The sequence below is a fragment of the Vibrio anguillarum genome (genome assembly GCF_001989995.2).
Classification (GTDB): domain Bacteria; phylum Pseudomonadota; class Gammaproteobacteria; order Enterobacterales; family Vibrionaceae; genus Vibrio; species Vibrio anguillarum.
Genome location: NZ_JAHGUP010000009.1, coordinates 115,343 through 157,677, shown reverse-complemented (window position 1 = coordinate 157,677; position 42,335 = coordinate 115,343). Strand labels below are relative to the sequence as shown.

Annotated in this window: 38 protein-coding genes, 1 tRNA gene, 1 rRNA gene and 1 other RNA gene; 27 read left to right on the top strand and 14 right to left on the bottom strand. The window is 45.1% G+C overall.

All coding sequences use genetic code 11. The features are described 5' to 3' along the window. Positions 1-80: 80 nt before the first annotated feature. A tRNA-Thr gene (locus PL85_RS02255) sits at positions 81-156 on the top strand. Positions 157-187: 31 nt separating this feature from the next. Further along, a 5S ribosomal RNA gene (rrf, locus tag PL85_RS02250) occupies positions 188-303 on the top strand. A gap of 53 nt (positions 304-356) precedes the next feature. On the opposite strand, the gene PL85_RS02245 is transcribed toward rrf, so the two are convergent. The 5 genes from PL85_RS02245 to leuA all read right to left on the bottom strand — a co-directional run bounded on the left by PL85_RS02245 (position 357) and on the right by leuA (position 6,062). Further along, the gene (locus PL85_RS02245; RefSeq protein WP_115339295.1) at positions 357-1,139 is read right to left on the bottom strand and encodes a DUF547 domain-containing protein; all 783 of its coding nucleotides are present in this window, start codon (positions 1,137-1,139) and stop codon (positions 357-359) included. A gap of 112 nt (positions 1,140-1,251) precedes the next feature. Continuing rightward, positions 1,252-1,854: a 3-isopropylmalate dehydratase small subunit gene (leuD, locus tag PL85_RS02240; RefSeq protein ID WP_017042706.1), complete on the bottom strand. Its 603-nt coding sequence runs from the start codon at positions 1,852-1,854 to the stop codon at positions 1,252-1,254. A 14-nt stretch (positions 1,855-1,868) separates the two neighbouring features. Further along, on the bottom strand, positions 1,869-3,290 hold the full coding sequence (gene leuC, locus PL85_RS02235) for a 3-isopropylmalate dehydratase large subunit (protein WP_115339294.1): 1,422 nt from the start codon (positions 3,288-3,290) through the stop codon (positions 1,869-1,871). A 59-nt stretch (positions 3,291-3,349) separates the two neighbouring features. Further along, positions 3,350-4,441: a 3-isopropylmalate dehydrogenase gene (gene leuB, locus PL85_RS02230; protein ID WP_115339293.1), complete on the bottom strand. Its 1,092-nt coding sequence runs from the start codon at positions 4,439-4,441 to the stop codon at positions 3,350-3,352. Between the two features lie 73 nt (positions 4,442-4,514). Then, positions 4,515-6,062 carry a 2-isopropylmalate synthase gene (leuA, locus tag PL85_RS02225; RefSeq protein ID WP_115339292.1) on the bottom strand — a complete coding sequence of 516 codons (1,548 nt, stop codon included), beginning with the start codon at positions 6,060-6,062 and terminating at the stop codon, positions 4,515-4,517. A 459-nt stretch (positions 6,063-6,521) separates the two neighbouring features. Here leuA and PL85_RS02220 point away from each other — a divergent pair, with 459 nt between their 5' ends. The 6 genes from PL85_RS02220 to ilvN all read left to right on the top strand — a co-directional run bounded on the left by PL85_RS02220 (position 6,522) and on the right by ilvN (position 14,074). After that, complete coding sequence (locus tag PL85_RS02220; protein ID WP_064625900.1) at positions 6,522-7,055, top strand: phosphatase PAP2 family protein; 534 nt, start codon at positions 6,522-6,524, stop codon at positions 7,053-7,055. Further along, on the top strand, positions 7,052-8,098 hold the full coding sequence (locus PL85_RS02215; RefSeq protein WP_026029132.1) for an MJ1255/VC2487 family glycosyltransferase: 1,047 nt from the start codon (positions 7,052-7,054) through the stop codon (positions 8,096-8,098). Before PL85_RS02220 ends, PL85_RS02215 begins: the two co-directional genes overlap by 4 nt. Positions 8,099-8,441: 343 nt before the next feature. Further along, positions 8,442-9,401 (top strand): transcriptional regulator LeuO, encoded by a 960-nt coding sequence (gene leuO / locus PL85_RS02210; protein WP_081245352.1) that lies wholly within the window; start codon positions 8,442-8,444, stop codon positions 9,399-9,401. A gap of 197 nt (positions 9,402-9,598) precedes the next feature. Next, complete coding sequence (locus PL85_RS02205; RefSeq protein WP_026029134.1) at positions 9,599-11,407, top strand: AMP-dependent synthetase/ligase; 1,809 nt, start codon at positions 9,599-9,601, stop codon at positions 11,405-11,407. A gap of 431 nt (positions 11,408-11,838) precedes the next feature. Beyond that, the gene (locus tag PL85_RS02200) at positions 11,839-13,578 is read left to right on the top strand and encodes an acetolactate synthase 3 large subunit (protein WP_013856017.1); all 1,740 of its coding nucleotides are present in this window, start codon (positions 11,839-11,841) and stop codon (positions 13,576-13,578) included. A 1-nt stretch (position 13,579) separates the two neighbouring features. Continuing rightward, positions 13,580-14,074, top strand: coding sequence for an acetolactate synthase small subunit (gene ilvN, locus PL85_RS02195; RefSeq protein ID WP_010319822.1), 495 nt, complete (start codon positions 13,580-13,582; stop codon positions 14,072-14,074). Between the two features lie 82 nt (positions 14,075-14,156). On the opposite strand, the gene serA is transcribed toward ilvN, so the two are convergent. The 5 genes from serA to PL85_RS02170 all read right to left on the bottom strand — a co-directional run bounded on the left by serA (position 14,157) and on the right by PL85_RS02170 (position 17,477). Further along, positions 14,157-15,386 (bottom strand): phosphoglycerate dehydrogenase, encoded by a 1,230-nt coding sequence (gene serA / locus PL85_RS02190; protein ID WP_026028313.1) that lies wholly within the window; start codon positions 15,384-15,386, stop codon positions 14,157-14,159. Positions 15,387-15,649: 263 nt separating this feature from the next. Continuing rightward, on the bottom strand, positions 15,650-16,306 hold the full coding sequence (rpiA, locus tag PL85_RS02185) for a ribose-5-phosphate isomerase RpiA (RefSeq protein WP_115339291.1): 657 nt from the start codon (positions 16,304-16,306) through the stop codon (positions 15,650-15,652). Between the two features lie 64 nt (positions 16,307-16,370). Next, positions 16,371-16,961 carry a 5-formyltetrahydrofolate cyclo-ligase gene (locus PL85_RS02180; protein ID WP_026027284.1) on the bottom strand — a complete coding sequence of 197 codons (591 nt, stop codon included), beginning with the start codon at positions 16,959-16,961 and terminating at the stop codon, positions 16,371-16,373. Positions 16,962-16,963: 2 nt separating this feature from the next. Next, positions 16,964-17,148: non-coding RNA, 6S RNA (gene ssrS, locus PL85_RS02175), on the bottom strand. A gap of 20 nt (positions 17,149-17,168) precedes the next feature. Continuing rightward, positions 17,169-17,477, bottom strand: coding sequence for a cell division protein ZapA (locus tag PL85_RS02170; protein ID WP_010319818.1), 309 nt, complete (start codon positions 17,475-17,477; stop codon positions 17,169-17,171). 243 nt (positions 17,478-17,720) lie between these two features. On the opposite strand from PL85_RS02170, the gene PL85_RS02165 reads away from it, so the two are divergent. The 3 genes from PL85_RS02165 to PL85_RS02155 are packed head-to-tail and all read left to right on the top strand — an operon-like array spanning position 17,721 to position 20,732. Next, a complete protein-coding gene (locus PL85_RS02165; protein ID WP_115339290.1) occupies positions 17,721-18,296 on the top strand; it encodes a YecA/YgfB family protein in 576 nt (191 codons plus the stop codon). Positions 18,297-18,308: 12 nt separating this feature from the next. Further along, positions 18,309-19,490 carry a 2-octaprenyl-6-methoxyphenyl hydroxylase gene (gene ubiH, locus PL85_RS02160; RefSeq protein ID WP_174223806.1) on the top strand — a complete coding sequence of 394 codons (1,182 nt, stop codon included), beginning with the start codon at positions 18,309-18,311 and terminating at the stop codon, positions 19,488-19,490. Positions 19,491-19,502: 12 nt separating this feature from the next. After that, on the top strand, positions 19,503-20,732 hold the full coding sequence (locus tag PL85_RS02155) for an FAD-dependent 2-octaprenylphenol hydroxylase (RefSeq protein WP_013856022.1): 1,230 nt from the start codon (positions 19,503-19,505) through the stop codon (positions 20,730-20,732). Positions 20,733-20,806: 74 nt separating this feature from the next. Here PL85_RS02155 and PL85_RS02150 read toward each other — a convergent pair whose 3' ends face one another. Next, positions 20,807-21,013 (bottom strand): DUF1107 domain-containing protein, encoded by a 207-nt coding sequence (locus PL85_RS02150; protein ID WP_010319814.1) that lies wholly within the window; start codon positions 21,011-21,013, stop codon positions 20,807-20,809. A 639-nt stretch (positions 21,014-21,652) separates the two neighbouring features. Next, the gene (ygfZ, locus tag PL85_RS02145) at positions 21,653-22,624 is read right to left on the bottom strand and encodes a tRNA-modifying protein YgfZ (protein WP_115339288.1); all 972 of its coding nucleotides are present in this window, start codon (positions 22,622-22,624) and stop codon (positions 21,653-21,655) included. Positions 22,625-22,771: 147 nt separating this feature from the next. Between ygfZ and PL85_RS02140 the strand changes: the two genes are divergently transcribed. Together PL85_RS02140 and PL85_RS02135 are read left to right on the top strand one after the other, a co-directional pair. Continuing rightward, positions 22,772-23,032, top strand: a complete 261-nt coding sequence (locus PL85_RS02140; protein WP_010319812.1) for an FAD assembly factor SdhE — start codon at positions 22,772-22,774, stop codon at positions 23,030-23,032. Further along, positions 22,956-23,429 carry a protein YgfX gene (locus PL85_RS02135; protein ID WP_327786287.1) on the top strand — a complete coding sequence of 158 codons (474 nt, stop codon included), beginning with the start codon at positions 22,956-22,958 and terminating at the stop codon, positions 23,427-23,429. The genes PL85_RS02140 and PL85_RS02135 overlap by 77 nt, the downstream gene beginning before the upstream one ends. Positions 23,430-23,483: 54 nt before the next feature. Here PL85_RS02135 and nadB read toward each other — a convergent pair whose 3' ends face one another. After that, on the bottom strand, positions 23,484-25,091 hold the full coding sequence (nadB, locus tag PL85_RS02130; protein WP_017046483.1) for an L-aspartate oxidase: 1,608 nt from the start codon (positions 25,089-25,091) through the stop codon (positions 23,484-23,486). Positions 25,092-25,496: 405 nt separating this feature from the next. Between nadB and rpoE the strand changes: the two genes are divergently transcribed. The 11 genes from rpoE (at position 25,497) to acpS (ending at position 34,634) form a co-directional block, all read left to right on the top strand. Then, on the top strand, positions 25,497-26,069 hold the full coding sequence (gene rpoE, locus PL85_RS02125; protein WP_026027282.1) for an RNA polymerase sigma factor RpoE: 573 nt from the start codon (positions 25,497-25,499) through the stop codon (positions 26,067-26,069). A gap of 34 nt (positions 26,070-26,103) precedes the next feature. Continuing rightward, on the top strand, positions 26,104-26,718 hold the full coding sequence (locus PL85_RS02120) for an RseA family anti-sigma factor (protein ID WP_019283332.1): 615 nt from the start codon (positions 26,104-26,106) through the stop codon (positions 26,716-26,718). Next, positions 26,715-27,695, top strand: a complete 981-nt coding sequence (gene rseB, locus PL85_RS02115; protein ID WP_017042688.1) for a sigma-E factor regulatory protein RseB — start codon at positions 26,715-26,717, stop codon at positions 27,693-27,695. The genes PL85_RS02120 and rseB overlap by 4 nt, the downstream gene beginning before the upstream one ends. After that, positions 27,692-28,162 (top strand): SoxR reducing system RseC family protein, encoded by a 471-nt coding sequence (locus tag PL85_RS02110; protein WP_017042687.1) that lies wholly within the window; start codon positions 27,692-27,694, stop codon positions 28,160-28,162. Before rseB ends, PL85_RS02110 begins: the two co-directional genes overlap by 4 nt. Before the next feature lie 112 nt (positions 28,163-28,274). Beyond that, positions 28,275-30,068, top strand: coding sequence for a translation elongation factor 4 (gene lepA / locus PL85_RS02105; RefSeq protein ID WP_026027281.1), 1,794 nt, complete (start codon positions 28,275-28,277; stop codon positions 30,066-30,068). Positions 30,069-30,162: 94 nt separating this feature from the next. Then, positions 30,163-31,059, top strand: a complete 897-nt coding sequence (gene lepB / locus PL85_RS02100; RefSeq protein WP_019283336.1) for a signal peptidase I — start codon at positions 30,163-30,165, stop codon at positions 31,057-31,059. Positions 31,060-31,095: 36 nt separating this feature from the next. Beyond that, the gene (gene rnc / locus PL85_RS02095) at positions 31,096-31,773 is read left to right on the top strand and encodes a ribonuclease III (RefSeq protein ID WP_010319803.1); all 678 of its coding nucleotides are present in this window, start codon (positions 31,096-31,098) and stop codon (positions 31,771-31,773) included. Then, the gene (gene era, locus PL85_RS02090; protein ID WP_010319802.1) at positions 31,766-32,740 is read left to right on the top strand and encodes a GTPase Era; all 975 of its coding nucleotides are present in this window, start codon (positions 31,766-31,768) and stop codon (positions 32,738-32,740) included. Before rnc ends, era begins: the two co-directional genes overlap by 8 nt. 47 nt (positions 32,741-32,787) lie before the next feature. Next, positions 32,788-33,516, top strand: coding sequence for a DNA repair protein RecO (gene recO / locus PL85_RS02085; RefSeq protein WP_026027280.1), 729 nt, complete (start codon positions 32,788-32,790; stop codon positions 33,514-33,516). After that, on the top strand, positions 33,513-34,244 hold the full coding sequence (gene pdxJ, locus PL85_RS02080; protein WP_013856034.1) for a pyridoxine 5'-phosphate synthase: 732 nt from the start codon (positions 33,513-33,515) through the stop codon (positions 34,242-34,244). The genes recO and pdxJ overlap by 4 nt, the downstream gene beginning before the upstream one ends. A 9-nt stretch (positions 34,245-34,253) precedes the next feature. Then, on the top strand, positions 34,254-34,634 hold the full coding sequence (acpS, locus tag PL85_RS02075; protein ID WP_064625892.1) for a holo-ACP synthase: 381 nt from the start codon (positions 34,254-34,256) through the stop codon (positions 34,632-34,634). Positions 34,635-34,727: 93 nt separating this feature from the next. Here acpS and barA read toward each other — a convergent pair whose 3' ends face one another. Further along, positions 34,728-37,508: a two-component sensor histidine kinase BarA gene (gene barA / locus PL85_RS02070; protein ID WP_115339287.1), complete on the bottom strand. Its 2,781-nt coding sequence runs from the start codon at positions 37,506-37,508 to the stop codon at positions 34,728-34,730. Between the two features lie 183 nt (positions 37,509-37,691). On the opposite strand from barA, the gene rlmD reads away from it, so the two are divergent. The 3 genes from rlmD to mazG all read left to right on the top strand — a co-directional run bounded on the left by rlmD (position 37,692) and on the right by mazG (position 42,232). Further along, entirely contained in the window at positions 37,692-39,014 is a 1,323-nt protein-coding gene (gene rlmD, locus PL85_RS02065; protein WP_115339286.1) for a 23S rRNA (uracil(1939)-C(5))-methyltransferase RlmD, read from the top strand. A gap of 63 nt (positions 39,015-39,077) precedes the next feature. Then, positions 39,078-41,300, top strand: coding sequence for a GTP diphosphokinase (relA, locus tag PL85_RS02060; protein WP_115339285.1), 2,223 nt, complete (start codon positions 39,078-39,080; stop codon positions 41,298-41,300). Positions 41,301-41,434: 134 nt separating this feature from the next. Continuing rightward, on the top strand, positions 41,435-42,232 hold the full coding sequence (mazG, locus tag PL85_RS02055) for a nucleoside triphosphate pyrophosphohydrolase (protein WP_088732852.1): 798 nt from the start codon (positions 41,435-41,437) through the stop codon (positions 42,230-42,232). The last annotated feature ends 103 nt before the right edge of the window (positions 42,233-42,335 follow it).

Sequence of the window (42,335 nt, the reverse complement as noted above, 5' to 3'; positions counted from 1 at the left end):
GACATCGCCAGGCTTTGAATTTATAAGAGCCCGTTTGTAAGAGCGGGCTTTTTAGTCACTTGTGACACAAGATACAGTGTGCTGATATGGCTCAGTCGGTAGAGCGCATCCTTGGTAAGGATGAGGTCCCCAGTTCGATTCTGGGTATCAGCACCAGTTTTATAGCTCTGTAAGCTAAAAGAATTTGCTTGGCGACCATAGCGTTGTGGACCCACCTGAACCCATGCCGAACTCAGAAGTGAAACACAACAGCGCCGATGGTAGTGTGGGGTCTCCCCATGTGAGAGTAGGACATCGCCAGGTTTGAATTACGAAACCTCAGCAGAAATGCTGAGGTTTTTTTCTATCTATTCGTATCATTTAGTATCATTCAATGTCCAATCATAGTGATAGCTGATACTCTTTTTCTCGCTTTTTAGTGCCTTGTTGTACTGCACTAAGTGCTCAAATAATTGCTGTTTCGTTCCAAAATCTTCAGCAAACCAGTCATAAATAGAAGACAGAACCCATTTATCATTGGTGACCTTTACTCCTTTTTCGCTATTGATAAACTCAGTGGCTGATTTCTCCAGTAATAATTCAGTATTTTCTGCTGTGAAAGCCTGCTTTTGTAAGTTTGGGCAGCCAAGGCTTGCGCAGTTGACCGCATAATGGGTTCGAGGATCTTTCCAAATGGGTCTTAAAATTCGATGTTCAATATCATTGAGAGTCAGCTCTTTTTGATTGATGGTAATGATCTTTTGTTCCCAAGGGCCAAATGAAAAGAATCCTCCTAGTTTAGTGATGGATGATATTGGGTAATGACCGACGATTAAGTTAACTGTTAAGGCATTATATAAGTTGACCCAGTAAGCATATTGTTCCAGCTTTGCATACTCTCTTGGATCAAGGGCTGATAATTGTGAAATATAGAGCTCTAACTGCTCCTTATCTTTTGAGTTGACCCTTTGATAATCGAAGAGGCTGTTGTGATTTTCTTGGATTAGATAAGTATCAAGTGTTGTCTGCCAAATTTGATGTGAAATGGCTTGTGTATTTTCTTCATTACTAGAGTTCCAATAATCCCATAGCTGTGATTTAGGAGCAGAAAATACATTCGTTGACCCGAGTGTCAAACATAGCGTTAATAGATATTTCATCGTTTACCTCTCATCTCATAGGTTATATGACCTAGGTAGGGATTGATAAATTTCAGATAAAATAAAAGGTTGGTGCATCTACACCAACCTCGGGAAATTAAATCGATACTCGCTATTTCAAAAAGCTAGGAATTTTTGTTTCATAATCAGCGATTTTATCTTCGTGCTGTAGCGTCAAACCGATATTGTCTAATCCATTAAGTAAGCAATGGCGACGAAATTCATCAATTTCAAATGAGTATGTTTTTCCATTGGCTTTAACTTCCATTCGTTCAAGATCTACAGTTAGTTGAGCACCTTCATTTCCTTCAACAAATTGGAATATTTCATCAACTTCTTGCTCTGTAAGGCGGACTGGAACCATTTGGTTATTGATTGAGTTACCATAAAAAATATCCGCAAAACTGGGTGCAATCATGGCTTTGATGCCGTAATCCGCTAAAGCCCAAGGGGCATGTTCTCGTGAAGAACCACACCCAAAGTTTTCACGAGCAAGTAGAATGCTCGCTCCTTCATAGCGAGGTTTATTCATGACAAAATTTGGATTAGGTTGTTGACCTGCATCATCTAGAAAACGCCAATCATGAAAAAGGTGTTTGCCAAAACCAGTGCGATTTACTTTCTGTAAAAATTGCTTAGGGATAATGGCATCTGTATCGACGTTCGCTGCATCAAGAGGAACGACCAAACCTGTGTGCTGTTTAAAACCTGACATTGGTGATCCCCTGTTTAGTTGAATGTTGAAGAATGAATATTACGGATATCGACAAAGTGTCCAGCGATGGCGGCGGCGGCGGCCATTGCAGGACTGACTAAATGTGTGCGGCCATCTCGACCTTGGCGGCCTTCAAAATTGCGGTTGGATGTTGATGCACAACGCTCACCTGCACCGAGCCTGTCATTGTTCATAGCCAAGCACATTGAACAGCCCGGCAAGCGCCATTCAAAACCCGCTTCAATAAATATCTTATCCAAGCCTTCCGCTTCCGATTGCGCCTTAACTTGCTCTGAACCTGGAACAATCAATGCTTGAACGTGTGGTGCGACTTTTTTACCTTTCGCGACTTGAGCTGCTGCTCGCATATCTTCAATGCGTGAGTTTGTGCAAGAACCGACAAAAACTTTATCCACTTTGTAGTCTGATAAGGATTTACCCGCTTCAAGTCCCATATACGCTAATGCTTTTTCTGCTGATGCTTTTTCGACAGGATCACTAAAGCTATCGGGAGATGGAATGGTTTCGTCGACAGCAATTACTTGGCCTGGGTTTGTGCCCCACGTTACTTGTGGTTTGATGTCCGCGGCATTTAGGGTAACGACTGCATCGAATTTGGCATTATCATCGGTTTTTAGCGTTGCCCAGTACTCAATGGCAGCTTCTAAATCGTTTCCTTGAGGAGAAAACTTGCGACCTTTAATGTAGTCGAAAGTAGTCTGATCAGGGGCGATAAGACCGGCTTTTGCTCCAAGCTCAATCGCCATATTGCACACCGTCATACGACCTTCCATTGAAAGATCGGTAATCGCTTCACCACAAAATTCAACGACATAGCCTGTACCACCGGCCGCCGTTGTTTTACCTATAATGGCTAGCACGATATCTTTAGCGGTGATGCCTGGAGCGACTTTGCCTGTCACCTCAATTTTCATCGTTTTCGCGCGAGCTTGTTTCAATGTTTGGGTTGCAAGTACGTGCTCAACTTCTGATGTACCGATGCCAAACGCTAACGAGCCAAATGCGCCATGTGTTGCTGTGTGTGAGTCACCGCAGACAATGGTCATACCGGGAAGAGTAATACCTAATTCTGGCCCCATGACATGAACGATGCCTTGGTATTTATGATTTAAGTCGTAGAGTGTTACGCCAAACTCAGCACAGTTCTTTGACAGTGTTTCCATTTGGATTCGAGCCATCTCACCCGAGGCATTAATGTCTTTTGTGGTGGTTGAAACGTTATGGTCCATGGTAGCGAATGTTTTACTCGTCTGACGAACTTTACGTCCCTTTTCGCGTAAACCATCAAATGCTTGCGGTGATGTCACTTCATGAACGAGATGACGATCGATATAAAGGATGGGGGTTTCCCCTTCAGCTGACACCGCAATGTGGGCATCATAAATTTTTTCGTATAAGGTTTTTGCTTGCGACATTGCTTCTTCCTTGAGCTCTTTGAGCTTTATAAAGGACTAGGCGAGCCTAGTCCTACTAATTATGAGTTTAAAATGTAGCTGGCAATTTTATCGCCCATTTCAGAGGTTGAAAGTGCTGCTTTACCACTGGCAAGATCTGCGGTGAGTTCGCCTGCGGTAAGCGCTTTTGATACGGCATTTTCGATAGCTTGAGCGGCACTTTCTTCGCCTAAGCTATAACGTAGCATTAAAGCGGCGGAAAGAATTTGTGCAACTGGGTTAGCAATGTTCTTTCCTGCGATATCAGGTGCAGAGCCACCTGCTGGCTCATAGAGACCGAAATTGCTTTCATTAAGGCTAGCGGAAGGTAGCATGCCCATTGAGCCTGTGATCATGGCGCATTCATCGGAAATGATGTCACCAAAAATATTAGAGCACAGCATGACATCAAATTGAGAGGGATCTTTAATGAGCTGCATAGTGGCATTATCGATATAAATGTGTGAAAGCTCGACGTCCGGATAATCTTTTGCGATCTCTTCCACGACCTCACGCCATAAGATAGAGCTTTGTAATACGTTCGCTTTATCGACGGAGCATACTTTTTTACGACGTAATTGTGCGGACTCAAACGCTATTTTTGCAATGCGTTCGATTTCGTAGCGGTGGTAAACTTCGGTATCAAATGCTTTTTCATTTGCCCCTTCGCCTTCTCGTCCTTTGGGTTGGCCAAAATAAATACCACCAGTCAATTCCCGAACAACCACAATATCGAAGCCACGATCGGAGATATCGGATCGTAAAGGAGAAAAGCTTTCTAAGCCTGAGTGAATTTGAGCAGGACGCAAGTTACAAAACAGTTGAAAATGTTTGCGAAGCGGTAGGAGAGCGCCGCGTTCTGGTTGGTCGTTGGGTGGTAAATGCTCCCATTTAGGACCGCCTACGGAACCAAACAATACGGCGTCTGCCTCTTCACATCCTTTAATTGTGCTTTCAGGCAGCGGGCAACCGTGGTTATCAATCGCAATCCCGCCGACATCATGTTCTTCTCTGGCAAACCGGATAGCATGTTTTTTTTCAATCGCATCCAATACCTTGTGTGCTTGTTGCATTACTTCTGGGCCGATACCATCACCTGCAAGAACGGCAATTTTGTATGTTTTGTCTGTCATGTTAGTCCTTTACTATTTTTATATTTGCTTGCCCCAGTGAGCTCTAAAGACTGAAAGCTCTAATCTAGGTACGTTAAACGGTTGCCACTTTCTTTTGTTTAATTTCTGCAATTTGATCGGCACGATGAATGCTATTGATCACGTGCAATAAGGCTTGTCCTGATGCTTCGACAATATCCGTAGAGACGCCTGTACCGTGATATTTTCGCCCTTTGTAGTTGGCAATAATATCGGCTTGCCCGAGTCCATCTTCACCTTCGCCCTTGGCGGTAAGGTCAAATTTATCCAATACGATCTCATAGCCAGTTAGACGGTAAATACATTGGTAAAGCGCATCGACAGGGCCATTACCAACGGCAGCTTCACATTTTTCTTCAGCACCACAAAGCAATTTAATACTGGTGGTCGCCATAACACTGCCTGATTGAACACTCAAATAGTTCAATTTGTAGAAATCGTCTTCATCACGCAGATTTGAAAAGTGCATCAACGCTTCTAAGTCATAGTCAAACACTTGGCCTTTACGATCTGCCAATTTTAAGAAATCTTCATACAAGGCATTGAGGTTGTATTCGTTTTCATTGTAACCCATGCTATCCATATGGCTTTTTACTGCGGCGCGGCCACTGCGGCTCGTTAAGTTCAGCGCTTGGTTTTTTAGGCCAATTGACTCTGGAGTCATGATTTCGTAAGTGTTTTTGTTTTTCAACATGCCATCTTGATGAATGCCTGACGAGTGGCTAAATGCGTTGGCACCGACAATCGCTTTGTTACTTTGAATCGGCATATTGCACAGTTGGCTAACCAACTTACTGGTGCGGTGGATCTCATCATGCTTTAAACCAGTATGTACGCCGAGGAATTCTTGACGAGTTTTGATGATCATCGCGATCTCTTCCAGTGAACAGTTACCAGCGCGCTCACCAATACCGTTGATGGTGCCTTCTATTTGCCTTGCGCCAGCCTGTACAGCGGCAATCGAGTTTGCGACTGACATTCCCAAGTCATCGTGGCAATGAACGGAAATAATGGCTTTATCTATGTTAGGGACTCGCTCAAACAGCATCTGAATAATGCCACCAAATTCGCTAGGAACAGTATAACCGACCGTGTCTGGAATATTGATGGTCTTAGCTCCGGCATTAATTGCGGCTTCGACCATTCTACAGAGATTATCAATGGGCGTTCGGCCCGCATCTTCACAGGAAAATTCGACGTCATCGGTGTAGTTACGGGCGTGTTTCACCGCACTGACTGCCATCTCGAGCACATCATCATAACTGCGGCGCAATTTATCTTGCACATGAATGGTTGAGGTTGAAATAAACGTATGGATACGAAAAGCATCGGCGACTTTCAGAGCTTCGGCCGCTGCATCAATATCTTTTGCTACCGCGCGAGAAAGCGCGCAGACGCGGCTGTTTTTAATGTGTTTGGCAATCGTTTTGACCGATTCAAAATCACCTGGGGAGGAAACTGGAAAACCTGCTTCAATAACATCAACACCAAGGCGCTCTAATGCGTAAGCAATCTGCAGTTTTTCTTTAACGGTTAAGCTTGCTGACAAAGCTTGTTCGCCATCACGTAATGTGGTGTCGAATATAATGACTTGATTATTCATGTTTGCTCCCTTGCACCGATGGTTAATCGTTTACTTCCTAAATATAGTTATAAAAAAACCCGCATCTCAGTGCGGGCTCTTGTCATCTTGTGTGGTGTTTTTCTTCCACAACCTACCCGCGCGAATGGTTCACGATAAGGAGCAGGCCCAGCAGGATAGAAAAACGGATAGTCATTCGTAACATTCCACAAGATTAAGTTAACAAATTAGTACCGTACTCGACTTAACTCGTCAACCATTAAGTTGTTTTTTTATTCATATCGGATCAGTTTTAGTCAAAAGCGGTAAAAATGAGCAGAATTGGTAGAGAGGATCACTTTTTGTAGCACGGAATGTTTTCACGCAAGAACGTTTGTCATCGGTTAAATTCATTCATTCTCCAACAAACAGTCACGTATTTGTCATTTTAAACTTCTACGTTTAGAGCGTAAGAGGTTTATGGAATGACAGGAGTCGCTCATGCGTGCCATCGGACAAATTGTTAAGTTTGACGTAGCGTTTTCGCTATTTTGTTTACAGCATCGTTTTAATCAGCCTGTAGCGCAGATCAGCAAAGCTATTTCCCATACTGGGGATGGGCATTTGTACGCGTTGATTGGTGCTTTAGCTTGGTATTTAGACCCGCTTAATGGCCACCTATTCTTAATGGCTGGACTGGCCGCTTTCGCGATTGAACTCCCTATTTATTGGGGATTAAAAAATAGCTTTCAGCGTCGTCGCCCTGAAGAGTTTTCTCCTTCATTCATTGCCTTTATTACCCCTTCGGATCGCTACAGTTTGCCCTCTGGTCATACGGCTGCAGGGTTTGTTATGGCGACATTAATTGGCCACTTCTATCCTCATAGCGATGCTTTTGTCTTGGTTTGGGCTGGCTTAATTGGCGTATCTCGCATCCTACTTGGGGTTCACTTTTTGACGGATATCGTGATTGGCGCGCTGCTTGGTGTAAGCAGCGCAAGATTTGCTTTGTGGTTGCTGGAGAGAGGCTTTTGAAAATTCTGTATGGTGTCCAAGGCACCGGAAATGGCCATATTGCTCGTTCACGAGTGATGAGTGAAGCGTTGAAAGAAGCCAAAATTGATGTGCAATTTCTCTTTTCTGGACGTGAAAAAGAGAAATACTTTTCGATGGAAAGTTTCGGTGATTACAAAACTCGGCGCGGTTTTACTTTTGAAACTGAACAGGGACACGTAAATTACGTTAAAACGGCGCTGAATAATAATTTGCTGACTTTCGTGAGTGAGACAAAAAAACTCGATTTGTCTCCGTATGATCTGGTCATTAATGATTTTGAACCAGTATCGGCATGGGCGGCTAAACAGCAAGGTATTCCGTGTATTGGGATAAGTCATCAAAATGCATTTCGTTATAATGTGCCTTTGAAAGGGGCAAGTTGGCTGGATAAACAGATTATTCAACAGTTTGCACCTGCCAATTACCACGTCGGTTTACATTGGTATCATTTTGATCAACCGATCCTTCCTCCGATTATCTATCGTTCAGAGCAGCATACGTCTAGCGAGCATTTCATTTTGGTCTATCTTCCATTTGAGCATGTTGATGATATTCTTGAGTTGCTTTTTCGTTTTTCAAATCAAGCATTTATTTGTTATCACCCTTCCTTAATGGAAGCGCAATCCGTTGAAAATGTTGAGTTGCGTCCCTTATGTCATACCCATTTTCAATATCACTTGCATTGCTGCGATGGCGTAATTGCTAATGGTGGCTTTGAATTACCATCAGAAGCACTTTCATTGGGTAAAAAGCTGCTACTTAAGCCACTATCGGGTCAATTTGAGCAGCAAAGTAACGTTGCCACTCTTGAGAATCTCGGGCTTGCTGCATCTATGGAGTTTTTGGACCCGTCGGAGTTACGCCGTTGGTTGGATGAAAAACAGGTCGAGCGCGTTGTCTATCCTAATGTAGCGAAAGCCTTGGTTGAATGGGTACAAAATGGCAAATGGGATAATCATAAAGAGCTGAGCCAGTCTTTATGGCGACAGGTTGATTTCCCTAGTTATGTGTCATTTAGCTAATATTGACGAAATGCTTTGAATTTTGACGTAATTAATTTATTTGGTGAATGTATCAAGGTGAAGGCTTGTTATTCATCACTTGATTCAATGTTTTGAATAAAATGCATAAATTTTTCTGTTTTATGGTTTTTTATAAAAATACATCGTACTGATAAATAAGGACAATCTTTTTGTTTGGATAAAAAAAACTGATATTTTATCAATCTTGTTGCCAATCGATAAATGCTTAGCAGATAGTAGCCTCCACCCAGCTGTGTCTGGGTAAATATAATAAATGGCAGGTTATCTATTCTAAAAAATTACTTTTACGGTATTGACGATAACAACAAGAGGCGTCCCAAAAATGTTAGATAAAAAAGATGCAATGAGCGCTATTGCTAGTTACCGCATGGAAAGCACATTACGTGGTGTAGATTTAAACCTGCTGACGGTTTTTGATGCAGTAATGCAAGAGCAAAATATTACCCGTGCCGCTCATAATTTGGGTATGTCTCAGCCAGCAGTCAGCAATGCTGTAGCGCGTTTGAAGGTAATGTTTAATGATGAACTGTTTATGCGACAAGGGCGAGGTATTCAACCTACCCAACGCGCACGTCAACTGTTCGGTCCGATGCGTCAAGCACTGCAATTAATCCGTAATGAACTGCCAAGTTCGGTGTTTTCTCCTGAAACATCAACCCGCTTATTTAAATTAGCGATTTGCAGTCCTTGTGATATGCGTTTCGCGCCGAAAATTATGTCATCAGTTCATGAACAAGCGCCTTTGGTCCAACTTCATCTTGATGCGGAATTTAACCGTTTGTTAGCCGAGCGTATGCGTTACCAAGAGATCGATTTTGTGATTGATTACGCGCGTTTTGATGAACAAGGGTTCTCCAGTACGGAAATTTTCCAAGATGAATTAGTGGTGGTGGCATCTAAGTCTCATCCTCGCATCAATGGCTCTGTTAACGTTGAGAGCCTAACAGCTGAAAAGCATGCGAAGTTATCTCGCATCCATGGGCAACGTAGCTTTTCTGAGCAAGCATATCGCGAATTAGACTGTGTTCCTTATTATGAAGGGACCAGTTTGAGCAATGTGCTTTATGTGGTCGGACAATCTGAGTTGGTGACGATTGCACCTCGTTGGATGGTTGAGAATGCGGCTAACCGAGATCAGTTACAAATCCTCGATTTCCCATTTGCAAATGGTCAAATCAGTGGTTATCTCAGTTGGCATGAGTCTAGTGAAAAAGACAAAGGCCATATTTGGCTGCGTGATCAGTTAATGATGATTTGCGGCGAAGTTGTTGCATTAAACTAACGTTTACCCGTTAATTTGTACTGTGATCTAAACTTAGTGATACTCCTCTTTGAGCCTTGAATTGGTTATATCTATTCAGGGCTTTTTTGTCTGTAGAATTAATTGATAACTTTGACATCCGTCAGTTGCCTTTTTTGCTTCTAAATGTACACTTGTGCGCTCAAAAAGCTTACATGTGTAAGCTACAGGTAAAAAAGATGCCCAATTTAAATTTCCATATCGTAAAAAGAATTCGTGAACAGATTGTCAAAGGTGGCGAGTGCATTGCTCTAAAACACAAAATAGAGAAAGAGTGGCATGGGATCAGCTGGAAGCAATTTGGTCAACGTATCGATGCGATGTCACTTGCACTTTTAACGCAAGGTATAAAAATCCAAGATAAAGTCGGGATTTTTTCGAATAATATGCCGCAGTGGACAATAGCTGACTTGGCTGCTTTGCAGTTAAGAGCCGTTACGGTACCTATTTATCCAACTAATACGCCAGCGCAGGCCAGTTACATTATTCAAGATGCTGATGTCAAAGTGCTCTTGGTCGGTGAACAGGCACAATACGATGCGGCACTGGATTTTTTTGATGAGTGCGAACAGCTTGAATTAATTGTCGCCATGAGTGATGGCATTGATCTAAAAAGTTTTCAACATGGCATCCATTGGCAGACTTTTATTGAACAAAATACAGATGGCCAGCAAGCGGAATTAGAGTCTCGCCTTGAACAGGCGAATATGGATGATCTGCTGACGCTCATCTATACCTCTGGCACCACAGGTCAACCTAAAGGCGTGATGCTTGATTACCGTAATATTGGCGCTCAGCTTGAAGGGCATGATGAGCGGTTAAACATCTCTAAGGATGATGTGTCACTCTGTTTTTTACCATTGTCACACGTGTTTGAACGGGCGTGGACTTTTTACATTCTTTACAGCGGTGCAACTAACTGTTATTTGCAGGATACGATGCAAGTACGTGATGCATTGAGTGAGCTAAAGCCAACGGTAATGTGTGCCGTTCCTCGCTTCTACGAGAAAATTTTCTCCGCTATTCACGAAAAAGTCTCGAAAGCGCCGTTGCATCGAAAAGTGCTGTTTACTTGGGCGGTCAATATGGGGGCTAAGATGGCTCTTTGTCATCAAGAAAAGCGCCAACCATCCTTCATGCTGAAAAAGAGTTACGCGTTAGCGGATAAAATCGTGTTGTCTAAATTGCGTGCATTGCTTGGTGGGCGGATTAATTTCATGCCTTGCGGTGGCGCGAAATTAGATGAAACCATCGGCCGATTTTTCCATGCCATTGGCATTAACGTGAAGTTGGGCTATGGCATGACGGAAACCACAGCAACGGTTTCTTGTTGGGATGATCGGTGTTTTAATCCTGATTCAATAGGCATGTCGATGCCAGGAGCTCAGGTCAAAATCGGTGACAACAATGAAATTCTTGTTCGCGGACCAATGGTTATGCGCGGCTACTATAAAATGGCTGAAGAAACGGCGTTAGCATTCGATGAACAAGGTTTTCTCAAAACAGGAGATGCTGGACACATTGATGAACAAGGTAATGTCTTCATTACTGATCGTATCAAAGAGCTGATGAAAACCTCCGGTGGTAAATACATTGCGCCACAAGTTATTGAGGGAGCGATTGGTAAAGATCACTTTATTGAACAGATTGCGGTGATTGCTGACACACGTAAATTTGTATCGGCTTTAATTGTACCTTGTTATGACAGCTTGGAGGTTTACGCCAAAGAGCTCAACATCAAATATCATGACAGATTAGATCTTATCAAGAACAACCAAGTGGTTGAGATGCTGGAAAAACGAGTCAATGATTTGCAAAAAGAGCTAGCCAAATTTGAGCAAGTGAAAAAGTTTAAATTATTACCTAAGGCTTTTTCAATGGACAAAGGTGAGCTGACGCCGACTCAGAAACTGCGTAGAAAAGTCATTAGTGATCGTTACCAAGATGAAATCGAGGAAATGTACAAAGAAAAGACTAAAGGTGAGTAAGATTATCTTAAGATAGTTTTTTCATTGTTTAAAAATCCTCCACTTGCTTTTCAGATAAAGCGTGGGGGATTTTTTATATTACGACGGAAGTTAAACCTCGCTTCCTCATAACGCTATATTGCCGCATGGTAATATTTTTTGCTTTATTTTTGCTAATTACTCATGGATTGAGCTGTTTTTAATGCCGGTTTTACGATAGTTACCTAATAAAATCCCATTTAACCAAACATTTGCCAAAGTGTGCGCTATTTGGCGTTCGACCCGATGATAAGAAAGAGTTACAGTTGTTGCGTTACCTTGTTTTTTGTTATGACAAAAGCAAGACATAGCCGAAAGTGGAAAGTTTTCGAATTAGGCTACAAATAAGCCCTAAACTATGTAAAACCAGGCCCATTGACTGACCATGTGTTGGGTACTGGTAAGGAGAAAAAATGGCAACGCAATCCAATCAACAGATGTTATCTGGCGCAGAGATGGTGGTTCAATCTCTGATCGAAGAAGGTGTAGAGCAAATATTTGGATACCCAGGTGGTTCCGTTCTTGATATTTACGATGCGCTGCACGCAAAAACCGACCAAATTAAACATGTCCTTGTTCGCCACGAGCAAGCGGCCACGCACATGGCAGATGGCTATGCTCGAGCAACCGGAAAAACGGGTGTGGTACTTGTTTGTTCTGGCCCAGGGGCGACGAATACCGTCACAGGGATTGCTACCGCTTACATGGACTCGATTCCAATGATTGTTATTTCAGGCAACGTACCAAATAACCTCATTGGTAACGATGCGTTTCAAGAATGTGACATCGTTGGGGTTTCTCGTCCGATCGTCAAACACAGTTTTCTTGTAAAAAAAGCTGAAGATATTCCTGAAACCATTAAGAAAGCCTTTTATATTGCCTCAACAGGGCGCCCGGGGCCGGTCGTGATCGATCTGCCTAAAGATGTGATGAATCCTCAGATCAAACTCCCTTACACGTATCCTGAGTCGATCAAACTGCGCTCATACAACCCAACTACTTCTGGTCATAAAGGGCAAATTAAAAAGGCGTTAAAAGCGTTGTTAGAAGCCAAAAAACCCGTATTGTACATTGGTGGTGGCGCTGTTATTTCAGGCGCAGATCAGCACATTTTACAACTGGCTGAAACGCTCAATTTACCCGTAGTCAGCACGTTAATGGGGCTTGGTGCTTTCCCTGGGACTCATAAAAATGCGTTAGGCATGCTTGGAATGCATGGCATGTATGAAGCCAATATGGCGATGCACAATGCGGATTTGATTTTCGGTATTGGCGTGCGTTTTGATGACCGTACAACCAATAATCTAGAAAAGTATTGCCCGAACGCTAAGATCATGCACATTGACATTGATCCTTCGTCGATCTCTAAAAATGTGCCAGTCGATCTGCCGATAGTGGGATCAGCCGAACAAGTACTGGAAACTATGCTGCAATTGCTCTCTGAGCAAGGTGGCTGTAATGATTCGCAGGCGCTTGAACTATGGTGGCAAGATATCCAAAGCTGGCGCGACCGCCAATGCCTAGCTTATGAGAAATCCAGCGAACGCATTAAGCCGCAGCAAGTGATTGAAACTTTACATAAACTGACTAATGGAGACGCATATGTGGCCTCCGATGTTGGTCAGCACCAAATGTTCGCCGCACTTTATTATCCATTCAATAAGCCTCGTCGTTGGATCAACTCTGGCGGTTTGGGCACCATGGGGTTTGGTTTACCCGCTGGAATGGGGGTTAAATTTGCCATGCCAGAAGAAGAGGTAGTGATTGTCACTGGGGATGGCAGTATTCAAATGAATATCCAAGAGCTTTCCACTGCGTTGCAATATGATATTCCAGTGAAAATTATTAACTTAAACAACCGTTTTCTTGGCATGGTAAAACAGTGGCAAGATATTATTTACCAAGGACGTCACTCTAATTCTTATATGAGTTCTGTTCCCGATTTTGCAGCAATTGCAGAAGCTTATGGCCACGTTGGCATCCGTATCTCACAGCCTGATGAACTTGAAGCCGGGCTTAAAAAAGCACTCGATATGAAAGATCGATTGGTTTTTGTTGATATTAATGTGGATGAAACGGAGCACGTCTACCCAATGCAAATTAAAGGCGAAGGGATGGACAAAATGTGGTTAAGCAAAACGGAGAGAACATAATATGAGACACATTATTTCAATATTAATGGAAAACCAATCGGGTGCTTTGTCTCGCGTTGTTGGTCTATTTTCTCAACGTGGTTATAACATTGAATCACTAACGGTTTCGCCAACCGATGATGCAACATTGTCACGCTTAAACATCACCACTAAGACCGATGAAATGCAACTTGAACAAATTCAAAAGCAACTGCATAAGTTGATTGATGTGCTTAAAGTGCAAGAAGTGTCGGAGTGTGAACACATTGAACGTGAGCTGATGATGGTGAAAGTCAAAGCCAGCGGTTTTGCGCGCGCCGAAGTGAAACGTACGGCTGATATTTTCCGTGGGCAGATCGTGGATGTCACTGCGGCGCAATATACTGTGCAGCTTGCTGGAACCAGCGAAAAACTCGATGCCTTTATTCAAGCGTTGTCGGAAGTCACTGAAGTAATCGAAGTCGCGCGAAGTGGTGTGGTAGGTATTGCTCGCGGGGAGCGAGCGCTTAAAGCTTAATTTACTGAGCTCCCTATCGAAATAAGTAAGGCCACATTTTATGTGGCCTTTTTGTCGTTTGGTGCTTTTACTAGAGAAGTGCTTAGTGAAGAATACGCGCACGAATGGTGCCGCTGATGCTTTTCAGCTTAGTAAGAGCTTCCGCAGAGCGAGCGGTTTCTACGTCAATCACTACATAACCGATATCCGCTGACGTTTGTAAATATTGAGCGGCGATATTGATCCCTTCTTCGGCGAAGATGGTGTTGATTTGTGTCAGAATACCCGGACGGTTTTCGTGAATATGCAGTAAACGCGAACTATCACGGTGAATTGGCAGTGATACTTCAGGGAAGTTCACGCTTGATAAGGTTGAGCCGTTATCTGAATATTTTGCCAACTTACCGGCTACTTCAATACCGATATTTTCTTGTGCTTCTTGCGTTGAGCCACCAATGTGCGGTGTCAGAATGACATTATCAAAATGCATTAGTGGGGATTCAAAAGGTTCAGAGTTTGTGGCGGGTTCTTCTGGAAATACATCTATTGCCGCGCCAGCTAGATGGTTTGATGCCAATGCATCGCAGAGTGCGGGAATGTCGACTACCGTTCCGCGTGCTGCGTTGATAAAGATAGAGCCAGGCTTCATGCGTGCAAACTCTTCTTTACCCATCATATTTTTAGTATCTGGAGTTTCAGGCACATGCAGAGAAATGACATCACATTTATTCAGTAGCTCGCTCATCGTATGTATTTGCGTTGCATTACCGAGTGAGAGTTTGTTTTCTATGTCATAGAAATAGACTTGCATACCGAGGTTTTCGGCAATGATACCGAGCTGGGTGCCAATGTGGCCATAGCCAATAATACCTAAGCGTTTACCGCGAGCCTCATAAGAGTTATCAGCACTTTTTTTCCAAATACCACGATGCGCCAATGCATTTTTTTCAGGAATCCCACGCAGTAGTAGCAGTGTTTGGCCTAAAACGAGTTCAGCAACACTACGAGTATTTGAAAATGGTGCATTAAAGACAGGAATCCCACGTTTTGCGGCTGCATTCAGGTCAACTTGGTTGGTGCCAATGCAGAAGCAGCCGATAGCAACCAACTTCTCTGCCGCGTTGATTACCGCTTCAGTCAAATTAGTGCGCGAACGAATTCCGATGAAGTGAGCATCTTTCACCGCTTCGAGCAGTTGTTCATCACCCAGAGAACCTTTGTGATACTCAATATTGCTGTAACCGGCAGATTGCAGTACTTCAACCGTTGAAGGGTGTAGCCCTTCGAGGAGTAAGATTTTGATTTTGTCTTTTTCGAGTGAAACTTTGGCCATTATTCTCGTCCTTAAAAATGGGAAGGTGGGCAAACACGGCGCACATAAAGCAAAAGGGCTAATGTAAAGAGGAAGATTAACCATTTTGTTGGAAGACAAACGTTTTCCTTGTGCGTCTTCTGACCAATAAAGTAACAAACTTTTTTTGTTTTGGGTAAGAAAATTACGAAATAAGGCATGATTTTCTAGGGCATAGCGAAGAAAAACGGCACCCATGGGTGCCGTTTGTAATGAAATAACGGAAAGTAGCCTTATTTTGTGACTTACTCTTCGATTTTGGCACCATTTTCCGTGCCAGTGATGACGACATCAGCACCTCGGTGAGCGAATAAACCGACGGTTACTACGCCGACAATCCCATTAATTTTATCTTCTAATGCTTTAGCATCAGTAATTTTTAATCCGTGCACATCCAAGATAACGTTACCGTTATCCGTTATTACGCCATGGCGATAGGCTGGATCACCACCAAGTTTAACCAGTTGACGTGCCACATAAGAGCGCGCCATTGGGATCACTTCAACTGGAAGTGGGAATTGACCTAGAACATCGACCGCTTTTGTGCCATCAACGATACAAATGAATTTATCCGCAATAGCGGCAACGATTTTTTCTCGAGTGAGCGCAGCGCCGCCGCCTTTGATCATATCGCGCGCAGGGTTGATTTCATCTGCGCCATCAACATAAATATCGAGTTGATCGACATCATTGCAGTCGAACACTTCAATACCTAGGCTTTTTAGCTTCTCTGTTGAGGCGATAGAGCTTGAAACCGCACCTTTAATATCATCTTTAATCGAACCCAGTGCATCAATGAAGTGATTCACCGTTGAACCCGTACCCACACCAACGATGCTGCCTTTTTCTACATATTTGAGTGCGGCCCAGCCGGCGGCTTTTTTCATTTCATCTTGAGTCATGCCAATCTCCTGATATCGATTTATAGTGACGGTAATGTTGCGGGGCGATTATAGCCTCAATAATTTATGATTCCCATTGCCAGATTTGGCTTGGAGTCACTATTTGAGGTAAAGGTATATCCCATGCTTCGCTCGGCAGATGAGTTACTTGTTGGCAATCATGAGCTAAACCTATGGGTAGGGCACCTTTACCCGTTTTAAACCAAGCTTCTAACGTACGATCATAATAGCCGCCGCCCATCCCGAGCCTTTGCCCTGTTTGATCAAAGGCCACCAATGGTGTGCAGATGATATCTAGCTCATTTACTGGTTTGATCAATGTTTGGTTGAGCTTGGGTTCGGCAATGCCGTATTTATTTCGCGTCATTATGGTTTGAGCATCATAGCGCAAGAACAATAAATTCCCACTCGAGAAGGGGTGTAAAACGGGAAGATAGGTCTGTTTGCCTTGTTGCCATAACCACGCTATGAGCGGTTGTGTTTCAAGCTCACCATCGGTCGCTAAGTAGAGGGCAATGTGCTGACTCGTTAAAACTTCAGGCAGTGTTGAAAAACGAGAAACAAGTTCAATTGAAGCGTGTTTTTGCTGCGTAGGTGATAGCTGTTTACGCCGCTGGCGGATGACTTGACGAAGTGTGTGTCGAGTGTTTTGCATAAGGATACCCCAGAGTGCCGTTGCGGATTTTGGCCCTTGAACCAGCTGGTTCAAGGCGGATCAGCAATGGTAACCGCAGGCTTCTCGGTACGAGCCGAGCTTGCTCAATAGCTACCAAGTACTAACCCTTTGGTGTTGCTTATCGGCTCAGGGACTTAAATCCGGCTGACAAACACTCTAGGGTAAATTTGGTTACGCTGGTAAAGACTACTGCTGTCCTAGCTTCACTTTACTGATGGCATCTTCAAGAGATGCAGCGAGCTGTTCCATGCGCTCGGTTAATTGATTTTGTTGGCCTAGGCTCTCATTGTTTTTGGTTTGCAATTCATAACAAATGTTGAGCGCAGCAATCGTGAGTAGCTTTACCTCATTGGTAACTTTAGTACGCTCTGCCATCTCTTTCAATCGGTTATCAAGATCTTGCGCCGCTTGGATTAAAGACTGCTCTTGTCCCGCAGGGCAATTCACACGAGTCAATTTTCCTAAAATTTCTACGTCTACCGCTTGATTACTCATGATGGATGAACTCTTATCGCGCTGTCTAAGATGGTGCCACTCACATGCCCATCGAGGTGGAAACTATAGGTAAAGCGGCCCTAAGATTCAAGCTTTTCAAAGCGAGCAGTAAAAAATGAGGGACTAAAAACACAGTTATTAGGCAAATTGAGTAAAAGCTACCCACAATTAACGCTTTGAGCATTTTCGCATTGGAAGCTAAGTGGTAGGATCGCGCTTATTTGATTTTATTACGAGCTTCCCATGAGCGAAAAAAAACTACCGGATTATCTTTCTCTTGCCACTGCCCTTCAATCTGCAGCACTTGCGGTTAACCCTGCTGAGTTGCATGGGTTGCTAACGGGCATGCTGGCGGGTGGTCTGGGCTTAAATGATAAGAGCTGGCAGCCACTTATTTTTGATTACACTAACGAAGGTATGGGTTGGCCAGATCGTCCATTGACATTGGCTGAACAAGTACTCACCTTTACAATCGAAGAGCTAACTGGCAGCGAGATGGAGTTGTCACTGCTGTTGCCAGATGAAGAGGCGAGTGCCAGTGTATTTGATTTGGCTGATGGCGTAGCCGACTGGGTAAATCACTTCATTTCTGGGCTTGGCTTGATTGGGGTTGTTTTGAAAAAAGCGTCCGCAGAAACTAAGGAAGCCTTGGCTGACCTAGAAGAAATTGCCAAGCTCGGTATTGATGAAGAGGATGATTTGGATGAGCAAGCTCAACTTTTGGAACACGTTATCGAGCATATAAAAGCTTGTGTGTTAACAATTCATGCTGAATTTGGTATCAAACCTCTACAAGAAACTCAGCCGACCGTGCATTAAAGAGAGATGACTGTGAAGCAATTTGATGTGATTATCGCTGGTGGGGCGATGGCCGGTGCAACACTGGCGTTGGCCTTAGATACGCTTTCTCAAGGAAAGCTTGCGATTGCTGTGGTCGAAGCGCATCCGCTGGATGATAAGCTCGCCCATCCCGGCTTTGATTCGCGTTCAATTGCTTTATCCTACGGTAGCGTGCAAATTTTGCAAAATCTCTCCTTGTGGCAGTCTCTGCAAGAGGTCGCCACCCCGATTACACATATTCATGTGTCGGATCGATCTCATATTGGGATGACCGATATCACTTGCCAGCAACTCGATTTAGAAGCATTAGGTTACGTGGTTGAATTGGCCGATGTTGGGCAGATTTACGCGCAAAAAATGCAGCAGAGCCCGCATATTGAGTTATTTTGCCCAAGCGCGGTTCAGCAAGTGGAACGCAGTATGGATAAGGTCACTGTCACCCTTAACGATCAACGAACGATCCAAGCTAAGTTATTGGTCGCAGCTGATGGGGCGATATCGACCTGCTGCGAGCAAATCGGCCTCATCCAACAAGAGCATGATTTTGAACAGGTCGCGGTTATTGCTAATGTTGTGAGCTCAAAAGCTCACCAAGGACGAGCGTTTGAACGATTTACCGCCGATGGTCCTGTCGCGTTATTACCAATGAGTGATCATCGACTCTCTTTAGTTTGGTGTTTACCTCCCGCGAAAGCCGAGCAAGTTTTTTCACTCAGTGATGAGGGTTTTTTAGCACAGCTTCAAGATGCGTTTGGTTGGCGTTTAGGGCGAATGAATAAAGTGGGCACTCGTGCCTGCTATCCATTACAACTGCGTTATCGAGAGCAGAACATTTCACATCGTTTTGCCATTGTGGGCAATGCCGCTCAGACATTACATCCGATTGCGGGACAAGGTTTTAACTTAGGTATTCGAGATGTGGCAAGCTTGGCGGATGAGCTTATCAAGCAGCAAGCCGATGTTGGCTGCTATCGCGGTTTACAAGCTTTTTCCCAACGCCGAGAAGCGGATCGTGATGCCACCATTAAGCTGACATCATCCCTGGTGCATCTCTTTTCCAATGATTGGCTAACCACTCGTATTGGTCGCAATGTAGGCCTCATGATGATGGATAATTTACCGTGGCTGAAAATGCCGCTACTGCGCCGAACGCTTGGCGTAGTGAATAGATAAAAGGGTCTGTATATGATGCAAAGTGTCGATATTGTCATTGTGGGTGGCGGAATGGTTGGCCTTGCACTGGCCGCCGCATTAAAGCATAGCGAACTGCGCATCGCCGTGATTGAGGGCCGAGTACCTAGCCTTGAACTTGCAGAGCTGCCGGATGTGCGAGTCTCCGCCTTAAGCCGTTCCAGTGAAATCATGTTGCGAAACCTTGGTGCATGGCAAGGCATCATTTCTCGTCGCTCTGCGCCTTATTCGGCGATGGAAGTGTGGGAACGCGATAGTTTTGCGCGGATCGAATTTAGTGCCAATCAGATGACTCAGCCGGATCTGGGACACATTGTTGAGAACCGCGTCATTCAATTAGCCTTACTCGAACAAGTACAAAAGCAAGCGAATGTGACACTCTTTATGCCCGCTCAATGCCAATCTCTGGCTGTCGGAGAAAGTGAGGCGTGGCTAACGCTCGATAACGGTCAATCACTCACCGCAAAATTGATAGTAGGAGCCGATGGCGCAAACTCTTGGGTTCGTCAGCAGCAAGACATTCCATTAACCCATTGGGATTATGGACACAGTGCGCTGGTGGCAAATGTCCGCACGGTGGAACCACATCAATCGACGGCAAGGCAAGTGTTTACACCACAAGGTCCGCTGGCCTTTTTACCTATGTCTGATCCTCATATGAGCTCAATCGTTTGGTCTACAGAGCCCAACCGAGCGCAGCGCTTGCTCAGCCTGTCTGAGCTCGAATTCAATAAGATACTGACCGCTGAGTTTGATCATCGTTTAGGTTTGTGTGAGGTGGTCGGTGAACGTGCTGCTTTCCCACTTAAAATGCGTTATGCCCGAGATTTTGCTTTACAACGAATCGCACTCGTTGGTGATGCGGCGCACACCATCCATCCGCTAGCCGGGCAAGGTGTTAATTTAGGTTTACTTGATGCTGCAAGCTTAGCTCAAGAACTACTCGCGTTGTGGCATCAAGGTGAAGACATTGGCTTGCTCAAAAATTTGCGAGGTTATGAACGTTGGCGAAAAACAGAAGCTGCCAAAATGATTGCCGCGATGCAAGGTTTCAAAGACCTTTTTGAAGGTGATAACCCGGCGAAGAAACTGATCCGTGGCATTGGCATGCAGTTGGCTGGACAACTTCCTGGAGCCAAAGATGAGATTATGAAAAGAGCACTGGGTTTAAAAGGTGATTTACCTGATCTTGCCAAGAGTAAAATGGTGCTGCTTGAGCCCTAACAGTGATTAACCTAATGATGGCAAAAGGGCTGGCTTATGGCCAACCCTTTTAAAATTCTTTAATGAAACTCGTATTATGCGTAGGCGCAGCGTAGTCTCATGATTTCCTGATTCACTTCCTTCACCGTCTGAAAGTGGCGCTTGTCTGCGCGCTCTGGCAAGATCAGTTTGCCATTATCGAATTCAAATTTTCCAACCCCGTAAATATAGATTCTTCCTTTAAAAAGCCGACTTACGTGTTTAGCTATCATACCTGGCGTATAGCGCTTAAACAGTCTCATACTTCGATCCTTCTGTTATTCTAACACTGCAAATTATAAATAAATTACGCCTCTAATAGTGTGATTGCCATAGAGGAATATGCAGTTATTGATGACTCTTTTGGATATTTGTGCTGCCGTAGGCAAAATGTTGGATAAATACCCATGTTTGCGTGATTATCTCCTCAAAATAGTGCTAACAAAAAATGCTCAGTGCACCATTCACTTGGTGCATATTAAGCACGACAAATATTACACTTTAAAGAATAGCTGCTGTTTATGGAAAGTGTTAAATTTTGGTTAAGAATAGCCTAAAAAAAAGCCCGCTTAAATAATAGGCGGGCGAATAGTCACAGATGCATTACACAAAAAGTGGATGTCCTGAAACAATCAGTGGATTCACTTTTTTGCTGGGCAGGACAACTTTTCGTTTGCCCTGACCAGCATTATTAAGAGTACGTCAAAATAAACCTTGTGACTATTTATGTTTTAAGAATGACTAAAAATTCACCCCTGATGTTGTGTGATTTAGAGAGCGATCACGTGCCAATGTAATGGATTACATTATTGCATTCTTTTTCCTGAAATTTATTCGAGATAGGCGATTGTTAGAAAGCATACGCCTCGTAAAGAGGCGCATGGTCAATATGAGGAAGAAGCTTATTCGTCAGTAAGAGAGTAAGGGAGAGCTTGCATAAACCAACGAGTGTTTGGTTGGCTTGCAAGACGAAACTCAGTTTCTGGCTCGAGATTGTTTGGTAAGACTACTAAACCGATAGCGGTATTATCAGCAAACGTGTAATGAACCATTAATTGCCCAGCACTACGCCAGTTTTCTCCAACTGAGCGTTCGATCATGATTGGTTGATCATTACTTAGCGGTTGCTCAATGTTGCCTTGAAGGATGTACATTGCACGCTTATTAATACCTCGATATTTAGCGCGAGCGACGGTTTCTTGGCCTGTATAACACCCTTTGTTAAAGCTGATACCATTAAAGGCCTGAAGATTAACGGCTTGCGGTATGTGCTCATTTTGATCCGCTTGACCAAGGACGGGGACTGCTTCTTCGATATCAAAGCGAGTCCACGTTTCCTCGGTGACTTTCAGTGCTTCACTTTGCGTCATGAGCTGTTGCGCGGTTTGCTCTGAAACAAGTAATAGCCAACGTTGGGATGAAATTTTGATGGCGCTACCACCGTCAATCAAACGCACCTCACCTTCATCCGCCGTTAATGTGTTGATATATTGCTCAGCTTGTTCGCCCATAACACCCAGTGCGATGTCTTGGCTCTGGCTGATATTGACCTTAGAAAAAATAGCGTATTTTTTCAGCTCTCTTAATTCAGCCTCTATCGCTGATAAAGGCTGGAACATCGCATAACCATCGTGATGGTGGAACAGGCGAAAGACCGACCACACTTTGCCTTTCGCATCACAATGGGCGCCTAAGGTTGACTGTGTTGGTTCAAGAGTGACGACATTACAGGTCACTTGGCCTTGCAAATAGGCTTTTTTATCATTGCCTGAAATGATGATAGCGCCCCAGGATGCAAGATGAGTCAGCATCAGTGGTGAAAGTGAGTCATTGGCGGTTACTGCGAGAGGTGTCAATGTGTTTTGCCAGTCCATAGTCGTTACCTAAAGAGAATCTTGAGCCCCATGTTAATCCGGAATTTTTTTTTTGTCAGCTTGAACAGGGACTGTGACTCATCTACTAGTTGTATCTTCATCCAGTTGATACACTCAACGCAAATAAACATAAGGTGAGGAAAACCGATGTACACCACTGAAGAAAAAGCAAGAATCAAGTGGGCATGCCGTCGTGGAATGTTAGAGCTCGATGTGGTTGTGATGCCGTTCTTTGAAGAGTGCTTTGATTCTCTGAATGAAAATGAGCAACGAGATTTCGTTTCCCTACTTGAGTCTGACGACCCTGATCTATTTACTTGGATCATGGGGCATGGTCGTAGCGAAAATCTTGGGCATGCGGCAATGGTGGATAAAATTGTTGCTCACAACCTCAGCAAAGTGCGTTAATTTCGTATTATTTCCTTCCCATTTTGCCCGCATTACTAACTTCATTTGTTTGATGATAGCCGTGTGGGCATTATTGATATCGCCGATTCCACTTGTAACGCTCCCCTTATTTTACGCACCTCTTATCACGGCGCAAAAGAGTACCTCACTGTTAGTCCCTAGCTTAATCGGCCAATTCAAGCTCACGAGTCACGGTGAGTGGCAATGTGCCGACCAGAACCTGTCCATTGAAAAGGTTTCTACACAGTTTGCGTTTATGGTGTTGATCATTTATGCACAACAAGGTAAGCGCTATCTAGTGTGGCGCGACAGTTGTGTGGAAGCGGATTATCGCCGTTTATTGGTGCAGCTTCGGCAGGTTACCCATAACCAATCACCAACAATAAAGGAGCGATAAACGCTCCTTTATTCATTCGGTCAACTTGACGCTAACAGATGATCGTTGGCGAGGTTACTCGTCTGGCGTTAGGATAGTTGGGCCACTATTTTCGGCTAACTCTGGATAATCGAGCGTGTAGTGCAAACCGCGGCTCTCTTTACGTTGCATAGCACAACGCACCATCAACTCTGCCACTTGCAGTAAGTTACGCAGCTCAAGCAGGTTATTTGAAACGCGGAAATGACTATAGTATTCGTGGGTTTCTTGTTGCAGTAATTGAATGCGGCGTAGTGCTCGCTCTAAGCGCTTATCTGTGCGGACAATCCCCATGTAATCCCACATAAATAGGCGCAGTTCATGCCAGTTATGTTGGATTACGACCTCTTCATCAGAATTATTGACCTTACTTTCATCCCAACCGGGTAAGCTTGGTGGGAGCTGAGCCGTTGGTAATCCTTTTAAAATATCCTTTGCCGCTGACCAAGCATAAACGACACATTCTAATAGCGAGTTCGACGCCATTCGGTTAGCACCGTGCAAACCGGTGTAGCTAACTTCGCCGATCGCATACAGGTTATGCAGATCCGTTTTACCTTGTTTATTGACAATAACGCCACCACAAGTGTAGTGCGCCGCAGGAACAATCGGAATCGGCTCTTTGGTCATATCAATGCCCAAATCCATCAAGCGTGTATAAATGGTTGGGAAATGTTTTTCAATAAAATCGGCCGGTTTGTGGCTGATGTCCAGATACATACAATCAGCACCTAAACGCTTCATCTCATAGTCGATGGCGCGAGCCACGATATCACGAGGAGCCAGTTCGGCACGTTCATCAAAATCGAGCATGAATCGTGAACCGTCTGGGCGTCTTAAAAAAGCGCCTTCGCCACGTAATGCTTCTGTCAGTAGGAAATTACGTGCTTCAGGGTGGAAAAGACAAGTTGGATGGAATTGATTGAACTCAAGGTTCGCCACTCGGCATCCTGCACGCCACGCCATTGCGATACCATCACCTGAGGAAACATCAGGGTTAGAGGTATATTGATACACTTTTGAGGCGCCGCCCGTGGCTAAAACGACAAACTTAGCGCGGATCGTTTCAACGTGTTCCTCATTGCGGTTCCAAATATAAGCGCCAACCACTCTTTTTTTATCACCACCGATTTTATCTTCGGTGATTAAATCCAATGCATTGTGACGTTCAAGGATAGTAATGTTGGGGTGATTATGAACATTGTCTTGCAAGGAGGTTTGCATTGCCATGCCAGTGGCGTCAGCCGCGTGCAAGATGCGGCGATGACTATGGCCGCCTTCACGAGTTAAGTGATAGCGAGGTGCTTCATCACTGTCATTCTCTTCTCTGTCAAAAGGAACGCCGCCATCGATAAGCCACTGAACACACTCTTTAGCATGCTCGGCGATGAAACGGACAGTATCCTCTTCACAGATCCCTGCGCCCGCAATTTGAGTGTCTTCGACGTGTGACTCAATACTGTCTGATTCGTCAAAAACAGCGGCAATCCCCCCTTGGGCGTAATAAGTGGCACCTTCACTGCGTGGTCCCTTACTCAGTACAATGACTTTACTGTGTTTTGCTACGCGTAGTGCGAGCGATAAACCCGCTGCGCCACTGCCTACGACTAATACATCGCATAGATGTTCACGGTTTGCGTTCATAAAACTTTTAAATTCCCGAACTAGAGTAGAGTTGTCCAACTCTCATTTTAAATATGCATTGCATCTATCTATACTCTTGAAGTGATTCAGCCGCAAGGTTTATCCACTAACGGTATCGCTATGGCTTCAAGCCAATAGCAGTAGAGAAAGATTTGATGCAATACTTTGTAAATGCCATTGTCTTTCGTCTTATCGACCCTCACTATACTGGGGATCCCCTATAGTGAAATTAGATCATATTTATTGAATAATGCTTGGCAAATATTTTTAGACAGAATGGAACTTTCTATTCTCCCTTGAGTCACAATAGTGCTCATGTAAGCGGTGGTGTCAATACTACATTTTGCATAATGAATGCCCATATCTGAGAAGGTAAGGGGAATAACAATAGGAGTACAGGCTCGAATGAACGAGCAGCTGACCGATCAAGTATTGATTGAGCGAGTTCAGAGTGGAGATAAGCAAGCATTTAACCTTTTGGTTTTAAGGTACCAAAATAAAGTCTGCAACCTTATTTCTCGGTATGTGAGCAATTCCGGAGATGTAGCCGATGTCGCACAAGAAGCGTTCATCAAAGCGTATCGGGCTATCCCAAGTTTTCGCGGAGAGAGTGCTTTTTACACTTGGCTATACCGTATTGCTGTTAATACCGCTAAGAATCACATTGTAGCCCAAAGTCGTAGACCGCCCGCTAGCGATGTTGATGCTGAAGATGCTGAATATTACGAAAGTGGCAACGCATTAAAAGAAATATCGAACCCTGAGAACATTACGTTGTCGAAAGAATTGCAGCGGGTCGTTTTTGGTGCGATAGAAGCGTTGCCTGAAGATTTGAAAACTGCGATGACCTTGCGTGAACTGGATGGTTTAAGTTACGAGGAAATAGCAGAAGTCATGGATTGTCCTGTAGGAACGGTGCGTTCTCGCATCTTCCGTGCTCGTGAAGCGGTAGAAAAGAAAATTAAACCTCTTTTATAGCGCTCAAACTGGTAACGAAAATGGTGAATAAATAATGGCTGACAAAGAAAGACTTTCAGCACTCATGGATGGGGAAATGGTCGATAAAGCGCTCATTCAAGAATTAGAGCTCGACCAAGAAAGTTTGCAAACGTGGAAAAATTACCATTTGGTTGGTGATGTGATGCGTGGAGATGCCCCAGTCCGAGCTGAGTGGGATATTGCACAGAGCGTTGCATTAGCATTGGATGACGAACCCGCACACAGTCGTTTACAATCTGCTTCGGTTATTGATTTTCGTGATGCAAGCCGTGAGTCTCAGCCGACGCCAGCTCAAGCTCGTCGGCAGTTGCCGGCTTGGCTTTCCCAATTTGGCCAGGTTGCGGTTGCTGCGTGTGTGTCGTTTGTGGTGATTTTAGGTGTTCAACAATACGGTGGCCGTGATTCAGGAGTGGATCAAAACGACCATTTACCCGTACTGCAAACCATTCCGTTGGCTGGCAGCGCAGAGCCTGTGAGCTTAACGCGCGATTCAGTAGAGCGCCAAACCAGCGTGCAAGAACAACGTCGCCGCGTAAACGCATTATTGCAAGACTACGAGCTGCAACTTCGCCTGAACAGTGAAAGTGCAAGCCCACATAACGATGTACTTGAATCGGTAGTTGAATGAATAAATTTCTGATCAGTGCACTGGCGCTGTTCAGTTTGAACTCTACATTAGCCTTTGCAGAAGACCAACCTGCAGAGGCTTTGTTGCTTCAAATGAACGAGGCCAGTCAGCATTTAAATTATGAGCTGTCTTACATTCTGATTAAGAAAAACAGCATCGATCCACTGCTGTATCGTCATGCAAGTCAAGGCGATCAGCAATTTGCGCATCTCGTTTATCTCAGCGGCCCGATCCGTGAAGTGATTCGCCGTGGCAATGAAGTGAGTTACATTGAACCTGGGGTAGAACCGTTCACCATTGAGTCAAGCACTATGGTTGCGCCGACGATTCCGATGCTAACCAGCAATGTCACCGAATTAGGCCGTTACTACGATTTCGTCAAAGTTGGCCGTGCACGTGAAGCGGGCACGGCTTGCCAAGTGGTGCGAGTGGTGCCGAAAGATGGCTTACGCTATTCCTATATTTTGTGGGTAGATGAAACCAGTAACTTGCCATTGCGAGCTGATTTAGTCGATCGCGACGGCGAGGTGCTTGAGCAATATCGCACGATTTCTTACGCCATTAGCGACAAATTAGCGCAGGCGATGCAAGGGCTAAATGACGTTGAGTTACCCGAGGTATTGACGTTACCGAAAGGCAACCTTACCGAAAGTTTTTGGCAAGTGAGTTGGAAACCTGAAGGCTTTGAACCCAAAGAGCTTAACCGTTATCGTATGGCGATTACTGAGCGTTTGGTCGAGAGCCAGATGTTCAGTGATGGGCTATTTAGTTTTTCTGTTTATATTTCCGATAGTGACAACCATTCGCTGAAAGGCCAACTGGTTCGCCAAGGCCGCCGTACCTTGCATAGTGTGGTGAAAGGAAACAATGAAATCTCAGTGGTCGGTGATATTCCACCAGCAACGGCGCAGCGCATTGCTCAATCGGTGACGTTTGTCCAGCCTGCGGCGCCCTCAACAGAGGCAACCAAACCATGATGACGGCGTTAGCAACAGTCACCGCTGTTCAACCTGATGCTAAAGGGTTTCACGTTGAACTCAGTTGTCAGCAGCAGACAAGTTGCAGCAGTTGTTCGTCCTCCAAAAGCTGTGGCACAGGGATCGTATCGAAAGCGATTGGTAACAAAGCGCTGTTATGGCAACTCGATACGAAAAAACCAGTGAAGCAAGGCCAGACGGTTGAAATCGGTTTCCCCGAAAAAAGCTTGCTTCAATCGGCAGCCTTAGTGTATTTGGTGCCGCTTTTTATGATGATGTTCGGCGCTTGGCTGGGTGAGAGCCTCTTGGCCCCTTGGCTCGGTTTAGGTGAGGGCATCGTGATCATCATGGCCGCTGTTTTTATCGCGCTGGGGATCGGAATTGCCAAACGTTGTTCTGTGGTTCTTGAAAAACGATCGCAGCAAGAGGTGGTTTTGGTCCGAGTCCTTGGTGAACCTATCGCCTAATTTATGATGCGAACCCTACCGAAATTGGGTAGAATCGGCCAACTTTATGGAAACGCCGCTTGATGTGGCTTTCTTATGTCCCTTTTTTCAAGAGTTTAGTCATCCCAAATCTATGAAGCACATTCGTAACTTTTCGATTATCGCCCACATCGACCATGGTAAGTCGACCCTATCTGACCGTTTGATCCAAGTTTGTGGTGGATTAAGTGATCGTGAAATGGAATCTCAAGTTCTAGACTCTATGGACCTTGAGCGTGAGCGTGGCATCACCATCAAAGCACAGAGTGTGACGCTCGATTACAAAGCAAACGATGGCGAGACATACCAGCTCAACTTTATCGATACTCCTGGACACGTTGACTTTTCTTATGAAGTTTCCCGTTCTTTAGCCGCCTGTGAAGGTGCTCTATTGGTGGTGGATGCTGGTCAAGGCGTTGAAGCGCAAACATTGGCTAACTGTTATACCGCCATTGAAATGGACCTTGAAGTTGTCCCAATCCTAAATAAGATTGATTTGCCAGCCGCAGAGCCTGAACGCGTAGCGGAAGAAATTGAAGATATCGTCGGTATCGATGCTATTGACGCAGTGCGCTGCTCTGCGAAAACAGGCCTTGGCGTGGATGAAGTGCTAGAAAAAATCGTTTCTGGTATTCCGGCTCCTGAGGGCGATCCTGCTGCGCCGCTGCAAGCGTTAATCATCGATTCTTGGTTTGATAACTACTTAGGTGTTGTCTCTTTAGTGCGAGTGAAAAATGGTGCGCTGAAGAAAAATGACAAGATTAAAGTGATGAGCACAGGCCAAACTTGGGGTATTGACCGTTTAGGTATTTTTACGCCAAAACAAGTCGACAAAACCATGTTGAACACTGGTGAAGTGGGCTGGGTGGTTTGTGGTATTAAAGACATTCTCGGCGCTCCTGTAGGTGATACTCTGACCAGCGCGAAAGATCCGTGTGAAAAAGCATTGCCAGGCTTTAAAAAAGTGAAACCGCAGGTGTATGCGGGGCTTTTCCCTGTCTCTTCTGATGATTACGAAAACTTTCGTGATGCGTTAGGTAAACTGAGCCTAAACGATGCCTCGTTATTCTATGAGCCAGAAAGTTCGGCCGCCCTTGGTTTTGGTTTCCGTTGTGGTTTCTTGGGTATGCTCCACATGGAGATTATTCAAGAGCGTTTAGAGCGCGAATACGATCTTGACCTTATCACCACTGCGCCAACGGTAGTCTATGAAGTGAAGAAGACCGATGGCACGATGCTTTATGTTGATAGCCCTGCTAAATTGCCTGCGGTGAACGACATTGAAGAGATTCGTGAACCGATTGCGCGTTGTAACATTTTGACCCCTTCTGAATATTTGGGTAACGTCATTATGTTGTGCGTTGAAAAACGTGGCGTGCAGGTTGATATGGTCTATCACGGTAACCAAGTAGCCTTGACTTATGATGTGCCGATGGCCGAAGTGGTGCTTGATTTCTTTGACCGCTTGAAGTCAACTTCTCGTGGTTATGCATCACTTGATTATGGTTTCCAACGCTTTGAAGCTTCAAGCATGGTCCGTGTGGATATCTTGCTAAATGGTGACAAAGTGGATGCGCTAGCCATCATCACTCACAAAGACAATTCGCAAACGCGCGGTCGTCAAGTGGTTGAGAAAATGAAAGAGTTTATCCCTCGCCAAATGTTTGATATTGCGATTCAAGCGGCGATCGGTAACCACATTATTGCTCGTTCAACCGTGAAGCAGCTGCGTAAAAACGTACTGGCGAAATGTTACGGTGGTGATATTAGCCGTAAGAAAAAACTGCTTAAGAAGCAGAAAGAAGGTAAGAAGCGCATGAAGCAAATTGGTAATGTTGAGTTGCCACAAGAAGCTTTCCTTGCCATTTTGCACGTAGGTAAAGATTAAGCATTGCTTTGGCTTTCTTATGCATGCAGCAGTCACCATTTAAGTGAAAGAGTTTCGGCTCTTTCACTTTCGTATTTTTAGATAAGGGAACTCCATGGCGAATACATTTTCACTCATCTTGGTGATCGTCACATTAGTGACCGGCATAGTTTGGGTGCTGGAGAAGTTGGTGTGGGCGAAAAAACGTCAACAGAAGATGGCTGCTATTGAAGCGCAAACCAACGGCTTGGATGACAAACTCAGCGCCAAAATTTCCGCGCAACCTTGGTGGATTGAAAACAGTGTTTCCATCTTCCCTGTGATTGCTTTTGTGCTGGTGCTACGCTCTTTTGTGTACGAACCTTTTCAGATTCCATCTGGCTCAATGATGCCAACGTTGCTGGTGGGCGACTTCATCTTAGTTGAGAAATACGCTTACGGTTTGAAAGACCCAGTATGGCGTACTCAACTGGTCGAAACTGGTAAACCAGAGCGTGGTGATGTCGTGGTCTTTAAATACCCGCCGCAACCAAGCATTGACTACATCAAGCGCGTGGTCGGCATGCCGGGCGATACAGTTCGTTATAGCAGCAACAAAGAGATTTGTATTCAAGCTCAAGGTTCAACAGAATGTAAACAGGTCAAACTGTCCAATGTTGAAGAGAGTGAGTTCAACCAAAATGGCATCCCTTTAATTCAAGTGAATGAAAAGTTAGGTCAGATTGAACACCAGATTTTGATCAATCCATTGCGTCGTGATCGTGTTGATGCTTATCAGCCACGCCATGGCGTTAATGAATGGGTTGTTCCTCAAGGTCAGTATTTTGTGATGGGTGATAACCGTGACAACAGTGCTGATAGCCGTTACTGGGGCTTTGTTCCAGAAGCAAACTTAGTCGGTAAAGCGGTCGGTATTTGGATAAGTTTTGAATTTGAACGTGGTGCCGATAGCGTTTTACCTTCGTGGATCCCAACTGGTGTGCGTTTTAACCGCATTGGTGGCATTAACTAGGCTAGCTTTGGCTAGCCATCACTACATCGAGAGAGCATGAATTCTCCAATTAGTAAATTAGAAACTAAACTCGGTTATTCATTTAATGATCCCGAGTTTATTTCCTTAGCACTGACACATCGCAGTGCAAATGGTAAGCACAATGAACGTCTTGAGTTTCTGGGCGATTCAATTTTAAGTTTTGTCATCGCTGATGAGCTGTACCACCGTTTCCCTAAAATTAACGAAGGGGATATGAGTCGTATGCGCGCTACGCTTGTGCGTGGTCACACATTGGCTGAACTGGGCAGAGAATTTTGCCTAGGAGATTACTTAAAATTAGGTCCAGGTGAGTTGAAAAGTGGTGGTTTTCGCCGTGATTCAATCCTTGCTGATGCCGTAGAAGCCATCATTGGTGCGATTTATTTAGACAGCGATACCGAAGTAGTACGACGTATTATTTTGAGCTGGTATCAAGAGCGCCTTGACGCCATTGAGCCGGGCGTATCGCAAAAAGACCCAAAAACTCGCCTACAAGAGTTTCTGCAAGGTAGAAGAAAGCAACTGCCTATCTACACAGTGACTAATATTAAAGGTGAAGCACACAACCAAGAATTTACGGTATCGTGTGATGTAGCAGGAATGGGAACGCCTGTAATTGGTAAAGGCACCAGTCGTCGTAAAGCTGAACAATCGGCGGCTGAAATTGCACTAGAGCAACTGACAAATGGCTGATAACGAATTTGATTTGGATGCGTACTTCGCATCAAACACCAACAGCAATGAAGCAACTCCGGAAAGTGGTGAGCAGCACTGTGGTTTTATCGCCATTGTGGGTCGCCCCAATGTCGGGAAATCAACCCTGCTGAATAACTTACTGGGACAAAAGATATCCATCACATCGCGCAAGCCTCAAACCACTCGTCACCGCATTATGGGTGTCGATACAGAGGGGCCATACCAAGCGATTTACGTTGATACTCCGGGGTTACACATCGAAGAAAAACGTGCGATTAACCGCTTGATGAACCGTGCGGCAAGTAGTTCACTCAGTGATGTTAACTTAGTGCTGTTTTTAGTCGATGGCACTCAGTGGACCGCCGATGATGAAATGGTGCTCAACAAACTACGTAATGCTAACTTCCCTGTAGTGTTGTGTGTCAATAAAGTCGATAACGTGAAAGATCGTAACGATGTAATGATGCATATGCTAGAGCTATCGAAGAAGATGGAATTTGTTGATGTCGTGCCGATTGCGGCAAAACATGGCAAAAACGTCGATGTATTGCGTAAACATGTGCGTGAGCATTTACCTCAAGCCACGCATCACTTCCCTGAAGAGTATGTGACTGATCGCTCACAGCGTTTCATGGCTTCCGAGATTGTGCGTGAAAAACTGATGCGCTTTACTGGTGAAGAGCTGCCGTATTCAGTAACCGTTGAAATTGAACGTTTTGACTATAACCCTGAAACTGATGGTTTTCATATTAACGCGTTGATCCTCGTTGAACGCAGCGGCCAGAAAAAAATGGTGATCGGCAAAGGTGGTGAAAAAATCAAAACCATCGGCCGTGAAGCGCGTTTAGATATGGAAGAGTTGTTTGGTCGCAAGGTTTACCTAGAAACTTGGGTGAAAGTGAAATCCGGGTGGGCAGATGATGAACGTGCCCTTCGTAGCCTTGGTTATATTGACGATCTATAACCTCTATTCGAGGTGGGCGAGAACATCGCTCACCTTTGAGTGCTGATATGTCAGACGGTTTACAGCGCTGTTTTGTCCTTCATCGACGTCCTTATAGCGAGTCGAGCCTAATCCTTGATGTGTTTAGCGAGGAGTATGGCCGCGTTACCTTAATGTCCAAAGGCGCACGCAGTAAACGATCGAACTTAAAAGGTGCACTGCAACCTTTTACCCCCTTATTGCTTAAATGGTCAGGCAACGGTTCAATGAAAACCTTACGCCAAGCTGAACCGATTAGCCTTGGCTTACCACTCAGTGGTATTCATCTCTATTCTGCCATGTACGTCAATGAGCTGATTGGCCGCGTGCTTGCGCAAGAAGTGCCTTGCCCAGGTCTGTTCCATGATTATCTGCATGCACTCACCGAGTTAGCTCAGTGTGAAAATCCAGAACCAGCACTGCGCCGTTTTGAACTCGCGTTGCTAGCTTCAATGGGTTATGGCGTTGATTTCTTGCATTGCGCCGGAACGGGAGAAGCCATCGATCCTCGCATGACTTATCGCTATCGTGAGCAAAAAGGTTTTATCGCTTCTGTCAGGCGCGATAACCTCACGTTTATGGGCGATGAGTTGATTGCCATTAGTGAGCGGCGCTTTGTCAGTAAAGAGCAGCTTCAAGCGGCAAAACGCTTTACACGCATAGCGTTAAAGCCGTATCTTGGCGGCAAACCTTTAAAAAGCAGGGAGCTTTTCCTGCCCATGTCTAGTTTTTCCAGAGTACGGAGTATAGGAAAATGAGCGCAATTTACTTAGGCGTTAATATCGATCACATCGCCACGTTACGAAATGCCCGCGGTACCAAATACCCAGATCCCGTGCATGCTGCTGAAATGGCAGAGCGTGCCGGAGCTGATGGCATTACCATTCACCTACGTGAAGACCGACGCCATATCAAGGATCGCGATGTGCGTATTTTACGCGAGACGTTGCAAACTCGAATGAACCTCGAGATGGCCGTTACCGACGAAATGATTGATATTGCTCTGCAAACCCAACCTGAATTTGTGTGTTTAGTGCCTGAAAAGCGTGAAGAACTAACGACGGAAGGTGGGCTGGACGTATTAGGACAGCTTGACAAAGTGAAAGCGGCAACCGAAAAACTGACCGCTGCAGGCATCAAAGTCTCTCTGTTTATTGATGCTGATCGTGAGCAGATTAACGCGGCTAAAACTTGCGGTGCACCGTTTATTGAATTGCATACTGGTCATTACGCCGATGCAACAACCGAAGCGGATCAGCAAGATGAGTTAAAGAAAATTGCGGCGGCTGCGAGCTATGCGAGTGATTTGGGCATTACGGTGAACGCTGGTCACGGTTTGACTTACCACAACGTAGCTGCCATTGCTGCACTGCCTGAGATTTACGAACTCAACATTGGTCACTCGATTATCGGGCGTGCTGTATTTGATGGTTTGGAAAAATCGGTCGCCGATATGAAAGCCATCATGCAAGCGGCTCGCAAATAAGGTCTACCGATGGCGATTATCGGCTTAGGGACTGATATTGCGGAAATTGAACGCATAGAAAAAGCATTGTCACGCAGTGGCGATGCTTTTGCCGAGCGGGTGCTAACCCAAGATGAATTGGCGGTGTTCCATTCGCTCAAGAAAAAAGGGCGCTATTTAGCGAAACGTTTTGCCGCTAAAGAAGCGGCATCTAAAGCGCTTGGTACGGGTATTGCGCATGGCGTTAGCTTTCAGGATTTTACCGTCACCAACGACGCCAACGGAAAACCCGTGCTAACACTATCAGGTAAGGCTAAGCAGTTGGCTGCCACAGCCAGTGTGAATCACATTCACCTAACCATTTCTGATGAGCGTCATTATGCGGTGGCGACGGTGATTTTAGAGTCTTAATCTGTCGATCTTCTCTGCTTGCTGACAAGCAAATACTGCTGAGCTGCAAGCCCCTTTTTTCATTCGGTTAAATTGTCTCTTGGGTTAAATTGCTCATTCGCTTAAATACGGTTTAGCGGTGGCGATTACTTTGTCCATCTCATCTTGTAATTCAAATAACTCCGGTTCAACATCGCTGATGGATTTGCCTGAGCGCAATGCCTGTTCGAGCGCCGCGCACACTTTTTTCAAGCGGGGTACGCCACTGTATGAGCAACTGCCGTGCAGTTTATGAATATGGTGCAGTAAATCTTGAGTAGGGTATTCATCATCTTCCAACGCCATGCTGACGACTTGGCTCACCTGTGGAATCGAATCAACTAGCATCTGTAGCAGCTCTTTGGCCAAATCTTCCTTGTTGGCTGATTGTTTGAGTGCATTTTGCCAGTCAATAATAATGGTGTGATTAGGCTGCTCAGCTTCCTGTGACGGCGACGGTATAACTTGTTCTGTGAGTTGTAATTTCTCCAACTGTTTACGGTTGGCGTAGGGGTTCCAGTGTGCTAACACTTGCTGCAAGATGTGCTCTTCAATTGGCTTAGTGAGGTAATCATCCATTCCTTCTTTCAGCAGACGATCGCGCTCTCCGATCATTGCATGAGCCGTTACCGCAATCACGGGCGTTTGGTGATTGAGTACCGTTTTCTTAATTTCTTGGCAAGCGGTGACCCCATCCATCTGTGGCATTTGGATGTCCATCAAAATCATATCAAATTTCTGTCGGCTTGCTTGTTCGACCGCTTCTTGGCCATTCGTACAAGCGATGACGGTTTCAACACGTTCTTGCAGCAGGGCCATGATCAGTTTGAGGTTGGCAGGGTTATCATCCACCGCCATTACTTTCAGGGGCAGTGTATCGAGTGTGATCGGTAGATCTTGAATGACAGGCTGTACCGGTTGGTGCGCGATTAACAGTTGCAGCAATTTTTTACGCGACAGTGGCTTGGTAATGCACTGCACTGGATGATGCTGCATTAAATAATCGGATAGTGCGAGCTCGGTACTTGGTGTACCGATAATCACGTTGTCGGCAAGCTGAATAGCCTTTGTGACCCACTGCTCAACCAAATTTAAATCAGTCTCTCTACTTGGGGCTAAATTGAGTAATACATAATCGAAGCGATCCGTCTCTTCTGGCATCACCGCTCGATATGTGACGCTCAACCCTGCCTGCACCAACATTTGCTGGATGATGGAGGCGGCTTGCATATTGGGTTCAACGAGTAACAGCTGTTTATTGCTCAAAATATGTGGGTCAAGCCAGTCGCTCATCGGCATTTCAGTGGTATTAAGACGCAGCGTAAACCAGAAGGTGGAACCTTGGTGAAGGCGGCTGGTGAGGCTAATTTCGCCGCCCATGTGGCTGACCAATTTCTGAGTAATAACCAAACCAAGTCCAGTGCCGCCGTAGCGACGAGAAATACTGGCATCGGCTTGGCTAAAGGCTTGGAACAGCTGTGCTTGTTGGCGCTCTGAAATACCAATGCCGGTGTCGCGCACCATAAATTGCAGCTCAACCACATTGTCGCGTTGTGAGCGCAATTCAACACTGATGTCGATGTTGCCACGTTCGGTGAACTTAATCGAGTTACCGACAAGGTTGGTCAACACTTGTTGGATACGAAGTGGGTCACCTACCAAGCCTGCTGGGATTTTTTGATCCACTTTAAGAGTGATTTCCAATCCTTTTTCATGCGCACTGGTTGCTTGGAGGTTAACCACCTCTTCCAAACTTTCTTGAAACTCGAACGGAATATTTTCCAGCGCTAGCTTACCCGCTTCTAGCTTGGAGAAATCCAAAATGTCATTAATGATGTTCAATAAGTTATTGGCCGATTTTTCAATGGTTTGTAAGTAATCTGCTTGGCTATTCGTCAACTGGGTTTTGAGCATTTGGCGGGTGAAGCCAATGACACCGTTAAGCGGCGTGCGCAACTCATGGGACATGTTGGCAAGAAATTCTGATTTTATGCGCGCGGCTTCTTGGGCGCGTTTTTTGGCAATGTCCAATTCAACGTTTTGGATTTCCAACTGCTCTAAGGTTTCTCGCAAATCCGAGGTGGCTTGGTCGATACTGTGCTGCATTTCGACGTGATATTCCGATAGCGATACCGCCATCGCGTTGATCCCTTTTTTGAGCGAATCTAACTCACCGTGCATTTTTCCTTCGATCCGCACATCAAGGTGGCCGCGACGAATTCTATCCACCATGTTTTTCATGTGTGAGATAGGGCGAGTCACATCGTGCAGGAGTCGGAATGCGAACATCCCTGATAAACCGAGCCCAAGCGCAAGCACTAAAAAGGCGGAAAAGACCTCTTGATACTGTTGTAAACGCAATGAAGAGAGATCCAACTCTATCGCGATATAGCCGAGCGCAGGCGTTGATGTATTGGCATTTATGCCTTCGGTTAGACGGTTTTCAGCCAAAATTGGCGTGCGCAGTATTAAAGTGTTCTCGGTGAGATTTGAGCTGCTTAAAATCGGAATGGGCTTATCTTTTGGATAAGTTAAGCTTTCAAAGTTAGGGTGAAAATTCGAGGTGACAAACAGTTCGTGGTTGGCGTCAAACACCGCAATACTGCGGACAAATTTAGAGTTCTTCCGATGCGCGTAGCTGATAATGCGGCGTACCGACTCACGGCTTTGGTTTTTTAAGGCGTCTTCACTAGCAATGGCCAAGGGCTCGATGATGCTTGCCCCCGCATTGATCACCTGTTTTTCCAGATCATGGTAGCGATTGAATGAGAAAAAAGCACTGAGCAACAAGCCGATAATTAAGGTTGGAGCTAAGGTTAAAGTAATAACGCGCGCGCGTAAGCCATATCTGGTCATTATTGTCTAAACATCGTGGTGTGGATATGGGAAAATAGCCCGCAATTTGATGAGCAAGCCTGTACGAAAATCGTTTAATTGACGGCTAGCTTAATCAAGTCGAGTAAGTTCGACAATCATCCCCGCACTAAATAGTGACGCTAGGGCAAAAAACATCGATTTAATTTTACTTAGGCACAGAGCATGGCACGTTTTTTCCAACCGAAAAAGAAAGCGCAATTAGAAACAAAACATCAAACGGTATTGATTGAACGTCTTGATCATCAAGGTTCTGGTATCGCTTATCAACACAATAAACTGCTTTTTGTTGATGGCGCGCTGCCCGGTGAGCAAGTGCTGATGCAGCTAACTGAAAGCAAAAGTAAATACTCTCGCGGTCAGTTGATTAAAGTCTTAACGGCCAGTGAACAACGCGTGACGCCATTTTGTCGCCATTACGGTCAATGTGGTGGTTGCGATCTGCAGCATTTAGAGCACAGTGCGCAGGTGGCGCACAAAGAGCAAACACTCTCGCAATTGATGAGTAAATTCGCCGGACAAACGTTGGCATTGAGCCCCGCAATAAGTTGCGCCGATAAAGGCTATCGCCGCCGCGCCCGCATCAGCGTGTTGTGGGACAAAAAGCAGCAACAGCTGCAATTTGGTTTTCGCAAAAAGCAGAGCAAGCAAATCGTTAACGTGACGGACTGCCCAGTGCTAGAACCACAACTCAACACGCTACTTACACCTATCCAAGCGCTGTTAACGCAATTTAAATCTCAGCAAGCGATTGGCCATGTTGAATTGGTGCTGGGTGATCAAGGCGCGGTGATGGTGTTACGCCATCTTCAGCCGCTGCCAAGTGAAGATCACGCGGCGCTGCTGGCGTTTGCTCAGCAGCATCATCTCACTTTGTATGTGATGCCAGAAAGCGATCAGCTCGAACGTCTTCACGGAGAGATGGCAAGCTACTGTGAAACCGGATCAGTTATCGAATTTTTGCCCTCCAACTTTATTCAAGTCAATCGTCAAGTAAACCAAAAAATGGTGGCTCAAGCATTGGAATGGTTAGCCTTGACTGAGGATGACCGAGTGTTGGACCTATTTTGTGGCGTAGGGAACTTTAGTTTGCCGATGGCCCAATACGCTCAATCGATAGTGGGCATTGAAGGTGTGGATGAGATGGTTGAGCAAGCGACACAAAACGCGCAGCGCAATCAAATCGACAATATCACGTTCTACCAAGCAAATTTGGAACAAGATATGTCAACGCAAGCGTGGGCAAAGCAAAAATTTGCTAAAGTATTACTCGACCCAGCGCGAGCAGGAGCGGCAGGCATTGTCGACCAATTGGCTAAGCTCGGCGCTCAGCGCGTGGTGTACGTTTCTTGTAACCCGGCAACACTGGCAAGAGACAGTCAAAGTTTACTCAGCCAAGGTTATAAGTTGGTAAAACTTGGCATGTTGGATATGTTTCCACACACCAGTCATTTAGAATCGATGGCGCTATTTGTAAAAAGTCGGTAGACAGAGAACTAACTCAGTCGAAGTTAGTCGAATACCACAAACTATAAAACTAGGACGAATCAGATGGTTGCGGTACGAAGCGCACACTTGAATCCAGACGAACAGTTTGAGCTAGATAAATGGATTGCGAGTTTACATCAAGATAAAAGCACAGCTTCTAAACTGACGGACGTATATCGTCAGTGTGAAACGTTATTAGAAGGTCATGCCAAAGGACCGCTACTACTGTGGCGCGGCCGTGAAATGATCGAAATCCTGATTACCTTATCGATGGATCGCGCCACTTTAGTCGCGGCTCAGCTCTTTCCTATCGTCAATAGTGGGCTTTTTGACCGTGAAGTATTAGAAGAGACCTATGGTAAAGGCATAGTGAAGCTGATTGATGGTGTCGAAGAGATGGCGGCACTTGGTCAGTTAAACGTCACCTTGCAAGGCAGTGAAGCTTCAGAGCAGGTGGATAACGTTCGCCGCATGCTGCTTGCGATGGTAGATGATTTTCGTTGCGTGGTGATCAAATTAGCGGAGCGCATTTGTAATTTACGTGAAGTAAAAGATGAACCTGACGAAATTCGCCGTGTAGCGGCTAAAGAGTGCGCCAATATCTATGCCCCTTTAGCAAACCGCTTGGGCATTGGTCAGCTCAAATGGGAAATTGAAGATTACGCATTTCGCTACCAGCAGTCCGATACCTACAAACAAATTGCTAAGCAGCTTTCCGAGCGCCGCATCGTGCGCGAACAATATATTCACGATTTTGTCGAAGATCTGCGCGCCGAGATGAAGCTTTCTCATATCAATGCCGAAGTGAGTGGCCGTCCGAAACACATCTATAGCATCTGGCGCAAAATGCAGAAGAAAGGGTTGGCTTTCGATGAACTGTTTGATGTGCGTGCGGTTCGCATTATTGCTGATCAACTGCAAGACTGTTACGCCGCCTTGGGCGTCGTTCATACCAAATACAAGCACCTGCCTAGCGAATTTGATGATTACGTTGCTAATCCGAAACCGAATGGCTATCAATCCATTCATACGGTGATTTTAGGGCCAGAAGGCAAAACCATCGAAATTCAAATTCGTACTAAGCAGATGCATGAAGAATCTGAACTTGGGGTTGCTGCGCACTGGAAATATAAAGAGGGCGCAACGGTTGCCCGCAGCGGTTACGATGAGAAAATTACTTGGTTGCGTAAGCTTCTTGATTGGCAAGAAGAGATGTCTGATTCGGGTGAGATGATCGATGAGCTGCGTAGCCAGGTGTTTGATGATCGCGTTTACGCCTTTACACCTCGTGGTGATGTGGTTGATTTACCCATGGGAGCCACGCCGCTCGATTTTGCCTACCATATTCACTCTGAAGTAGGGCATCGCTGCATCGGTGCCAAAGTCGCGGGTCGTATTGTTCCATTTACTCATAAATTATCTATGGGTGATCAAGTCGAAATCATCACTCAGAAAGAGCCGAATCCGTCGCGTGATTGGCTAAATCCAGCAACAGGGTTTGTTCATTCAGGCCGTGCGCGCGCCAAGATTAACGCCTGGTTCCGTAAACAAGGCCGCGAGAAAAACCTTGAAGCCGGACGAGAGATCCTCGAGTCAGAATTGGCCAAAATCGGTGCTACGTTAAAAGATGCCGATAAATATGCGCTCAAACGTTTTAACGTCAATACGCCTGACGAGCTGTACGTCGGCATTGGCAGTGGTGATTTGCGAATCAACCAAATTGTTAATCACATCAATGCCTTGGTGAATAAGCCGACCGCTGAGCAAGAAGATCAACAAGCACTGCAAAAATTGCAAGATGCGCAAACTCGTCCAGCTCAGCCACATCGAGCGCACAAAGATGCTGTTGTAGTGGAAGGGGTAGATAACCTCATGACACACCTAGCGCGCTGTTGCCAACCTATCCCGGGTGATGAGATCAAAGGTTACATTACTCAAGGGCGTGGTATTTCAGTCCATCGCAGTGACTGTGAACAGCTAGAAGAGCTGAGCCATCACGCACCTGAACGCATCATTGATACCGTTTGGGGGCGCGGGTTTGTTGGAACCTATATTTTGACTTTGCGCGTTGAAGCGATGGAGCGAGGTGGGTTACTCAAAGACATCACCACCCTGCTTGCGAATGAGAAAGTGAAAGTCATCAGCATGAAAAGTCGTAGCGACTACAAAAGACAGTTGATCATCATGGATTTTGATCTTGAAGTGAGCAACATCGAAGCGTTGTCACGAGTATCAATGCGAGTAGAGCAGATCAAAGATGTCATGTTGGTGAAACGCCTAGGCTAAATTTCATATCACAGTAACACTCTTATTGGCGTGAATCGCAATTAAATCGCGACGCAAGCGCCCCAGGTTTTCAAAGGCGAGTGGCAATGACTGCTCGCTTTTTTATTTTAAATATTGATGTAAGGAGCAGATAAATGAGTCACCCAATCGAACAACTGGAACAGATCATGGCACAGTTGCGTGACCCAAAAACAGGTTGTCCTTGGGATATCAAGCAAACTTTTGACACGGTTGTTCCTTACACAATCGAAGAGACCTATGAAGTGGTGGAAGCGATCCACAACCAAGATTGGCCTAATCTCAAAGAAGAATTAGGTGACTTGCTATTTCAAGTTATTTTTTATAGTCAAATGGCGAAAGAGCAAGGGTTGTTTGATTTCTCGCAAGTTGTTGAAACGGTGAATGAAAAACTTACGCGCCGCCATCCTCATGTTTTTTCGGGTGCCAAGTTTGAGGATGAAGCGCAAATCAATGCCAATTGGGAAGCTGAAAAAGCCAAAGAAAAGGTACAAGCAGGAAAAAAAGATCAAAGTATTCTAGACTCAATACCACACGCTTTTCCGTCGCTTTTACGTGCTACAAAGATTCAAAAAAAGTGTGCCCAATATGGCTTTGATTGGGATTCTATCGGCCCAGTGGTTGATAAAGTCCAAGAAGAGATCGAAGAAGTCATGGAAGAGGCGTTGCAAATTAACCCTGATCCGGTTCGAGTAGAGGATGAAATGGGCGATCTATTATTTGCCACCGTTAACTTTGCTCGGCACTTAAAAATTGATCCAGAAGTGGCGTTAAATAAAGCAAATCGAAAGTTTTCACGTCGATTTAAAGGTATTGAAATGCTGGTGGCACGTCAGCACAAAACCTTGACCGATTTTTCTCTCGAAGAATTGGATGCGATGTGGAATGAAGTGAAGCGCTTGGAGTCGAAGTAATACCCTGTGTTGGCAATCCACAATAAAACCCACCCATTGAGACAAATTTGACTCATTTGAGTGGTGTGATAAGCCATATCAAGCGGTGCTCTTTGATTTGAAG

Excerpts from the sequence above, each read along its gene's own strand:
- PL85_RS02120 (WP_019283332.1), top strand. The coding sequence starts at position 26,104 with ATGGCTGACAAAGAAAGACTTTCAGCACTCATGGATGGGGAAATGGTC.
- PL85_RS02205 (WP_026029134.1), top strand. The coding sequence starts at position 9,599 with ATGCCCAATTTAAATTTCCATATCGTAAAAAGAATTCGTGAACAGATT.
- rpiA (WP_115339291.1), bottom strand. The coding sequence starts at position 16,306 with ATGACTCAAGATGAAATGAAAAAAGCCGCCGGCTGGGCCGCACTCAAA.
- leuA (WP_115339292.1), bottom strand. The coding sequence starts at position 6,062 with ATGAATAATCAAGTCATTATATTCGACACCACATTACGTGATGGCGAA.
- barA (WP_115339287.1), bottom strand. The coding sequence starts at position 37,508 with ATGACCAGATATGGCTTACGCGCGCGCGTTATTACTTTAACCTTAGCT.
- PL85_RS02110 (WP_017042687.1), top strand. The coding sequence starts at position 27,692 with ATGATGACGGCGTTAGCAACAGTCACCGCTGTTCAACCTGATGCTAAA.
- ilvN (WP_010319822.1), top strand. The coding sequence starts at position 13,580 with ATGAGACACATTATTTCAATATTAATGGAAAACCAATCGGGTGCTTTG.
- rseB (WP_017042688.1), top strand. The coding sequence starts at position 26,715 with ATGAATAAATTTCTGATCAGTGCACTGGCGCTGTTCAGTTTGAACTCT.
- nadB (WP_017046483.1), bottom strand. The coding sequence starts at position 25,091 with ATGAACGCAAACCGTGAACATCTATGCGATGTATTAGTCGTAGGCAGT.
- PL85_RS02170 (WP_010319818.1), bottom strand. The coding sequence starts at position 17,477 with ATGAGTAATCAAGCGGTAGACGTAGAAATTTTAGGAAAATTGACTCGT.
- ygfZ (WP_115339288.1), bottom strand. The coding sequence starts at position 22,624 with ATGGACTGGCAAAACACATTGACACCTCTCGCAGTAACCGCCAATGAC.
- era (WP_010319802.1), top strand. The coding sequence starts at position 31,766 with ATGGCTGATAACGAATTTGATTTGGATGCGTACTTCGCATCAAACACC.
- leuC (WP_115339294.1), bottom strand. The coding sequence starts at position 3,290 with ATGTCGCAAGCAAAAACCTTATACGAAAAAATTTATGATGCCCACATT.
- lepB (WP_019283336.1), top strand. The coding sequence starts at position 30,163 with ATGGCGAATACATTTTCACTCATCTTGGTGATCGTCACATTAGTGACC.
- relA (WP_115339285.1), top strand. The coding sequence starts at position 39,078 with ATGGTTGCGGTACGAAGCGCACACTTGAATCCAGACGAACAGTTTGAG.
- PL85_RS02245 (WP_115339295.1), bottom strand. The coding sequence starts at position 1,139 with ATGAAATATCTATTAACGCTATGTTTGACACTCGGGTCAACGAATGTA.
- PL85_RS02200 (WP_013856017.1), top strand. The coding sequence starts at position 11,839 with ATGGCAACGCAATCCAATCAACAGATGTTATCTGGCGCAGAGATGGTG.
- PL85_RS02220 (WP_064625900.1), top strand. The coding sequence starts at position 6,522 with ATGCGTGCCATCGGACAAATTGTTAAGTTTGACGTAGCGTTTTCGCTA.
- rpoE (WP_026027282.1), top strand. The coding sequence starts at position 25,497 with ATGAACGAGCAGCTGACCGATCAAGTATTGATTGAGCGAGTTCAGAGT.
- serA (WP_026028313.1), bottom strand. The coding sequence starts at position 15,386 with ATGGCCAAAGTTTCACTCGAAAAAGACAAAATCAAAATCTTACTCCTC.
- rnc (WP_010319803.1), top strand. The coding sequence starts at position 31,096 with ATGAATTCTCCAATTAGTAAATTAGAAACTAAACTCGGTTATTCATTT.
- leuD (WP_017042706.1), bottom strand. The coding sequence starts at position 1,854 with ATGTCAGGTTTTAAACAGCACACAGGTTTGGTCGTTCCTCTTGATGCA.
- PL85_RS02180 (WP_026027284.1), bottom strand. The coding sequence starts at position 16,961 with ATGCAAAACACTCGACACACACTTCGTCAAGTCATCCGCCAGCGGCGT.
- leuB (WP_115339293.1), bottom strand. The coding sequence starts at position 4,441 with ATGACAGACAAAACATACAAAATTGCCGTTCTTGCAGGTGATGGTATC.
- pdxJ (WP_013856034.1), top strand. The coding sequence starts at position 33,513 with ATGAGCGCAATTTACTTAGGCGTTAATATCGATCACATCGCCACGTTA.
- PL85_RS02140 (WP_010319812.1), top strand. The coding sequence starts at position 22,772 with ATGTACACCACTGAAGAAAAAGCAAGAATCAAGTGGGCATGCCGTCGT.
- PL85_RS02165 (WP_115339290.1), top strand. The coding sequence starts at position 17,721 with ATGAGCGAAAAAAAACTACCGGATTATCTTTCTCTTGCCACTGCCCTT.
- mazG (WP_088732852.1), top strand. The coding sequence starts at position 41,435 with ATGAGTCACCCAATCGAACAACTGGAACAGATCATGGCACAGTTGCGT.
- PL85_RS02150 (WP_010319814.1), bottom strand. The coding sequence starts at position 21,013 with ATGAGACTGTTTAAGCGCTATACGCCAGGTATGATAGCTAAACACGTA.
- leuO (WP_081245352.1), top strand. The coding sequence starts at position 8,442 with ATGTTAGATAAAAAAGATGCAATGAGCGCTATTGCTAGTTACCGCATG.
- recO (WP_026027280.1), top strand. The coding sequence starts at position 32,788 with ATGTCAGACGGTTTACAGCGCTGTTTTGTCCTTCATCGACGTCCTTAT.
- acpS (WP_064625892.1), top strand. The coding sequence starts at position 34,254 with ATGGCGATTATCGGCTTAGGGACTGATATTGCGGAAATTGAACGCATA.
- rlmD (WP_115339286.1), top strand. The coding sequence starts at position 37,692 with ATGGCACGTTTTTTCCAACCGAAAAAGAAAGCGCAATTAGAAACAAAA.
- PL85_RS02155 (WP_013856022.1), top strand. The coding sequence starts at position 19,503 with ATGATGCAAAGTGTCGATATTGTCATTGTGGGTGGCGGAATGGTTGGC.
- PL85_RS02135 (WP_327786287.1), top strand. The coding sequence starts at position 22,956 with ATGGTCGTAGCGAAAATCTTGGGCATGCGGCAATGGTGGATAAAATTG.
- lepA (WP_026027281.1), top strand. The coding sequence starts at position 28,275 with ATGAAGCACATTCGTAACTTTTCGATTATCGCCCACATCGACCATGGT.